This is a genomic window from Burkholderia sp. SJZ089, from assembly GCF_007828315.1.
Taxonomy (GTDB): Bacteria; Pseudomonadota; Gammaproteobacteria; order Burkholderiales; family Burkholderiaceae; genus Burkholderia; species Burkholderia gladioli.
In genome coordinates this window covers 57672-112738 of record NZ_VIUM01000003.1, presented here as the reverse complement: position 1 = coordinate 112738, position 55067 = coordinate 57672, and the positions used below count along the sequence as shown (strand labels likewise).

At 67.6% G+C, this 55067-nt stretch carries 59 protein-coding genes (2 of these 59 cut by a window edge); 25 read left to right on the top strand and 34 right to left on the bottom strand.

The window, feature by feature from the left end; translation table 11 throughout:
• The 5 genes from FB600_RS06595 to FB600_RS06575 all read right to left on the bottom strand — a co-directional run.
• Positions 1-163 carry the beginning of an ABC transporter permease gene (locus FB600_RS06595; protein WP_025102230.1) on the bottom strand. It extends 875 nt beyond the left edge of the window, so the window shows 163 of its 1038 coding nt (coding positions 1-163); its start codon is at positions 161-163; its stop codon lies off the left edge, out of view.
• A gap of 29 nt (positions 164-192) precedes the next feature.
• Positions 193-1734, bottom strand: a complete 1542-nt coding sequence (locus FB600_RS06590) for a sugar ABC transporter ATP-binding protein (RefSeq protein ID WP_036057031.1) — start codon at positions 1732-1734, stop codon at positions 193-195.
• A 21-nt stretch (positions 1735-1755) separates the two neighbouring features.
• Complete coding sequence (locus FB600_RS06585; RefSeq protein WP_036055030.1) at positions 1756-2532, bottom strand: SDR family oxidoreductase; 777 nt, start codon at positions 2530-2532, stop codon at positions 1756-1758.
• A 52-nt stretch (positions 2533-2584) separates the two neighbouring features.
• Positions 2585-3862: an L-fuconate dehydratase gene (locus FB600_RS06580; RefSeq protein ID WP_145756402.1), complete on the bottom strand. Its 1278-nt coding sequence runs from the start codon at positions 3860-3862 to the stop codon at positions 2585-2587.
• A gap of 177 nt (positions 3863-4039) precedes the next feature.
• Positions 4040-4231 carry a hypothetical protein gene (locus tag FB600_RS06575; protein ID WP_145756401.1) on the bottom strand — a complete coding sequence of 64 codons (192 nt, stop codon included), beginning with the start codon at positions 4229-4231 and terminating at the stop codon, positions 4040-4042.
• 334 nt (positions 4232-4565) lie between these two features.
• Here FB600_RS06575 and FB600_RS37120 point away from each other — a divergent pair, with 334 nt between their 5' ends.
• Positions 4566-5669 (top strand): terpene synthase family protein, encoded by a 1104-nt coding sequence (locus tag FB600_RS37120; protein WP_133167995.1) that lies wholly within the window; start codon positions 4566-4568, stop codon positions 5667-5669.
• Entirely contained in the window at positions 5669-7054 is a 1386-nt protein-coding gene (locus FB600_RS06570; RefSeq protein ID WP_186023867.1) for a cytochrome P450, read from the top strand. Before FB600_RS37120 ends, FB600_RS06570 begins: the two co-directional genes overlap by 1 nt.
• Positions 7055-7100: 46 nt before the next feature.
• Here FB600_RS06570 and FB600_RS06565 read toward each other — a convergent pair whose 3' ends face one another.
• A complete protein-coding gene (locus FB600_RS06565; protein WP_013688910.1) occupies positions 7101-7526 on the bottom strand; it encodes a PACE efflux transporter in 426 nt (141 codons plus the stop codon).
• Positions 7527-7631: 105 nt separating this feature from the next.
• Here FB600_RS06565 and FB600_RS06560 point away from each other — a divergent pair, with 105 nt between their 5' ends.
• Positions 7632-8522 (top strand): LysR family transcriptional regulator, encoded by an 891-nt coding sequence (locus FB600_RS06560; protein WP_145756399.1) that lies wholly within the window; start codon positions 7632-7634, stop codon positions 8520-8522.
• Positions 8523-8631: 109 nt separating this feature from the next.
• Here FB600_RS06560 and FB600_RS06555 read toward each other — a convergent pair whose 3' ends face one another.
• From FB600_RS06555 to FB600_RS37115, 10 genes are all read right to left on the bottom strand, one after another.
• Positions 8632-9531, bottom strand: a complete 900-nt coding sequence (locus FB600_RS06555) for a DUF3472 domain-containing protein (protein ID WP_145756398.1) — start codon at positions 9529-9531, stop codon at positions 8632-8634.
• A gap of 213 nt (positions 9532-9744) precedes the next feature.
• Complete coding sequence (locus FB600_RS06550; RefSeq protein ID WP_145756397.1) at positions 9745-10443, bottom strand: GNAT family N-acetyltransferase; 699 nt, start codon at positions 10441-10443, stop codon at positions 9745-9747.
• A 69-nt stretch (positions 10444-10512) separates the two neighbouring features.
• A complete protein-coding gene (locus tag FB600_RS06545; protein WP_046581106.1) occupies positions 10513-11472 on the bottom strand; it encodes a glycosyltransferase family 2 protein in 960 nt (319 codons plus the stop codon).
• Positions 11473-11915: 443 nt separating this feature from the next.
• On the bottom strand, positions 11916-12221 hold the full coding sequence (locus FB600_RS06540) for a DUF2795 domain-containing protein (protein ID WP_145756396.1): 306 nt from the start codon (positions 12219-12221) through the stop codon (positions 11916-11918).
• Positions 12222-12267: 46 nt separating this feature from the next.
• Positions 12268-12429, bottom strand: coding sequence for a DUF1328 family protein (locus tag FB600_RS06535; RefSeq protein ID WP_025099526.1), 162 nt, complete (start codon positions 12427-12429; stop codon positions 12268-12270).
• Between the two features lie 46 nt (positions 12430-12475).
• Positions 12476-12664, bottom strand: coding sequence for a DUF3008 family protein (locus FB600_RS06530; protein ID WP_013688905.1), 189 nt, complete (start codon positions 12662-12664; stop codon positions 12476-12478).
• Between the two features lie 68 nt (positions 12665-12732).
• Positions 12733-13044, bottom strand: a complete 312-nt coding sequence (locus FB600_RS06525; RefSeq protein ID WP_013688904.1) for a hypothetical protein — start codon at positions 13042-13044, stop codon at positions 12733-12735.
• Entirely contained in the window at positions 13041-13244 is a 204-nt protein-coding gene (locus FB600_RS06520) for a hypothetical protein (RefSeq protein WP_145756395.1), read from the bottom strand. The genes FB600_RS06525 and FB600_RS06520 overlap by 4 nt, the downstream gene beginning before the upstream one ends.
• Before the next feature lie 31 nt (positions 13245-13275).
• A complete protein-coding gene (locus FB600_RS06515; RefSeq protein ID WP_046581108.1) occupies positions 13276-13578 on the bottom strand; it encodes a hypothetical protein in 303 nt (100 codons plus the stop codon).
• Positions 13579-13730: 152 nt separating this feature from the next.
• Entirely contained in the window at positions 13731-13895 is a 165-nt protein-coding gene (locus FB600_RS37115; RefSeq protein ID WP_155296506.1) for a hypothetical protein, read from the bottom strand.
• Positions 13896-14155: 260 nt separating this feature from the next.
• Here FB600_RS37115 and FB600_RS06510 point away from each other — a divergent pair, with 260 nt between their 5' ends.
• Complete coding sequence (locus FB600_RS06510) at positions 14156-14674, top strand: ferritin-like domain-containing protein (RefSeq protein ID WP_013688902.1); 519 nt, start codon at positions 14156-14158, stop codon at positions 14672-14674.
• Here the strand turns inward: FB600_RS06510 and FB600_RS38140 are convergent.
• A complete protein-coding gene (locus FB600_RS38140) occupies positions 14571-14981 on the bottom strand; it encodes a DUF6566 family protein (protein WP_409995212.1) in 411 nt (136 codons plus the stop codon). The two genes, FB600_RS06510 and FB600_RS38140, sit on opposite strands and share 104 nt — an antisense overlap.
• Before the next feature lie 118 nt (positions 14982-15099).
• Here FB600_RS38140 and FB600_RS06505 point away from each other — a divergent pair, with 118 nt between their 5' ends.
• Together FB600_RS06505 and FB600_RS06500 are read left to right on the top strand one after the other, a co-directional pair.
• Positions 15100-15603: a phage protein NinX family protein gene (locus tag FB600_RS06505; RefSeq protein WP_145756394.1), complete on the top strand. Its 504-nt coding sequence runs from the start codon at positions 15100-15102 to the stop codon at positions 15601-15603.
• A gap of 95 nt (positions 15604-15698) precedes the next feature.
• On the top strand, positions 15699-16949 hold the full coding sequence (locus FB600_RS06500) for a phosphatidylserine decarboxylase family protein (protein ID WP_145756393.1): 1251 nt from the start codon (positions 15699-15701) through the stop codon (positions 16947-16949).
• A 27-nt stretch (positions 16950-16976) separates the two neighbouring features.
• On the opposite strand, the gene FB600_RS06495 is transcribed toward FB600_RS06500, so the two are convergent.
• Positions 16977-18248 carry a sigma-54-dependent transcriptional regulator gene (locus FB600_RS06495; protein ID WP_105827713.1) on the bottom strand — a complete coding sequence of 424 codons (1272 nt, stop codon included), beginning with the start codon at positions 18246-18248 and terminating at the stop codon, positions 16977-16979.
• Between the two features lie 629 nt (positions 18249-18877).
• Between FB600_RS06495 and FB600_RS06490 the strand changes: the two genes are divergently transcribed.
• Together FB600_RS06490 and FB600_RS06485 are read left to right on the top strand one after the other, a co-directional pair.
• Positions 18878-19303, top strand: coding sequence for a CBS domain-containing protein (locus FB600_RS06490; RefSeq protein WP_096752211.1), 426 nt, complete (start codon positions 18878-18880; stop codon positions 19301-19303).
• 45 nt (positions 19304-19348) lie between these two features.
• Complete coding sequence (locus tag FB600_RS06485; protein WP_096752210.1) at positions 19349-19816, top strand: PRC-barrel domain-containing protein; 468 nt, start codon at positions 19349-19351, stop codon at positions 19814-19816.
• Positions 19817-19942: 126 nt separating this feature from the next.
• Here FB600_RS06485 and FB600_RS06480 read toward each other — a convergent pair whose 3' ends face one another.
• Positions 19943-20437, bottom strand: coding sequence for a BON domain-containing protein (locus tag FB600_RS06480; RefSeq protein ID WP_164467695.1), 495 nt, complete (start codon positions 20435-20437; stop codon positions 19943-19945).
• A gap of 121 nt (positions 20438-20558) precedes the next feature.
• On the opposite strand from FB600_RS06480, the gene FB600_RS06475 reads away from it, so the two are divergent.
• Together FB600_RS06475 and FB600_RS06470 are read left to right on the top strand one after the other, a co-directional pair.
• Positions 20559-21284, top strand: coding sequence for an MgtC/SapB family protein (locus tag FB600_RS06475; RefSeq protein ID WP_145756392.1), 726 nt, complete (start codon positions 20559-20561; stop codon positions 21282-21284).
• Between the two features lie 5 nt (positions 21285-21289).
• Positions 21290-22210: a cation diffusion facilitator family transporter gene (locus FB600_RS06470; RefSeq protein ID WP_098151480.1), complete on the top strand. Its 921-nt coding sequence runs from the start codon at positions 21290-21292 to the stop codon at positions 22208-22210.
• A 21-nt stretch (positions 22211-22231) separates the two neighbouring features.
• On the opposite strand, the gene FB600_RS06465 is transcribed toward FB600_RS06470, so the two are convergent.
• The 3 genes from FB600_RS06465 to FB600_RS06455 are packed head-to-tail and all read right to left on the bottom strand — an operon-like array spanning position 22232 to position 26918.
• Positions 22232-23911, bottom strand: a complete 1680-nt coding sequence (locus FB600_RS06465) for an efflux transporter outer membrane subunit (RefSeq protein ID WP_145756391.1) — start codon at positions 23909-23911, stop codon at positions 22232-22234.
• A 2-nt stretch (positions 23912-23913) separates the two neighbouring features.
• Positions 23914-25566 carry a DHA2 family efflux MFS transporter permease subunit gene (locus FB600_RS06460; RefSeq protein ID WP_098151478.1) on the bottom strand — a complete coding sequence of 551 codons (1653 nt, stop codon included), beginning with the start codon at positions 25564-25566 and terminating at the stop codon, positions 23914-23916.
• Positions 25563-26918, bottom strand: a complete 1356-nt coding sequence (locus tag FB600_RS06455; protein ID WP_098151477.1) for an HlyD family secretion protein — start codon at positions 26916-26918, stop codon at positions 25563-25565. The genes FB600_RS06460 and FB600_RS06455 overlap by 4 nt, the downstream gene beginning before the upstream one ends.
• Before the next feature lie 319 nt (positions 26919-27237).
• Here FB600_RS06455 and FB600_RS06450 point away from each other — a divergent pair, with 319 nt between their 5' ends.
• From FB600_RS06450 to FB600_RS06440, 3 genes are all read left to right on the top strand, one after another.
• The gene (locus FB600_RS06450) at positions 27238-29046 is read left to right on the top strand and encodes a thiamine pyrophosphate-requiring protein (protein WP_145756390.1); all 1809 of its coding nucleotides are present in this window, start codon (positions 27238-27240) and stop codon (positions 29044-29046) included.
• Positions 29047-29081: 35 nt separating this feature from the next.
• Positions 29082-29477: a DUF3175 domain-containing protein gene (locus FB600_RS06445; RefSeq protein WP_096752202.1), complete on the top strand. Its 396-nt coding sequence runs from the start codon at positions 29082-29084 to the stop codon at positions 29475-29477.
• 185 nt (positions 29478-29662) lie between these two features.
• The gene (locus FB600_RS06440) at positions 29663-30871 is read left to right on the top strand and encodes a cytochrome P450 (protein ID WP_096752201.1); all 1209 of its coding nucleotides are present in this window, start codon (positions 29663-29665) and stop codon (positions 30869-30871) included.
• 239 nt (positions 30872-31110) lie between these two features.
• Here the strand turns inward: FB600_RS06440 and FB600_RS37110 are convergent, their stop codons facing one another.
• Entirely contained in the window at positions 31111-31485 is a 375-nt protein-coding gene (locus FB600_RS37110; protein WP_025099544.1) for a hypothetical protein, read from the bottom strand.
• Positions 31486-31593: 108 nt separating this feature from the next.
• The gene (locus tag FB600_RS37105; RefSeq protein WP_098151474.1) at positions 31594-31776 is read right to left on the bottom strand and encodes a hypothetical protein; all 183 of its coding nucleotides are present in this window, start codon (positions 31774-31776) and stop codon (positions 31594-31596) included.
• Positions 31777-32053: 277 nt separating this feature from the next.
• Between FB600_RS37105 and FB600_RS37100 the strand changes: the two genes are divergently transcribed.
• The 4 genes from FB600_RS37100 (at position 32054) to FB600_RS06420 (ending at position 35437) form a co-directional block, all read left to right on the top strand.
• On the top strand, positions 32054-32977 hold the full coding sequence (locus FB600_RS37100; RefSeq protein WP_096752199.1) for a hypothetical protein: 924 nt from the start codon (positions 32054-32056) through the stop codon (positions 32975-32977).
• A 208-nt stretch (positions 32978-33185) separates the two neighbouring features.
• Positions 33186-34559, top strand: coding sequence for a nucleobase:cation symporter-2 family protein (locus tag FB600_RS06430; RefSeq protein ID WP_145756389.1), 1374 nt, complete (start codon positions 33186-33188; stop codon positions 34557-34559).
• 388 nt (positions 34560-34947) lie between these two features.
• On the top strand, positions 34948-35196 hold the full coding sequence (locus tag FB600_RS06425) for a hypothetical protein (protein WP_096752197.1): 249 nt from the start codon (positions 34948-34950) through the stop codon (positions 35194-35196).
• Positions 35197-35221: 25 nt separating this feature from the next.
• On the top strand, positions 35222-35437 hold the full coding sequence (locus FB600_RS06420) for a hypothetical protein (protein WP_096752196.1): 216 nt from the start codon (positions 35222-35224) through the stop codon (positions 35435-35437).
• A gap of 59 nt (positions 35438-35496) precedes the next feature.
• On the opposite strand, the gene FB600_RS06415 is transcribed toward FB600_RS06420, so the two are convergent.
• From FB600_RS06415 to FB600_RS06405, 3 genes are all read right to left on the bottom strand, one after another.
• Complete coding sequence (locus FB600_RS06415; RefSeq protein WP_096752195.1) at positions 35497-35721, bottom strand: hypothetical protein; 225 nt, start codon at positions 35719-35721, stop codon at positions 35497-35499.
• A 294-nt stretch (positions 35722-36015) separates the two neighbouring features.
• Positions 36016-36282: a translation initiation factor IF-1 gene (infA, locus tag FB600_RS06410; RefSeq protein ID WP_096752194.1), complete on the bottom strand. Its 267-nt coding sequence runs from the start codon at positions 36280-36282 to the stop codon at positions 36016-36018.
• Between the two features lie 30 nt (positions 36283-36312).
• Entirely contained in the window at positions 36313-36516 is a 204-nt protein-coding gene (locus tag FB600_RS06405) for a cold-shock protein (protein ID WP_025099552.1), read from the bottom strand.
• A gap of 526 nt (positions 36517-37042) precedes the next feature.
• Here FB600_RS06405 and FB600_RS06400 point away from each other — a divergent pair.
• The 5 genes from FB600_RS06400 to FB600_RS06380 are packed head-to-tail and all read left to right on the top strand — an operon-like array spanning position 37043 to position 38655.
• Positions 37043-37312 (top strand): hypothetical protein, encoded by a 270-nt coding sequence (locus FB600_RS06400; RefSeq protein ID WP_046581125.1) that lies wholly within the window; start codon positions 37043-37045, stop codon positions 37310-37312.
• Positions 37313-37327: 15 nt separating this feature from the next.
• On the top strand, positions 37328-37540 hold the full coding sequence (gene rpsU / locus FB600_RS06395) for a 30S ribosomal protein S21 (protein WP_046581126.1): 213 nt from the start codon (positions 37328-37330) through the stop codon (positions 37538-37540).
• 10 nt (positions 37541-37550) lie between these two features.
• The gene (locus tag FB600_RS06390) at positions 37551-37790 is read left to right on the top strand and encodes a hypothetical protein (protein WP_096752193.1); all 240 of its coding nucleotides are present in this window, start codon (positions 37551-37553) and stop codon (positions 37788-37790) included.
• Positions 37791-37814: 24 nt separating this feature from the next.
• Positions 37815-38285 carry a hypothetical protein gene (locus FB600_RS06385; protein WP_124076835.1) on the top strand — a complete coding sequence of 157 codons (471 nt, stop codon included), beginning with the start codon at positions 37815-37817 and terminating at the stop codon, positions 38283-38285.
• 7 nt (positions 38286-38292) lie between these two features.
• On the top strand, positions 38293-38655 hold the full coding sequence (locus tag FB600_RS06380; RefSeq protein ID WP_047838998.1) for a hypothetical protein: 363 nt from the start codon (positions 38293-38295) through the stop codon (positions 38653-38655).
• Here FB600_RS06380 and FB600_RS06375 read toward each other — a convergent pair.
• A complete protein-coding gene (locus tag FB600_RS06375; protein WP_098182356.1) occupies positions 38652-39584 on the bottom strand; it encodes a LysR family transcriptional regulator in 933 nt (310 codons plus the stop codon). The genes FB600_RS06380 and FB600_RS06375 overlap by 4 nt on opposite strands.
• Before the next feature lie 138 nt (positions 39585-39722).
• On the opposite strand from FB600_RS06375, the gene FB600_RS06370 reads away from it, so the two are divergent.
• Positions 39723-40478, top strand: coding sequence for an SDR family NAD(P)-dependent oxidoreductase (locus tag FB600_RS06370; RefSeq protein WP_098151472.1), 756 nt, complete (start codon positions 39723-39725; stop codon positions 40476-40478).
• A gap of 83 nt (positions 40479-40561) precedes the next feature.
• Complete coding sequence (locus FB600_RS06365; RefSeq protein WP_036028348.1) at positions 40562-40966, top strand: nuclear transport factor 2 family protein; 405 nt, start codon at positions 40562-40564, stop codon at positions 40964-40966.
• A 27-nt stretch (positions 40967-40993) separates the two neighbouring features.
• Here the strand turns inward: FB600_RS06365 and gcvA are convergent, their stop codons facing one another.
• Positions 40994-41887 carry a transcriptional regulator GcvA gene (gene gcvA / locus FB600_RS06360; RefSeq protein WP_047839002.1) on the bottom strand — a complete coding sequence of 298 codons (894 nt, stop codon included), beginning with the start codon at positions 41885-41887 and terminating at the stop codon, positions 40994-40996.
• A gap of 236 nt (positions 41888-42123) precedes the next feature.
• Between gcvA and gstA the strand changes: the two genes are divergently transcribed.
• A complete protein-coding gene (gene gstA / locus FB600_RS06355; protein WP_098151470.1) occupies positions 42124-42735 on the top strand; it encodes a glutathione transferase GstA in 612 nt (203 codons plus the stop codon).
• Between the two features lie 113 nt (positions 42736-42848).
• Here gstA and FB600_RS06350 read toward each other — a convergent pair whose 3' ends face one another.
• The 5 genes from FB600_RS06350 to FB600_RS06330 form a co-directional block, all read right to left on the bottom strand.
• Positions 42849-43568 carry a response regulator transcription factor gene (locus tag FB600_RS06350; protein ID WP_105819521.1) on the bottom strand — a complete coding sequence of 240 codons (720 nt, stop codon included), beginning with the start codon at positions 43566-43568 and terminating at the stop codon, positions 42849-42851.
• Positions 43565-45688: a TolC family protein gene (locus tag FB600_RS37645; RefSeq protein ID WP_244116137.1), complete on the bottom strand. Its 2124-nt coding sequence runs from the start codon at positions 45686-45688 to the stop codon at positions 43565-43567. The genes FB600_RS06350 and FB600_RS37645 overlap by 4 nt, the downstream gene beginning before the upstream one ends.
• 3 nt (positions 45689-45691) lie before the next feature.
• Complete coding sequence (locus tag FB600_RS06340) at positions 45692-46936, bottom strand: HlyD family type I secretion periplasmic adaptor subunit (RefSeq protein WP_227742714.1); 1245 nt, start codon at positions 46934-46936, stop codon at positions 45692-45694.
• Positions 46933-49284, bottom strand: coding sequence for a type I secretion system permease/ATPase (locus FB600_RS06335; RefSeq protein ID WP_096752188.1), 2352 nt, complete (start codon positions 49282-49284; stop codon positions 46933-46935). The genes FB600_RS06340 and FB600_RS06335 overlap by 4 nt, the downstream gene beginning before the upstream one ends.
• Before the next feature lie 228 nt (positions 49285-49512).
• Positions 49513-55067: the 3' portion of an Ig-like domain-containing protein gene (locus FB600_RS06330; RefSeq protein WP_145756388.1), read on the bottom strand. 994 nt of this gene lie beyond the right edge of the window; the window shows 5555 of its 6549 coding nt (coding positions 995-6549); the start codon falls outside the window, past its right edge; the stop codon is at positions 49513-49515.

The window sequence follows — 55067 nt, the reverse complement described above, 5'->3', positions numbered from 1 at the left end:
TCGAGGAGGCGATGCTGAAGAACACGATCAGCAGCAGCAGGCTGGCGAAGGCCAGCAGCTTCTGGCGCGCGGCCGGATTGAAGAAGCGGGCCCGCAGGCTGGAGGCGGTGGCGGGCGTCTCGCCGGAAGCGAGGGGCGGGACGGGATGCGTATCGTTGGACATGATGGCTTTGGGCGTCTGGGTCGGCTGGGTCAGGACAGGACGGTCGATTCGCGCTGCGTGGCGAGCTGCATGATCTTTTCCTGCGTGGCCTCGGCCGCGCTCAGCTCGCCCGTGACGCGGCCTTCGCACATCACCAGGATGCGGTGGCTCATGCGCAGCACCTCGGGCAGTTCGGAGGAGATCATCACGATCGCCTTGCCGGCGGCGGCCAGCGCATCGAGCAGCTTGTAGATCTCGCTCTTGGCGCCGACGTCGATGCCGCGCGTCGGCTCGTCGAAAAACAGGATGTCGCAATCGCGCAGCAGCCATTTCGCGATCACGATCTTCTGCTGGTTGCCGCCCGACAGCAGCCGCGCCGGCTGCGTGACCGAGGGCGTGCGGATCGCCAGTTGGCGCACGTAGCCTTGCGCGGTGTCGCGCATCTTGCGCGCGTCGAGGAACAGGCCGCGGCGCAGGAAGCGGCGCATGCTCGACAGCGCGATGTTGTTCTGCACGTCCAGCCCGACCGCGAGCCCGAAGTGCTTGCGATCCTCGGACAGGTAGCCGATGCCGAACTTCACCGCGTCGGCCGGCGTGCGGATCGTCACCGCGCGGCCATGCACGCGGATCTCGCCCGCGTCGATCGGGTCCGCGCCGAACACGGCGCGCGCCACTTCCGTGCGGCCCGCGCCCATCAGCCCGGCGAAGCCGAGGATCTCGCCGCGCCGCAGCGTGAAGCCGACCTCGCGGATCGCCCGGCCGCGCGACAGGCCACGCACTTCCAGCGCGACCTCGTTGGCCGAGGTATCGGGCGGCGTGCGCGATTCCGTTTCGAGCTGTCGGCCGACCATCATCGAGATGATGCTGTCCATCGAGGTGCCGGCCATCGGCACGGTGGCCACGTACTTGCCGTCGCGCATCACCGTCACGCGATCGGCGATCTGGCGCAGCTCGTCCATCTTGTGCGAGATGTAGACGATGCCCACGCCGTTGGCGAGCAGGTCGCGGATGATGCGGAACAGCTCGGCGATCTCGGCGTTGTTGAGCGCGGCGGTGGGCTCGTCCATGATCAGCACGCGCGAATCGAAGGACAGCGCCTTGGCGATCTCCACCATCTGCTGTTTCGCCACCGTCAGCTGGCCGACCGGCGTGCGCGGATCGAGATCGAGGCGCATGCGCGCGAAGATCGCCGCGGCGTCGCGATTGAGCCGCTCCTCGTCGACGAACACGCCCAGGCGGCCGCGCGGCTCGCGGCCGATGAAGATGTTCTGCGCCACGCTCAGGTGGTTCATCAGGTTCAGCTCCTGATGAATGATGCCGATGCCGAGCGCCTGCGCGGTGCGCGGATCGGCGATCTCCACCGCGCGGCCGTCCATGCGGATCTCGCCCTCGTCCTTCTGGTAGACGCCGGCCAGGATCTTCATCAGGGTCGACTTGCCCGCGCCGTTCTCGCCCATCAGCGCATGCACCTCGCCGGCGCGCAGGTCGAAGCGGCAGTCGTCGAGCGCCAGCACGCCGGGGAAGCGCTTGCTGATGCCGCTCAGCGCGATCAGGGGCGCGCGTTCGGCGCCGGAGTTCGATTCGGTTGGCATGGGTTCGGGGTTCCGCTGCATTCAGCTGATCGCGCGATCGAGGTGGGTGTAACCGCCATCGACGAACAACCACTGGCCGGTGGTATGCGAGGCGCGCTCCGACAACAGGAACACGGCCGTATCGGCGATCTCCCCGGCCGTGGTGAAGCGCCTGCCGAGCGGCACCTTGCCGGCGATGTCGTCGAGCTTGGCTTGCGGATCGTCGAAGCCGGCGATCCAGTCGCGATACAGCGGCGTCATCACCTCGGCCGGAATCACCGCGTTCACGCGCACGCCGTCCTCGCGCAGCGCCACCGCCCATTCGCGCGTCAGCGAGAGCTGCGCGCCCTTCGAGGCGCAGTAGCCGCTGGTATTGCCCTGCCCGGTGACGGCCGTCTTCGACGAGACGTTGACGATCGCGCCGCGTGCCGCCTTCAGGTGCGGCACGCAGTGATGCGCCATCACGTAGTAGTGGATCAGGTTGCGTTCGAGCGAGGCGACGAAGGCCTCGCGCCCCGCGTCGAGGCCGATGCTGTCGTTGATGCCGGCGTTGTTGACGAGGCCGTCGAGGCGGCCGAAACGGGCGACGGCCCGCGCCACCGCCTCGCGGCATTGCGCGTCGTCCTGCAGCTCGACCGCGAAGAAGGCCGCGCGCGGCTGCTTGCCCACGAGTTCCTGCCAGAACGCGTCGTCCGGCGCCTGGCGCGCGAACACCACGGGAATCGCGCCTTCACCGGCCAGCCGCATCGAAATCGCCGCGCCGATGCCCGACGCGCCGCCGGTCACGATCACGACCCTGTCCTGCAGATTCAAATCCACTTCGCGTCTCCGTCGTTCGTGTTCTGCCGGCCTCGATGGGCGGGCCGTATCCTCAGCCTCGGAACCGGTACTGCTCCAGCGATTCGGGTTTCATCTCGATCGAGAAGCCGGGCGCGCTCGGCGGCATGTAGGCCGCGTCGCGCACCACGCAGGGCTCGACGAAATGCTCGTGAAGATGGTCGACATACTCGATCACGCGGCCCTCGCGCGTGCCGGCAATGCAGACGTAATCGATCATCGCCAGGTGCTGCACGTATTCGCACAGGCCCACGCCGCCCGCGTGCGGGCATACCGGCAAGCCGTATTTCGCGGCCATCAGCATCACCGCCAGGATCTCGTTGACGCCGCCGAGACGGCAGGCATCGATCTGCACCACGTCGATCGCGCCGCGCGCGATGAACTGCTTGAACAGCACGCGGTTCTGGCACATCTCGCCGGTGGCCACCTGCACCGGGCCGATCGCCTCGCGGATCTTGCGATGCCCCTCCACGTCGTCGGGGCTGGTGGGCTCCTCGATGAACCAGGGCTTGGCGAAGGCCAGCTCGCGCACCCAGTCGATCGCCTCGTCCACTTCCCAGACCTGGTTGGCGTCGATCATCAGCTTGCGATCGGGGCCGATCACCTCGCGCGCGATCGTCACGCGGCGGATGTCGTCCTCCAGGTTCGCGCCCACCTTCAGCTTCACGTGGTTGAAGCCGGCGTCGATCGCTTCATGGCAGAGCCGGCGCAGCTTGTCGTCGCTGTAGCCGAGCCAGCCGGCCGAAGTGGTGTAGCAGGCGTAACCCTCGCGTTCGAGCGTGGCGATCCGCTCGGCCTTGCCGGGCGCCTGCTTGCGCAGCAGTGCCAGCGCCTCGTCCTGCGTCAGGCAATCGGTCAGGTAGCGGAAGTCGATGGCGCGCACGAATTGCTCGGGCGTCATGTCGGCCACCAGGCGCCACAGCGGCTTGCCCTCGGCCTTGGCCCACAAGTCCCAGGCGGCGTTGACCACCGCGCCGGTGGCCAGGTGGATCGCCCCCTTGTCCGGGCCGATCCAGCGCAACTGGCTGTCGGAGGTCACGTGGCGCCAGAAGCGGCCCATGTCCTCGCGAATCCAGTCCAGGTCGAGACCCACCACCAGATGGCGCATCGCCTCGATCGCCGCGCAGCAGATCTCGTTGCCGCGGCCGATCGTGAAGGTCAGCCCGTGTCCTTCCAGGCCTTCCCGATCGGTTTCGAGCACGACGTAGGCGGCCGAATAATCGGGATCCGGATTCATCGCGTCGGAGCCGTCGAGCTGGCGTGAAGTCGGAAAGCGCACGTCGAGGACGCGCATCGATCGAATGATAGGCATGACTAATTGTCTGAGAAAAGAAACCGGACTTGCGTGATGCGCGGAGGGACAGGCAGCCGATGTCCGGCGCGCGATTGGCACAAAGGACAAAAGGTCCATCCAATGATAGTGAGCGACCCGGCGTTTGTCACGGAAAGCGAACGCAGGGTTTTCCTGGGCGTGTGATGACAGGTCCTGTCACGCCGAGGACATCGACGGCCGGCGAGTGACGGCCGGCAGTTGCGCCATCACGGGATAGTCGCCGGCCGGCCCGGCGTAGAGATTGACGGTCACGCTGGTGACGGCCGGGGTCTGCGCCAGGCTGGGGCTGGGTGCCACGAATACCGCGATCATGCCGGCCAGCACCGCGCCGATGAACTGTTTGCGCATCGCCGCTTCTCCACGATGAAGTGTGCCCGATGACTTCCGCTCCCGACCACATGACGACAGAGGCCGCGATAGCAGGCCCTTGTCGGGCGGCGGGACCGGACATCCCTTAAGTCTGGGGAATAAACTCCCGGCGCGGCACGTTCTCTCCAGCAACGATCGCCGCTCGGGATCCGCCCATGTGCAGCCGCACCTCGGCTCGTCCTTTCACCTCTCTTTCGTCACAGCGTCGCTCGGATACGCAGCTGGCCGCGTGAACCGCCAAGCCACCCGGTTTGGGCATCGAAGCAGCAAACGCGTCGCCGGTTTCCCCCTTACCCAATGCGACAAGATCACTGTGAACCATCCAATCTGTCTGGAAGCGGCGCCCCCTTCCCTGCTGGAAGCGATGCCCGTGTTCTACTGCCCGATCGCGCCCGCCATCTCACCCGCCACGGCCGAAGCCGAGGCCCGGGTGCTGGCCTGGGCCGATCGTTTCGAACTCCACGAGGACGCCCGCCAGCGCGAGTACCTGGCCCGCGCCCGATTCCCGCTGTTCCCGGCTCGATCGATGCCGGATGCGGATCCACATGGGCTGACGCTGGCCGGCAAGGAGGTGATGTGGCTGCAGTCCTTCGACGACGTCCATAGCGACGAGAAACCCGGCGGCACGCCGCTCGACGAATACGTGGTTCTGCTCGCGAAGCTGGCGCGCATCCTCGAAGAGCCGCGCGCCGACCTGCTGCCCGGCAATCGCTGGGCGGCCGCGCTGCGCGACCTGCGGCTCGACGTCGAGGCGCATGCCACCCACGCGCAACTGGATCGCTGGGTGCGTGCCCACATCGATTACTTCGACGGCCTGTTGTGGGAAGCGGTCAACCGCGCGCAAGGCGCCAGCCCGCGCATCGACGACTACATCGCGATGTGGCTGAAGCAATCCGGCGTCTACCCCTGCATCGCCTTCACCGACCTCGCCTGCGGCTACGAAGTCCCGGCCGCCGGCTGGCACGATCCGCGCGTGAGGATGCTGCGCGAGATGACGGCCGCCATCATCGGCTGGGACAACGACCTGACCTCCTACAACAAGGAAGCGCTGCGCGCCGAGCAATACGGTTTCCCGGCGATCCAGAACCTGGTTGCCGTGATCGCCGAGGCGCGCGAATGTTCGGTGGGCGAGGCGGTCGGCCTGGTGAGCGCGATGCGCAACCACGCGATGGCCCGCTTCGTCGCGCTGCGCGAGCGCGTGAGCGCCGATGGAGACACCGCCACCACGCGCTACGTGCATGGGCTCGCGCAGTGGATCCGCGGCTACCTCGACTACAGCGCGCTCTCGCCGCGTTATCTCCAGCCGGCCAGCGCGTTCGAGCATGTGCTCGCGCACGGCTGGCCGATCAGCGAAACCCAGCCGGACGACGGGCAAGCCAAACTGCCCGCGCCGGCCTCGCTTGCGGGGTGGTGGTGATGGATATCGACCTGACCGACAAGCCGGCGCACGTGGATCCCGCTCCGCTGCCCGAAGCACCGATTCCGCGCGCCCCCGGCAGCCTGCCGATCGTCGGCCACGCGGCCCGGCTGCTGTTCAAGCCGCTGAGCTTCCTCAGCGGCCTCGCGCCGCTCGGCGGCCTGGTACGCGTCGACCTCGGGCGGCTGCCGATGCTGCTGCTCACCGATCCCGAGCTGACGCGCCAGGTGCTCAACGACAGCCGCACCTTCGACAAGGGTGGCGCGCTGTTCGACAAGGTGCGCGAACTGACCGGCAACAGCCTGCTCACCAGCCGCTACGACGACCACAAGCTGCAGCGGCGCCAGATGCAGCCGGCCTTCTCGCGCAAGCGGATCCTCACCTACATCGACGTGATGAACGAGGCGATCGGCGGCGTGATCGGCGGCTGGTGCGACGGCGACGTGGTCGACCTGACGGCGGCCTGCTACGACATCACGGCGCGCACGGCCTCGCGCACCATGTTCGCCGCCGACGTGGCCGGGGCGGCGGCAGCTTCGCTGGTGGAGGATCTCTCGGTCTACCTGGGCGGCTTGTTCGTGCGGATGATGCTGCCCGGCGGCCTGCCGGGCAGGGTGCCGACGCCGGGCAGCCTGCGCTACGACCGCGCGGTGGCGCGCCTGCACGCGGCGATCGAACAGATCATCGACGCCTATCGCGCCTCGGGCGTCGATCACGGCGACCTGCTCTCGATGATGCTGGCCGCGCGCGACGAGGACGGCCAGCCCTGGTCGCAGCAGGAAGTCCACGACCAGGTGATCACGCTGTTCCTGGCCGGCATCGAGACCACGGCGGGCGTGATGAGCTGGACGCTCTACCTGCTCGGCCGACATCCGGATATCGCGGAACGTGCGGCGGCGGAGGTGCGAACCACCTTGGGCGACGCGGCGGTGCCGCAGGCGGAGCACCTGATGCAATTGGGCGAAACGCGCCGCGCCATGATGGAGGCCTTGCGCCTGTATCCGCCCGGGTGGATCTTCACGCGGGTGGTGACGCGCGACACGATGCTGGGCCCTTATCGCCTGCGCGTCGGCGACGGGCTGGCCTACAGCCCCTATGTCCTGCATCGCAATCCGGCGCTGTTCGCGGCGCCCGAGCGCTTCGATCCGGATCGATGGCTGCCGGAGCGTGCCGCCGCGATTCCCGAGCACGGCTTCATCCCGTTCGGCGGCGGCGTGCACAAGTGCATCGGCGATCAGTTCGGCACCACCGAAAACCTGCTGGCGCTGGCCGCCATCCTGTCGCGCTGGAAGCTGGAGCCGGTGACGAGCCAGCCCGTCGAGCCGATACCGCGACGCGCCACGCTGAGCCCGTCGCGGTTCATGGTGAGGTTGCGGCGGCGGTAGCGGCAGCCGGGCCCTGAAGCGGGCGGCCCGGCAAGGACCGCCCGCTTCACTCCTGCAAGGCCGAGCTCGGCACCCCGAACACCAGGTCGAACAACCAGTTGAAGGCGAAGGTGTAGCAGGGGATCAGCACGATCAGGGCGAGATCGAGCAGGAAGGCTTGCGCCAGGCTGATCCCCATCCACCATGCGATCAAGGGGATCAGGAACAGGATCAGGGTGAGCTGGAAACCAACCGCGTGCAGGATGCGCCGCGCCACCGTGCGCGTGCGATTCGCCTGGCGCGCTTCCCAGCATTCGAACAGCGTGGTGTAGACGAAATTCCAGCTCACCGCGATGGTGGTGATGATCACCGACAACGGCCCCGTGCTGGTGGGCGACTGTCCCGACAACAGCGCCAGCCCCAGCGCCGAAATCAGCATGCCGATGATTTCGTAGAGCGACACATACAACAGCTTGCGTTTCAGGCCCTGCATATTCCCGCCTCCGTTCGTGACAAGCACGTGGAAAGCCGCGAATATAACGTCAGCGCAACTGACAGAAAAAGTCAGTAGATATCAGATAAATTGAGAGGTCGGGCCGTGAATTTCTCCAACGACAGCATCGAACTGTTCCTGGCCGTGATCGACAGCGGCTCGTTTTCCGCGGCGGCGCGTTCGCTCGGCAAGGTGCCCTCGGCCGTGAGCATGGCGATCGCCAACCTGGAGGCCGAGCTCGGTTACGCCCTGTTCGACCGCGGCCGCCGCGAGCCGGTGCCCACCGCGATGGGCGCCGCGCTGGTGCCGCATGCGCGGCTGGCCCTCGAGCAATTCCGGCGGCTTCGCATGCATGCGCTGCAGCTGTCGCAGGGGCTGGAAAGCAGGCTGTCGATCGCGGTCGCCACCGATATCGACAAGCAGCCGCTGCTGGCCGCCGTCGGCCAGCTGACCGACCGGCACCCGCTGCTCGAAATCGAAATCCTCACGGCCCCCCAGGACGACACGCGGCAACTGCTTCACGGCCGGCGCGTGGACCTGTGCATCGCCTACGCGGGCCTCGCCGTCGACGTGCGGGAGCACTTCCAATACGTCGGCAGCGAGCGGCTGACCGCCTGCATCGGCCCGCGGCATCCGCAGTTGAAAGCGGGCGGCGATACCTTCCTGGAGGACCTGGTGCAGGTCCGGCAGATCCTGGTGGCCAGCCGCGACCTGCCGCTGGCCGACAGCCGGCCGCTGGTCGGGCAATCGTGCTGGCGCACCGACAGCCTGGCGATGGCGATCGAGATGGTGGAATCGGGCCTGGGCTGGGGCAACTTCCCGCTGTCGGCCATCGCGCCGCTGCTGCGCGATGGCCGCCTTCAGCGGCTGCAGTTCAAGAACATCGAGAACGGGCTGTCGATGCCGGTGCATGCAATGTGGCTGCGGGAGCGGCCGTTGCAGCAGGGCGCCGCGGCTCTGGTCGGAACGCTCGGCGAGATGGCCAAGCAGCTCTGAGCGATTCGCCGAGTCCGGCGCCTCCATTCGCGATGCCCCGCGCACTGGCCCGGCGATCGAGCCGTGCCATGCGTCGAGGCATCGCTCGCTCATACCGCCGGCGACGCGATCAATGCGCCGCTTCGATCTTGATATGCAGGTCGCCGCGCTGATTGACGTCGGAACTGTAGACGTAATCGCTCGACGGACACGCCGAACTCGTGTACCACGGCGTGCCATTGACGATCCGGTCACCATTGGCAGCGACCGGCGCGCCGAACACCACCTCGGCCGTCGGCAACGCGGCGCAATTCTCCAGGCCCAGGTAATACTCGACGAAGCTGCGCCCCAGCGAATTGCTGCTGTCATGCGTGTGCACGATGCCGCCATAACTCTCGGGCACCCGATACGAGCCGATCGGATAGACGGTATGCGTCGAGGTGTCTTCCACCGTACCGATCCAGACCGTCTTGTCGACCGTGTCGCGGTAGACGTGAAAGTTGTAGGTCACGTTGGCCTTGTAGGGAATCTTGGTCCCGCAGGTGACGCCGGGCCCATTGTCCGCACCGCTTCCGCAATGCGTGGTGTCCACCACCTTCGCCGCGCCGCTGAAATTCGAGAATCGCACATCGGCGGTGCCGTCCGTATGCGGTTGCAGGCCGGTATAGGCTTCGCCGTCGGAACCCTTGAAGCCGTAATCCTGCGCGAAGTAATAACCGGTCTTGGCAATGTCGTTTAGTACCGTAATGGGAAACACGATATCGGTGATTTCGAAATTCGGATTCGACGTATCGGGCACATAAGCATTGAAGATATGGCCGGGCGTGACGGCCATGGCGAATTGCATGCAAAACGTGGCGCACGCGGCCACACCAGCGGACTTGGCGATCGACATCATTCCCCCAGGTAAAAGACGACCCGAGCGCTTCAGCGAAAGCGGCCGACAGGAAGCCCTGCCGCACGATTCGGCATGGCGATCGACACTCGGGATCGAGTGACAGGATTTTGAAACTCGGTCAACTTGCTGCAATGCCACTCCGGAAAATCGGCTCGGCAGGGCTAACTCTAGCAACAAGAATTGGCTTTTCAAAGACGGAATGGACAATGCGAACGCCGGATTGTCTTTCTCGCGGAATTGCTCGATTCAAGTACGGAATTGGAAATCCGCGTCCATATCGATTATTGCGACATGGCATCGCCGGCTCCGCGCGCCGCGCACATACCGCAGCTTCGCCGCGTGGCCTCAGCGCCTCACCAGCGTCAAGCCATGGAACTGCTTGCGCCGCTCGAAGCCGAGCTTCCCGTACAAGGCGATCGCCCCGGTATTCGCCTGGAACACGTGCAGGAACGGCAGCTCGCCGCGCGCCACGATCTGGCGCGCGGCGAACTTCACCAGGCGCTCGGCGTAACGCTGCCCGCGATGCTCGGGACGCACGCAGACGGCGCTGATCTCGGTATGGCCCGGCACATGCAGGCGCTCGCCCGCCATCGCGACCAGCACGCCGTCGCGCCACACGCCGTAGTAGCGGCCCATCTCGTGCGTGCGAGCCTCGTAGGGGCCGGGCCGAGTCAATGCAACCAGTCCCGCCATCGCACCCGCGTCGCGTTCCTCGAGCAGGACGAAACCGTCGTCGGCCTCGTCGCGCAGTACCAGCAAAATCATCTGGTCGAGCACGCCCTCGCCCTTCACCTCGAATTCGTCGGAGGGATGCAGGGTCTGCTCGCCGGCCACCATCACCAGTTCGCCCGGTTGCGTGAGCGCGGCCAGGGCGCGCCAGTTCTCCGGCGCGTCGGCCGTGATCGCGGCCAGCGGCGAAACCTCGGGATGGAAGCGGCGCGCGAGATCGCCGCCGATCGACCAGTGGGCCTGGTGGGTAGTCAGGGCTTGCCAGATCGCGTTGTCGAGAACACGGAGGTCGGAGTCGCGGGATTCGGTTTTCATGGGCTGTCGGTCGTGGTCGGGCATCGGCGCGCAAGGCGCCTGCCGACCAGAACGGATCGCCCCGTCCGTTTATTCCATGCCCGCCGCCGGCAGGGCGTGCCGCCCCTTCCAGATCATCAGCAGGTGGTAGTAGAGCCGCGGGCTCAGCCCGAAACGGTAAGCGTAGAGATTGCGCAGCGCGATCGCCAGGCTGGTGCGCGGCTCGTGGTTGCGCGCGTAGAGCGACACCACGATCGGCACCAGCCGGCGCAGCGCGAGCCGCCGGGCCGGCTCCAGGTCGGGCGGCAGCGCCAGCTCGTTGACGAAGCGCCAAGCCATCAGCGAAGCCGAGCGCATCGTGTGGCGCGTGGCCTGCGAGATCGAGGCATCGGTTTCGCGGTAGCAGGAGACGAATTCGTCGAGATAGCAGATCCGCTCCGCGGCAAGACAAAGACGCGTATTGAATACATAGTCGCAACAGGAGCCGTAGGTCTCCTCATAACCGATTCGTCTGACCAGCTCGGCATTGGCAAGCCAGCCGTTGTTCGGAAACATCTGCACCAGACCGGCCCGGCCCGGCTGCGCCTGCAGGCCAGCCGCCGCGGCATTGCGATGGAACATCTGGTTCATGCGCCGCGTGGCCGCGCGGCTGATGCGGCCGTCGTGGTCCACCACGTACTGCTTGCCGAAGGCGGCGTCGAGGCCGGGATGGCGCTGCCATAGCGCCAGCAATTGCTCCACGCCATGCTCGAGCAGGAAATCGTCGTCGTGCAGCAGCAGGATCTTGTCGCCGCTGGCATGCGCGAACAGGCTCGTCACGTTGCGCGCCTGGCCGAGCCCCGGCCGGTTGCGGCGGTAGCGCACGCGCGGGTCGTCGCCGTAGCGACGGCGGATCAGGCGCTCGGTGGCGTCGTCGGGCGAATCGTCGCCGATCACGACCTCGAGGTTGCGGTGGGTCTGCGCGAGACACGAATCAATGCACTGGCCGATCAGGTGGGCTCGGCGATAAGTCGGTACGCAGATCGAAACTTTGATGGAGGGGGCGGTCATCTGGCGCTTCCGCACGAAAGGTGATCGATGGGCATCTGCAAACAAGCTTTCTGTCGGTCGTCATGATCGGGAGAAAAAAATATAAAGAAATGGAAAATAATCGCGCGTAAGGGAAGCCCCGGATGCCGGGCCGGGCAAGCGTTTTTGGGGATCGGTAAAGGGTGGTCGAAGTGACTGGCGGCGCGGCCCGCCGGGGCGCCGCGGGCGGCAATTCCGACCGGCCGGGCACACTTCGTTGCACGATTCGCAGCATCGCGCGCGGGTGATTCGAGGAATGATTCCGTGCTCGCGATACCAAGCAATCCTTACATCGTGCGAAGCAAGGTTACCGAATGCGAACGAGGGAAGCGTTGAGCGAAAGCTCGCGGGCGGGAGGAAACGTGGCGGGCGGGAAATAGCCGAAAGAGAGGAGCGCGAGACGCGCCCGTCTCTTCCGGGTGGGATCACATCAGTTTCGCGAGTTCCTTCGCGACCGATGCCGGGCTCGCGTATTCGCGATCGGGGATCCGCAGCAGCCCCTCGACCAGCGGGCCGGCGGCATGCGCGTCGCGCGCGCGGCGCACCAGGTCGGCCTTCACGGCCGGATAGTCGACGCCCTTGAGGGCCTTCTGCAGGTCCACCAGGCCCGGCGGCTTGTCGTGGCCGGCCTGGTGGCCGCCCTTGTCATGGTCCTGCTGCGCACGTTCGCCCTCGTGCGCGCGGGAGCGGCTCAACTCGTGCCCGGTGTGCTGGCGATGGCTCGATGTCATGGCAAACCTCCTCGTAGACGGTTCGACAATGGGATGCCTGCCCGCCTCATCGGCGCATGCGTCCCATTACGAGCGAGACGATGAACAGGATCAGGAAGATGACGAACAGGATCTTCGCGATCGATGCGGCGCCGGCGGCAATCCCGCCGAAACCGAAGAAGGCCGCGATGATGGCGATCACGAAAAAAACCACGGCGTAGTAGAGCATATGAACCTCCCCATTCGGGTTGTTAAAGGCGTGGACAGGCTGCGGATCAGGCGTCGTGCTTGTGATGCGGTTTACCGCGTGTCTTGGTGGAGGCGAAATCCTCCAGTTGCTTCTTGTTCATCGATTCGTACATCGATTTCGATGCCGGCTTCAGCGAACTCTTCTTCGTCTCGCCGCGCTTGGCGGCCAGCGCGGCGCCGGCCGCGCGCTGCTGGGCTTGTGACTTGGCTGGCATGACATTCCTCCGTGATGGCAGTGCCGAGAGACAATGCAAACACCGTGCCCGGTGCAGGAGCCCGTCGCTCAGAACCGGCTCACATGGAAATCGGCGGCGATCGCGTTCGGGCCGCGACGCGCGAAGGCCTGCGCGAAACCCTCGCCGATGCGCGTGAGCGCGGCGCGCTGGTGCTGGATGTCCCAATGCTCGAACTGCTCGTAGGCGTGCGCGTCGAAGCTGATCGTCACGCTGGCCGGCTGGCCGTCGAGATCGAAGCCCACGTGCAGGCCGCCCGAGGTGGTCGGTTCGATATCGAACGGCATCTCGCGCGCCTCGAAATAGCGGCCGATCGTTTCGGCGATGTCCCGGCGCGGGCCGGGTTCGACACGGATACTCATCGCGGACCTCCTGGTTCGGCAAGGCAGGCCGGGGCGCCCCGGCCGCGCACGGGCGGCACGGGCTCGTCGACAGGTTCGTGGAACGGCTCGGGCACCTCGTCGGGCCGCGGGCCCGGGCCGGGCGGCTCGGCCGGATCCGGCTCGGGGATGTCCGGCGTGCCGGGCTCGGGCCGGTGCATGCGCAAGGCTGGGTTGGTCATGATTCGCTCCGGGTTCCAGGGTAGGCCGCGCTCAATCGACATAGGCCGCCATCACCAGCCACAACGCGCGCCCGCCGTCGTCGACTGGCGCCGCCAGCGCATTCCGGTCTTGCGGCGTACAGGCACGGCGCAGGGCGCGCTGCGCGTCCTCGGGCGCCTCGAACACGGTGTCGTCGAGCCGTTCGACGCCGGCCTTGTCCGCGAACATCGAACGTTGCGGGCGCGCCATCAAGGGCTCGCGCTGCCAGGCGCGAAACCGGTCGCGCACCGAGTCGAAGGTCCCGCCGCATACGTTCACCTCGTAGTGCACGTCGAGGTTGGGTTTCTCGCTCATGTTCCTCTCCTTGCCAAGGGCGCCGCCGCCGATGCCGCCATTCGCGATAAGCGGGCGCGACGCGATGGTTGCACCCGCATCGATTCGATCCGGAGGCGGGCGGGCGCGCGAAACCAGAAACCAGACTCGCCGCCGCTTCCGGCCCCGGGGCGCTAACGCCTGCGATCCGGCCCCGCCGGTTCGCCGCTTTCCACGGGCACTGCCATCGACCAGCCACCGACCAGCACCGTGCCGGCGGCCATCGCCGTGAATCGCAGCAGCTTCCGAAACTTCGCCTGCATGCGGCACGCCTCTCGAATCGTCGTGCCTTTCTTCAAGCAAGCTCCGTTCCGATCCACGCCGGACCAGCCCATGCGAGCCCGCGCGCCGGCGCCGCTCCGGCTGTGTGACTTTGACAATCGATTGCAAAAAGCGCAGGGCCCGATGCGCACCGCCCGCCCCGGCCGTGTCGCGGCGCGGGCTCGGCGCTTGCATGCGACGGGGCGCGACGCGCCCGCGTCGTAGCTGCACTGCAGCATCGCAGCCCCTTATCGACCTCAACCGGGACGGCCAGGCCGCCGCCCGACGGGAGCATGAAATGGCACACACGAAACGCTCGGTCGACGAGCATCTCGACGAATGGCTGCGCGACGCGCACGCGATGGAGGAACAGGCCGGCACCCTGCTCACCGCGATGGCGCGGCGGCTCGAACACTATCCGGAACTGAAGGCCCGCATCGAGCAGCATCTCGGCGATACGCGGGAGCAGCAGCGGCTGGTTCGCGAGTGCGTCGGCCGGCGCGGCAGCGACGTGTCGGTTCTGAAGGATTTCGGCGCGCGCAGCCTGGCGGCACTGCAGGCCTTCACCGCCATGTTCTCCACCGACGAGGTGATCAAGAACGCCATCTCCGGTTTTGCCTTCGAGAACTTCGAGGTGGCCGCCTACCGGACGCTGATCACGGCCGCGCGCGCCGCCGGCGACGCGCAGACGCTGGCGATCTGCGAACGCATCCTCAGCGAGGAGGTGGCGATGGCGAACTGGATGGAGCAGCATCTGCCGGAGATCGTGAACGCCTACCTGGCACGCAGCCAGGCAGAGGCTTCGACGCCGCAGTAGGCGAAGGAGAGCCCGCGCGAGGCGCCTGGCGGCGCTCACGTCCCCAGGCGGCCGCCGCTCGAGCCGGCGGCGGCGCCTCGCCCGCGTCGATGACCTCGCGCCCGCGAGCGAGGCCGGCGCGCACCGCCTCGGCCTCGCTCGGCCATTCGGGTTCGTGCTGTCCAGGCAGGACCCTGCCGTGCCCGGCCTCGTCGCGCGCGATGCTCACGCGCGGCAGCCACGCACCGCGCGGGCCGCGCACGACCGTCACCGCGATCACATGGTTCCGGTAAGTGTCGCTCGTCACCGTCCTGTCGATATCGTTCATGGCGGGGCTCCGCTCGAAGCTTGGTCTCGAGCGGGGCGCAGCGCGCATGCCCGCGCGCCGCCGCCCCGGCGGGTATGGCCGATGCTGCGCCAGGAAGGTTTCCACTCCGGAGCCCGCCATGCGGATCGACCGACTCGACGCGCGTGAACTCGACTACTGGACCGCCCGCGCCCTGGCGCGAGACGAGCTGCCGCTGATCTTCGTCGCCGTCGAACCGGACATCGTGGTCACCGTCGCCAGCGGCGGCTTCAGGCGCATGGACAGCCGCTTTTCCCCCGCCGCCGAGTGGGCCGACGCCGCCGTGGTGCTGGAGCGCGTGGTCGAGTTGCGCTCGACGCGGGTGGGCGAGGCTCGGGCCAGCGTGACGGCAAGCTTCGCCGGTGACGGCACCGCCGCCACGCATGACGCCCACGGCGAGGGCGAGAACCTGCGCCACGCGCTGCTGCGGGCCTTCATTCGCGCGCGATTCGGCGACACGGTCGAGCCGGTGCCGACCGAACCGCATGCCGTCAGCAACGGCCGCGTCACGCCGCATCGGGCCGGCGCGCCGCTGCCCCGCGACGGCGAGCGCCGCGACGCCCCGCACGATCCGAACGAAATCGGCGCCTTGCCGCGGCCGTGACGGCCAGGCGACACCGCGCCCGACGAACCGGCAATGACGGCTCGCCCGATGAAACATACGACGAAAACAACCGACGGAACGACAGGGAGACGAGCATGCCATCGATCCAGGGCCCTGCCCGAAGCACGCGCCGCCGCCTCGGCGACTGGCTCGCGAGCGAGGAGCTGCACATGACGGCCTATCGCCGCCAGCTCGCGCGCGACGCCTATGCGCAGGCGGGCAACCGTCCGCGCGCGGCGGCGGTGGCCGAACTCGCCACGCTGTTCGAGCGCGACGCGGTGCTGCGCATGAGCCTGACGCGCTCGATAGGGGAAGCCGAAACGGCCGGCTACGCGCTGGGCTACAACAACATCGACGACCTGATGACGATACTCGACTACGTGATGCGCTACGCGCCGCCGTTCAGCGAGACCAGCCTGATCGTCTGCCCGATCAATGCCCTGCTCGACTGGCCGATGTGCATGCCGTCGGGCTATCCGCTGTTCCGCGACGAGGCCGTCAACACGCAACTGGGCCGCGTGCTGTCGACCTGGTGCGATTTCCTCTCGGGCCCGCATTCGCGCGAGCATCTCCACGAAAACGGCCCGAACGGCTGGTTCTGTCCGGAAGCACGCCAGCGAATGGAGCTCGATGCCTTTCGCTGCCGCCCGGACGAGCCGCATTGGGGCTTCGACTCATGGAACCACTTCTTCACGCGGCGGCTGCGCGAGGACGCGCGTCCGGTCGCCGAGCCGGGCGATCCGCGCGTGGTGATCAGCGCCTGCGAGGCGGCGCCCTACCAGATCGCCGGCCGCGTGCAGCGCGTCGACGACTTCTGGATCAAGGCGCAGCCCTATTCGATCCGCGACATGCTCACGCCGAACCATGCGCTGCTGGCCGAGCGCTTCGTGGGCGGCGACGTCTACCAGGCCTACCTGAGCGCCTGGAACTACCATCGCTGGCACGCGCCGGTCGGCGGCACCGTCACGCATGCCTATCGCGTGGCGGGCAGCTATTTCTCGGCGGCGGACGTGGAGGGCCGCGATCCGGCCGGCCTCAACGATTCGCAGGGCTACATGACGGCGGTAGCCACCCGCGCGGTGGTGGTGATCGAATGCGAGGACCCCGGCATGGGCTCGGTGGCCTGCGTGTTCGTGGGGATGGGCGACGTGTCCTCGTGCGTGATCGACGTGCATCCCGGGCAGCGCCTGGCGAAGGGCGACGAGCTCGGTTATTTCCAATACGGCGGCTCGACCTTCTGCCTGCTGTTCGAGCCCGACGTGATCGGGCATTTCCTGGTGGAGGCCGCCCCGGATCGCGACTCGGGCGTGGTGCCCGTCAACGCCGCCATCGCGGTGGCCCGCTGAGGGCCCGCGCCAGCGCCGGGCGGCGCCTCAGCGCTTGATGGTGGGCTTGTCGCCCTGCACGGCGATGCCGTCATGGACGGCCCGCAGCCCCGCGTCGACCAGCTCGGCCGCCTGGGCGCGCAGTCCCTCGCCATGGGCCTCGCTCATCACCGGCGGCGGCAGCACGGCAATCTCCTCGCCGTCGGCGAAGATGCTGGCGCGCTGCACGAAATTGCGCAACTCGCGCACGTTGCCGGGCCAGTCGTATTTCGTCAGCGCCCGCCTGGCGTTGTCGCTGAACACCATCGCGCGGCCGCTGTCGAGATTGAGCTGGCGCAGGAAGGCCTCCGCCAGCAGGACGATGTCCTCGCCGCGCTCGCGCAAGGGCGGCATCGCCAGCGGAAACACGTTGATGCGGTGATAGAGATCGGGCCGCAGCACGCCGGCCTCGACCGCGCCGGCCGGATCGCGATTGGTGGCGGCCACGATGCGCACATTCACGCTGGTCTCGCGCGAGGAGCCGAGCCGCATCACCTGCCCCGTCTCGAGCACGCGCAACAGCTTGACCTGCAGCTCGAAGGGCATCTCGGTGATCTCGTCGAGGAACAGCGTGCCGCCGTCGGCGCGCTCGAAGAAACCCTTGTGCTGGCGGTCCGCGCCGGTGAAGCTGCCGCGGTCGTGGCCGAACATCTCGCTCTCGACCAGGTTGGCCGGAATCGCGCCGCAATTGACGGCCACGAAGGGCCCCTGCTTGCGGAAGCTGAGCTCGTGGACGGTCTGCGCGGCCAGCTCCTTGCCGGTACCGGATTCGCCCGTCAGCATCACCGAAGCCTCGGTGGCCGCCACGCGCGCGAGCGCGTCGTACATGCGGCACATGGCCGGCGACTTGCCCAGCATGCGGCCGAAGCGGCCGGCGCGCTCGAGGTCCGAGCGCAGCGCCTCCACCTCGCCCTGCCGCGCTTCTGCCTGCGCGACGCGCTTGAACAGGGTATCGAGCCGCCCCATCTGGAACGGCTTGATCAGGTAGTCGGAAGCACCCTGCCGCATCGCGTCGATGGCGGTATCGAGCGTGGCGTGGCCGGTCGCGAACACCAGCTCGGGCGGCGTGTCCTGCCTGGGAAAATCGTCGAACAACTCGATCCCGTTGCCGTCGGGCAGGATCAGGTCGCACAGCACCAGGTCGTAGGACTGGTTGCGCATCTGCGAGCGCGCCTCGCCGAGCGTGGCGGCGCAATCGCAAGGTAATTGCCGCGTCTGGGCCAGCGCGGCAAGCATTTCTCGGGTGTCGGCATCGTCATCGACGATCAGCACACGTGGCATGAAATCTCCTGTTGGAGCATTCCGGCATGGCACCGTCCGCCCCTCGCGCCGAAGCGCCGGGAGGCCAGGAATATTCACGGTCAGGAAACGGTGGAAGCGGAAATGCGGAAAACCGGCGTCTTGCCCTCGGGCGTGACGTCTGAGCGAATGACCTATGCCTACAGCAAAGCAGATCGAACGCCGCCATGCTATCGGATATTCCTATCTGCCTCGACCTGGAGCATTGCGAGAATCAATCCCCGAAAGGCATCTTTTTCAATGGTTTCGGGGAACGAAATGATCGACCCGCGCGCAGCGTGCCATTACGCGGGGTCGTTTCGCCATTCGCAGCGCTGCGATCGCAAACGTCATCGGTCCGCTCGACGATCTGCAAACTCGAAACATTTCGTATCAGCGGGGCAAGCTTCGTCCGACCCGCAATTTCCCGACCGAATTCCACTGCACCGACATGGCATCGGTTCCGCGCGCCGGCGCGCCACGGCAATCCCACGGCAATCATTACCAAGCGTTGTAAATCGTTCGCGCGATGGATCGCCACGTAGGCCGGCCGCGCCGCCGCTGGCGGCGCGCGAGGCGGCACGCGAATTGCACTAGTAGTGCATTCGCCAGGAAACCGACGGAGGCAAGCGATGCAACGCATCAACCAGATCATGTCCCGCGAGATCATCCATCTCGCGCCGACCGACACGATCGAGCATGCGGCGCAGCTGATGGCGCGCCACGACGTGGGCGCCCTGCCCGTGTGCGACGGCACGCGCGTGGTCGGCATGGTGACCGACCGCGATCTCGTCACGCGCGCGCTGGCGCTGGGCAAGGGTGGCCAGGCCATCGTGCGCGAAGTGACCTCGGTGCCGATCGAGACCTGCCGCGAGCATGAATCGGTCGATACGGTCCTGCAGCGGATGGCTTCGGCGCAGATGCGCCGGCTGCCCGTGATCTCGCGCGAGCTGGAGTTGGTCGGCATGGTGTCGATCGGCGATGTCGCCACGCGCGGCGACGTATCCGAACGCGGCGCGATCGGTGAAACGCTCGACTACGTCTCGCAACCGCGCTGAAGCGTGCCGCGCCCGCCGTTCCCATTCACCGACAGGAAGACCTCGATGACGCCCGCCACCCCCGATCCCCTGCGCGATGCCGATGCGCCCCACCCGCGCCGCACCACGGCGCTCGCCCACCTGCTCGACGGCACGCTCGCGCGCAGCTCCGACGGGGAAACCATCGGCCATGTCAGCAACGCCATCCTCGATCTGCGCGGCGGGCGCATCGTCTATGTGCTGGTCGCCCTGGTGCCGATCGAGGAAAGCGTGCATGCGCGCCGGCTCGTGATGGTGCCGTGGGAATACGTCACGCTCGACGCCGACGCCGGCGGCCTGCAGATCGCCGCCTCGGCGGCCATCGTGCGCGGCGCGCCCGCGCTCGATCTGGACGACTGGCTCGGCTCGACCGACACGGTCTGGGAAGACCGCATGGCGGCCTATTACCAGGGCGTCGGCACGCCTCGCGCGCATAGCTTCGCCGAGGAACTGGGCCTGCGCTCCCCGGTGCCACAGGCACGCGGCCGATACTGATCCCGTCTCTCTCAGGGCGTCGCTCGACGCCGTTTGAACGGGCGAAGTCGACGACTTCGCCCGTTTTTTTCCATTGCCCGCGCCCGGCGAATCACGCTCGCCAGGCGCATCAGGTACGCCAGGCGCCTAGCGCGGCACCACCCGCAGCCGGTTGCGGATCTCGCGTACCGCGCCGCAACGCGCCACCGCCAGCTCGATCGCCTCGCTCATCGACTGGGACGGCACCGTGCCGTCGAGCGTGACGCAAGCCTGCCGCACGTCGATCGCGATATCGTCGGCGCCGCGCACCATGCCGGTGCTCAACTGGCGATCCAGTTCGTCGCGAATCGAGGCATCGGCGTCGAGGCGATGTTCGCGCGAGACCGGCGGCAGCGCGGCGCCGGTCGGCTTCGCGATGCCGCCGCGCACCTCGGCGGCGGCGCGCATCATGCCCGCCTGCCGGTAGGCGCCCGGCACGTGGCGGATCTCGGAAGCGCCGGTCGGCAAGGCGCCGGGCCGGGCCCACCAGTCGGGGCAGGCGACCGGGTCGGACGGATCGGCGGCGCGCTGGCGTTCACCGGCCGCGGCCGGATCGGACGACTCGCCGGCACGGCGCCGGCGACTGGAATCGGATGTTGTCATGGCGTACCTCCGTATCGTGTCGGGTTGGTCCCCGCCCCCGTGCATGCAACCTGCATGCCATGCGCGGACGGGCACGAGCGTTGCGGCCCCCCTCGTATCGACGCCCTCCCGACCGCCCCGTATGCAAACGATGCCGCTCGTGCTGCAACCCTTCGACATCGCCGCCCGGATCGCCGTCTGCCTGATCGCCGGCGCGATCATCGGCCTGAATCGCGGCGAGTCCGGCAAGGCGGCCGGGCTGCGCACCGTCATGCTGGTCTGCCTAGCCGCCTGCCTGGCGATGCTGCAGGTCAACCTGCTGCTGCCCCAGGACGGCAAGGGCAGCCAATCCTTCGCCGTGCTCGACCTGATGCGGCTGCCGCTCGGGATCCTGTCGGGGGTCGGCTTCATCGGCGCGGGCGCGATCCTGCGCAAGGACGGCCTGGTCACCGGCCTGACCACGGCCGCCACGCTGTGGTTCGTGACCGTGATCGGCCTGTGCGCGGGCGGGGGCCAATTGGCCCTGGCCGCGCTCGGCACCGTGCTCGGTTTCGGCATCCTGACCGGCATGAAGGCGCTCGAGCAGCGCCTGCCGCACAAGCGGCACGCCTGGCTGTCGATCGACGAAACGGCGCCCGCCGCCCAAGCCGAAGCCAGCGCGCGCACCGCCGCCATGCTCGAACGACTCGACGGCCTGGACTGCCGGATCCGGCGCGCCGGCACCCAGGCCCAGGCCGAATCCGGCGCGCTGCGCCGCCGCTTCGACCTGAGCTGGATCGCGCCCGCCCGCGACGATCCGGTCGAGCAGGCGATCGACGAGTTCGTGCGCGACAGCGGCGGCGGGGCGAGCTGGTCGATCCGGGAGTGACGGGCATGGCCGCCGCCGTGCCGCGCGCCGTCTACTACGCGCTGGTCTCGAACCTGGCCGTGGCCGCCTGCAAGTACGCGGCGGCCGGCTACACCAACTCCGGCTCGGCCTACGCCGAGGCGATCCATTCCAGCGCCGACTGCCTGAACCAGATCCTGCTGCTGGCGGGCGCCCGCGCGGCCGCCACGCGCCCCGACGCGGAGCACCCGCTCGGCTTCGGCCGCGTGAACGACTTCTACGCGATGCTGGTGGCCACCCAGATCTTCATCGTGGGCGGCCTGGCCTCGGCGGCGGTGGGCGCGCTGCGGCTGGTGCATCGCTCGCCCGTCGAGCACGGCGGCGTGGTGATCGCGGTGCTGCTGATATCGGGCGTGATCGAAACCATCGCGCTGAAGGCCTCGATCGGCACCATCGAGCGGCGCGGCCGGCCCGGCACCCTGCTGCGCTGGATGCGCGAGACCGGGCAGCCCGCGCTGCTGCTGGCGGTGATCGAGGATGCCGCGGCGCTGGGCGGGATCCTCGCCTCGCTGCTGGCGGTGTCGCTCGCGCTCGCCACCGGCGAGCCGGCCTACGACGCGTTCGGCGGCATCGCCGTGGGCCTGATCCTGATGGCCAGCGCGGCCTTCGCGATGGGCAAGATCAAGTCGCTGATCGTCGGCGAATCGGCGCACGAGAGCACGCGGCACGAGATGCAGGCCTGGCTCGAGCACCGGCCCGAGGTGGTGCGCGTGATCTCGCTGGTGGTGCTGCGCTGGTCGGACGAGCACGTGGTGGCCGTGCAGGCGGTGCTGCGCCCGCATCCGAGCGCCGACGCGCTGGTGCGCACCATCAACGAGATCGAGCTGGCGCTGCGCGAGTCGTTTCCGCGCGCGCGCTGGATCTACTTCGAGCCCGAGCTGCACGAGCACGGGCATCATCCGATCTGAGCCGCCACGCCCGCCGGCGGCTCAATGCGCGTTCGCCACCGAGGCCGCGCTGGCCGCGCGCGGATCGCCGGGCTCGGCAGCCGTGGCACCGTCGGTCTGCCAGCCGCCGCCCAGCGCCTTGTAGAGCGAGACCAGGTCGGTGGTGGTCTGCACCGCGCCCTGCAAGGCCTGCTGCCGCGCCTCGGACCATTGCCGCTCGGCATCGAGCACGTCCAGGTAGGGCACGATGCCCTTGCGATAGCTGTCGCGCGCCAGGTCGAGCGCGCCGCCCTCGGCCCTGGCGGCATCGTCGAGCGCGGCGTGGCGCGACTGATCGGTGCGATAGACCGCCAACGCGTTGTCGACATCGCGCAGTGCCACCAGCACCGCGCGCCGGTAGGCCAGCGCCGCCTCCTGCTGCTGCGCCTCCGACAGCCTCAGGTTCGAGACCAGCGCGCCGCCCTGGAAGATCGGCAGCGAGATCGCCGGCCCGGCCGAATAGAACAGATGCGACCACTGCGCGAGCTCGCGTACGTGCGTGGAGCGCAGGCCGATCTGCCCGGTCAGCGAGATGTCGGGATAGAACTGCGCGACCGCCACGCCGACCTGGGCCGTGGCCGCGTGCAGCTCCAGCTCCGCGCGCCGCACGTCGGGACGCCGGCGCGCCAATGTGGAAGGCAGCCCGACCGGCACCGTCGGCGGCAGCCCCGGCAGCGCGGCCGGCGCCTCGAGCAACTCGTCGAGCGTGCCGGGCGCGCCGCCCACCAGATAGGCCAGGCCGTTGCGCAGCATCGCGAGCTGCTGGTCGTATTGCGGAAGCTGCGCGCGGATCTGCGCCAGGCGCGCGTCGGCGCTGCGCACGTCGAGCTGGCTGGTCAGCCCGTGCGCGGCGCGATCGCGCGTGAGGTCGAGAAAGTCCTGCTGCGATTGCGCCAGTTCCAGCGTCAGCGCGCGCAATGCCTGCGCGCCGCGATACTGCAGGTAGGTCTGCGCGACCTCGGCCTCCAGCGAGAGCAGCGCGTCGTCGCGGCCGGCCACCGCCGCGCCGGTTTCCGCGCCGGCTGCCTCCACCGAGCGCCGCACGCGCCCGAACAGGTCGAGCTCCCAGGACGCGTCGAAGCCGGCCTGCCAGAGATTGGTCGGCGAGGACAGCGAATCGATCGCCTTGTCCGCGCCCTGGCGGACCGCCGCGCCGCCGCCGGGTACCGCGCCCGCCAGCGCCGAACCCGGCGCGCTCAGGCGGTCGATCTGGTCGTTCACGCCCTCGTCCTGCAGGATGCCCTTGATGCCGAGCTGCTCGCGCTGGTAGCTGGCGGTGGCGCGCACGTTCGGCAGCCCTTGCGCGGCCGCCTGGTGCAACTGCTCGCGTGCCTCGGCAATGCGCATCACGGCGGTCCGCACGTCGAGATTGTCGCGCGCGGCGCGATCCACCAACTGGTCGAGCAGCGGATCGTGGAAGGCGCGCCACCAGCGCGGATCGGGATCGGCATCCACCACCGGGCTGGAAGTGACGCCGGGCGCGGAGGCGGCCGAGGCGGAGGTGGCCGCGGCCGCGCTCGCCGCCTGCAGGTCGTGCCATTGCGCCGGCGCATTCGCCTGCGGCGGCTTGAAGTCCGGGCCGACCGTGCAGGCCGCCAGCGATAAAAAGGCAACTGCGGTAGCCATGGCAGCCGCGGCGGCCGGCATCGATGGGAACCCCGGCCGGATAAAACGTCGTGTCATCGTCAATGTCCTCCTCCACCGCCCGCCGCCTTCGCCGGCGTGAACAGGAAGGTCAGCGGGATGCAGGCGGCGCAGAACACCGCCAGGATCGCGAATACGTCGATATAGGCAAGGATGGTGGCCTGCGAGACGAAGGTCTCGTAGAGCCTGCCGTTGGCGGTTTGCAGCGCCGCCGAGGGCGGCACGCCCGACAGCGCGCTGATCGATTGCGCATTGCGCTGCAACGCGTCCTGGAAGTTCTGCGAGAGCGGCGACATGTGCTCGGACAGATGCGCCATGCGCGCCTGCGCGCGCTCGCGGATCAGCGCGGTCGACACCGAGATGCCGATCGAGCCGGCCACGTTGCGGAACATCGTGAACAGCGCCGAGGCGTCGTCGTTGAGGCGCTGCGGGATGGTCAGGTAGGCCAGCGTGGTGATCGGCACGAACAGGAAGCCGATCGCCATCGACTGCGCACAGCGGATGACCATCAGGTGGCGGTAGTCGATGTCGGGCACCAGCGTGCGCGAATAGACCAGCGAGGCGGCCAGCAGCACGAAGCCGGTGCCCACCAGGTAGCGCGTCTGCACGTGCGGCATCAGCCGGCTGACGATCGGGATCTCCAGGGTGATCAGGATCGCGCCCGGCGAGAGCACCAGCCCGGCGAGCGTCGCCGTGTAGCCGAGCTGCTGCTGGGCGAGCTGCGGCACGATCACGGCGCTGCCGTACAGCACCGCCGCGAACATCGCGATGGTGATGCAGCCGAGCAGGAAGTTGCGGTCGCGCAGGCAGGCCAGGTCCACCACCGGCTTCTTCGCGTAGCGCAGCCAGAGCCCGGCGCCGGTCAATCCCGCCACCGCCAGCACCGCGAAGATGCGGATGAAGTTCGAGCCGAACCAGTCCTCGTCCTCGCCGCGATCGAGCATCACCTGCAGGCAGCCCAGCCCGATCGCGATCAGGCCGATGCCGATGTAGTCGATGCGGATGCCGCGCTGGCCGTCGCGCCGCCAGGGCGGGTCCTCCACCAGCTGCATCACCGCCAGCACGGTGAGGATCCCCACCGGCACGTTGAGCAGGAACACCCAGCGCCACGAGAAGGTATCGGTGATCCAGCCGCCCAGGGTCGGCCCCAGCACCGGCGCCACCACGATCGCTATCGCCGAGATCGAGAAGGCGCGGTTGCGCTGCTCGGGCGGGAAGGTGTCGAGGATGATCGACTGCTGGTTCGGCTGCAGGCCGCCACCGAACAGCCCCTGCAGGATGCGGAACACGATCAGTTGGCCGAGGTTGGTGGCGATCCCGCACAGGAAGGAGCACACCGTGAAGGCCGCGATGCAGATCACGAAGTAGCGCTTGCGGCCCAGCAGCCGGCCCAGGAAGCCCGAGATCGGCAGCACGATGCCGTTGGCCACCAGGTAGGAGGTGAGCGTCCAGGTGGCCTCGTCGTAGCTGGCCGACATGGTGCCGGCGATATGCGGCAGCGCGACGTTGACGATGGTGGTGTCGAGCACCTCCATGAAGGCCGCCAGCGTGACCACGATGGCGATCAGCCAGGGGTTCGAGGCGGGGCGCCAGGCCTGGCCGTCGCCGCCTCCGTCGCCCTTGCCCTTCGCGTTGCCGCCGCCCTTGCCGTTGCCCTTGCCGCCTTCGTCGGCGGTCACGTTCGCGCCGCTCATGGCAGGTGCACCGTCGGCTCGACCGACAGGCCCAGGCCGAGCGGCGGGTTGGTCGGCATCGGCCCGTCCAGCACGATCTTGACCGGCACGCGCTGCACGATCTTCACGAAGTTGCCGGTGGCGTTCTCGGCCGGGAAGGCCGAGAAGCGCGAGCCGCTGCCGAGCTGGATGCTGTCGACGTGGCCGTGCAGGTCGAGATCGGGATAGGCGTCGACCGACACGTCCACCTTGTCGCCGATGCGCATGCGCTCGAGCTGCGACTCCTTGAAGTTGGCGGTGATCCAGATGCGCGGCGTGACGAGCGAGAAGATCGAGCTGCCGGTCTGCAGGAAGCTGCCGAGCTGCACGTTACGGCGCGTGACCCAGCCGTCCGAGGGCGCGCGGATCTCGCAGTAGGACAGGTTCAGCTCGGCCTGCTCGCGCTGCGCCTGGGCCTGCAGGACCTGCTGGCGGCGCTCCTCGATGGTGCTCTCGACCTGGCGCAACTGCTGCGGCACCAGCGCGGCCGTGCGCGCCTGGGCGCGCGCCATCGCCACGTTGGCGTCGGCGCTGGCGCTTTGCGCGTCGGCCGCGTCGACCTGCTGCTTCGAGGTGGCGCGCATGTCCACCGCGTGCTGGCGTTGCTGGGCGGCCAGCGCCTGCTTGTAGGTGGCCTCGGCCGATTCGATCTGGGCACGCGCCTGCGCGTATTGCGCGGGGTACTGCACGCGCGCGATGTCGAGCTGTACCTGCGCCGAGCTCAGCTGCGCGCGCGCCAGGCCGAGCTGCGCGTCGGCCGAGTCGAGCTGGGCGCGGTAGTCGCGCGGGTCGATCTGCACCAGCAGGTCGCCGCGATGGACGTAGGTGTTGTCGTCGACGTTCAGGCGCGTGACGTAGCCCGAGACATGCGGCGCGATGGTGACGGCGTTGCCGTCGGTGTAGGCGTCGTCGGTGCTGACCTGGTTGCGCGTCATCAGCCACCACACCAGCGCGACGATCAGCAGGACCACCACCACGATGGCCAGGATGATGATCGGCTTCTTGCCGGGGCGCTTGCGCTTGCCGTTGCCGTCCTGGTCCGGGTCGTCGTCCTCCTTGCCGTCGCCATTGCCGTCCTTGCCGCCCTTGCCTCCACCGCCCTCGTCGTGGTTGCCGTCGCCGCCCGTGTTGCGGCGGTCGTCGCCGTCGCGCGGGCGATCGTTGCCTCCGCCACCATCGCTGCTCGGCGTGTCGGCGTCGCGGTCGTCGGCATCGCGGCCGTCCGCGGCGCGCGCGCCGCCGTTGCCATGGGTTTCACCTTCGCCGTCCCGGCTCAGGAACGCGGCGCTGACACGCGGCATCAAGGGCAATGGAAATACGGTCACTTCGGACATCGCACAGCTCTCCCCAATCGGAATCGCCTCGCACGAACCCGCGCGAGACAGCATCGGGGCTGCCGAGCAAGCCGCGGGCCCGCTGGGAAATCGGCCGCGCAGCCTTGCCCGACGGGGCGCCGCTGCGATCCCAGTGCGCCGGATGACGCGGTGCGGCATCGCGGTTGGCGGTTTTTACAAGCGCTCGTGTCGGCAGGCATGGCCAATGCATTTTCGCGATGCGAGATGCCGCCGGGATACGGCCGCGCCGGCGCCATTTCCACGGCACGGTGCTTGCGCACCCATCGGCACCAGCACATCGAACCGAGGGAGAACGCGCATGACCACCGTTTCCGACTTCATCGTCGAACGCCTCGCCGAATGGGGCGTCGATCGCATCTACGGCTACCCCGGCGACGGCATCAACGGCCTGTTCGGCGCGCTGAACCGCGCCGGTGGCAAGATCGAATTCATCCAGGCGCGCCACGAGGAGATGGCGGCCTTCATGGCCTCAGCGCATGCAAAATTTACAGGCAAGCTCGGCGTGTGCATCGCCACCTCGGGCCCAGGCGCCTCGCACCTGATCACCGGCCTCTACGACGCGCGGCTCGATCACATGCCGGTGCTGGCGATCGTCGGCCAGCAGGCGCGCGCGGCGATCGGCGGCCATTACCAGCAGGAACTCGACCTGGCGGCGATGTTCAAGGACGTGGCCGGCGCCTTCGTGCAGCAGGCCAGCGTGCCGGGCCAGGTGCGCCACCTGGTCGATCGCGCGGTGCGCACGGCGATCGGCGCGCGCACCGTCACCGCGCTGATCCTGCCGAACGACCTGCAGGAACTCGACTACGCGCCGCCCAAGCGCGCGCACGGCACCGTGCATTCCGGCGTCGGCTACACGCGCCCGAAGGTGGTGCCCTATCCCGAGGATTTGAAACGTGCCGCCGAGGTGCTCAATGCCGGCTCGAAGGTGGCGATGCTGGTGGGCGCGGGCGCGCTCGGCGCCACCGAGCAGGTGATCGCGGTGGCGGACCGGCTCGGTGCCGGCGCGGCCAAGGCGCTGCTCGGCAAGGCCGCGCTGCCCGACGCGCTGCCCTGGGTGACGGGCTCGATCGGCCTGCTCGGCACCAAGCCCAGCTACGAGCTGATGAACGAATGCGACACGCTGCTGATGATCGGCTCCGGCTTCCCCTACGCGGAATTCCTGCCCAAGGAAGGCCAGGCGCGCGGCGTGCAGATCGACCTGAAGGCCGACATGCTGAGCCTGCGCTACCCGATGGAGGTCAACCTGGTGGGCGACGCGGCCGAGACGCTCGACCTGCTGCTGCCGCTGCTGGAGCCGCGCGCCGACCATCGCTGGCGCGAGCGCATCGGCCGCTGGACCGACGAATGGCAGGGCACGCTGGCCAAGCGCGCCGCCGCCGACGCGAGCCCGGGCCGCGGCGTCAATCCGCAGCGCGCCTTCACCGAGCTGTCGCCGCGCCTGCCCGACGACGTGATCCTCACCAGCGATTCGGGCTCCTGCGCGAACTGGTACGCGCGCGACCTGCAGATGCGGCGCGGCATGATGGGTTCCTTGTCGGGCGGGCTGGCGTCGATGGGCGCGGCCGTGCCTTACGCGATCGCCGCCAAGTTCGCGTTTCCGGTCAGGCCGGTGATCGCCATGGTGGGCGACGGCGCGATGCAGATGAACAACATGGCCGAGCTGATCACGGTCGCCAAATACTGGCGGCAATGGGCCGATCCGCGCTGGATCTGCATGGTGCTCAACAACGAGGACCTGAACCAGGTCACCTGGGAGCAGCGCGTGATGGAGGGCGACCCGAAGTTCGAGGCCTCGCAGCAGGTGCCGAACGTGCCGTATCACCGCTTCGCCGAGATGATCGGGCTGAAGGGCATCTACGTGGACGACCCGGCGCGCCTGGGCGAAGCCTGGGACGAGGCGCTGGCCTCGCAGCGCCCGGTGGTGCTCGAAGTGAAGAGCGACCCCGAGGTGCCGCCGCTGCCGCCGCATGTCACGCTGCAGCAGGCGAAGCACTTCGCGGAGACGCTGGTGAAGGGCGACCCGCGCGAACGCGGCGTGATCGTCGAGACCGCCAGGCAAGTGCTGTCGGCGGTACTGCCTTCCGGCGGCGGCAAGTCGGGCGAATGACCTCCCCCGCAATTTCTTTCGAAGGAGCCGAAACCATGAGCGAAACCTCATCCTCCTCGCACAAGCCGGCGGCGCACCGGCGTTCGCAAGGCAAGCGCCCCGCCGGCAAGCACTCGACGCGGCGCCCCGGACGCGGGCGCACCGCCGGCTCGCGCTCGCCCAAGCGCTGGTCGGCCGCCGTCAACGCCCGCAGCGACGCGCTCGACATCGAATCCGACATCTTCAAGTCCGACGATCCTAAGGCGATCGCGGCCTCGCTGAAACGCTCGGCCGAGCACAGCCGGCGCCGCAAGGCCTCGCCGTTCCAGTCGGCCATGTCGATGCTGAACTTCTACGTGAACCGGGCCGGCCGCAACCTGCCGAAATCGCGGCGCACGACGCTGGAGCGCTCCAAGCGGGCGCTGCGCGAGGCCTTCGGCCGCAAGCCGTGACGGCGGCGGAAAGCAACCGCAGCGGCGCCCCGGCGCTTTCGCTTCGCTGACGCTCCCGCGTCAAGCACGGGGGCGAAGCGCCGACCTGCCGGGCGTATCGAGAAAATTTTCCGTTCCGTGGAATGGACTGCCGCGGCCGGACGTTATGGACAATACTTCCTCATCCGCCCCGCGACCGCCCCCCCATGAACTTCGCCACCTTCTCCTCGCCGGCCTTCTTCGCCGATCCCTACCCGCTTTATGCGCAGTTGCGCGCCAAGGGCGCCCTGCTCGAACTCGCGCCGAACGTGCGCGTGACGGGCGACTACGCGCTGATCGACGCGCTGCTGCGCGAGCGCCGCGCCGGCAAGACCTACCTGGAAAGCGTGCGCGTGCGCTACGGCGAGGAGCGGGTCGGCATGCCGGTGTTCCAGGTGCTGAGCCGGATGTTCCTGATGATGAACCCACCGGTGCACACGCGGCTGCGCAAGCTGCTGATGAAGGCCTTCAACGCGCGGCAGATCGAGAACCTGCGCGAGATCGTCGAGGCCTCCACGCATGAACTGCTCGACGCGATCGCCGCCAAGCCCGAGTTCGACTTCGTGGCCGACTACGCGCTGCCGCAGCCGCTCAACGTGATCTGCCGACTGCTCGACATCCCCTTCGAGGACGGCGCGCGCCTGGGCCGCGCGGCCAGTTGCGTAGCCTCGGCGCTGGACCTGGCGCCGCTCGGCGAGGCCATGCTGGCCGAAGCCAACGAAGGCGCGCTGGCGCTGGAGGCCTATTTCGAGGGCGTGATCGAGCAACGTCGCCGCCAGCCCGGCACGGACCTGGTCTCGGCGCTGATCAGCGTGGAGGACGAGGGCGAGACCTTCGACGAGAAGGAGGTGATCGCCAACGTGATGCTGCTGTTCATCGCCGGCCACGAGACCACCTCGAACACCATGGGCAACGCCATGATCGCGCTGTTCCGCAACCCGGAAAGCCTCGCGGCGATGACGGCCGATCCGGCGCTGGTGCCGGGCGGCGTGGCCGAGCTGGTGCGCTACGACAGCTCGGTGCAGGTGGTGGTGCGCACCGTGTTCGAGGATCTCGAGCTGGAAGGCCATGCGCTGCCGCGCGGCACCCTGCTGTTCCTGCTGGTGGGCGCCTCGAATCGCGATCCGGCGGTGTTCGCCGACCCGGACCGGCTCGACATCCGCCGCGCCAATGCCAAGGCCTCGCTGAGCTTCGGCGGCGGGATCCATTTCTGCCTGGGCGCGCGGCTCGCGCAGATGGAGCTGGAAACCGCGATCGGCGCGATGCTGGCGCGCTTCCCGAAGCTGAGCCCGGTCGATCTCGACCGGCTCGAATGGCATCACCGCAACAACCTGCGCGGCGTGAAGGCGCTGCCGATGCGGACCGGCGTGAACTGAATGCCATCGCGCCCGGGCCGCCCAGGCCCGGGCCATCGACCCTCGCCGACGCGGGCGCGAAGCGCGGCGCCCCGCATCGCGCTTCGCGGCTTCCTGCTTCACCCCTCCTTACGATTTCCCAACGCGCGCGGTGCCCACGCGCCGAAACTTCGCGTTTCGCGATCGTGGTTCGTCTTCGCCGCCCGCTTCGCCGCCTCGCCGCGTTAAACCTGCTATCTGGCCGGTATTGTCCCGGGGCGTCACGCCGGACCGCCGCCCTTCGCGCCGATCGACGATCCGTCACCACGCCCTCTGGCCCATACACGGGAACCGCTGTCCATGCCGCCTCCGTCAGTCACCAACTCGACCCGGATCAACCAGCCGTCCACCACGACCGGCGGGGAGAGTCGACAGACCAACGGTCCCTCGCCACGGGCCAGCGGCGCGGCGAGCCAGCAGGGCGCCGGATCGGGCTCGCTGCAAGCGCTGAACACGCTGCGGCGGCAGCAACGCGTCACCACGCCGAGCGCGAACCTGAGGCAGCGCCGGGCCAGCCTGGAATCGATGGCCAGTTCGGCGTCGCACGATTCGGCCGGTTCGGCCGAGGGCTCGCAACTGCCGATGTCGCCGCACATGGCGGCGCTACTGGCCGGTTCGGACGGCGCCGAGTCCGCCGCGCCGCGCCCGCCGGTTGCGGATGGCACGGATAGCGCACAGCCGCAGCACAACGACGCGCCGCCGTCCTACGAATCGCTGTTCGGCCCGGGGCCGTATCCCGAGGTGGCATCGCCGTCCACCTCGGCCCAGTCGCCCGCGCAATCGTCCTCGCCGCCGCCGGTGCCGCCGCGCCCCGTCGAGACATCGGCCGCGCCTGCCCGTCCGCAGACGCCGCCGCCGCCTCCCCCGCCGCCGCGACCGCCGGCCATGCAATCGCGTCCCCAGACGCCACCGCCACCGGTTCCGCCGCGTCCGACGACCACCCAGGCGCGTCCCGAGACGCCGCCGCCGGTTCCACCGCGCCCAACGACAACCCAGGCGCGGCCTCAGACGCCGCCGGTACCGCCTCGGCCGACGAGTCCCCAGGCGCGCCCGCAGACACCGCCGCCGCCCGTGCCGCCTCGGCCGACGGCCGCGCAAGCGCGCCCGCAGACGCCGCCGCCGGCACCTGCGCGTCCGCCCATGCCGCCGATCGGGATTCCCCCCATGGCGCCCGGTGCGACCTTGCCGGCCTACTCGGCCCCGGAACCATTGCCCGGCTATTCGCAGTTCCCGCCCGAACCGAGCCAGAACGCCAATCAGTGGGCCAGCCAGCTCACGGTGATGAGCCAGTTCGGCGCGTCCGGCCCCGGCCATATCGACGACCTGCTGCAACTGATGGGCGGCCGCCCGATCAGCGACGCCAACGCGGGCCGCGTGAGCGTGGCCGAGCTGAACCAGGCCGACCGGCCGATGGTGGCCGCGCAGGCCGTGGTCCAGCTCGACAACGCGATGACGAAGATGGATGACGCCTCGCTTTCGGGCAAGGACATGCACGACGCGATCGCGGCCACCCAGCACATCGAGCCGGTGCAATTGCGCGCGGCCACGATGGCCAGGCTTGCCGAGCTGCTGAAAAAAGTCGATACGCGCGAAGCGCACCAGAGCGCGTTCAAGGCGATCAGCGACCAGGTCCATACCCTGCCGCCCGAGGCGCGCATGCAGGTGCTGAAGGGCCTGGGCGAGCATGCCTTCCACCCGAGCTTCTCCGGCGGCCCCGAGGCGATGCGCGACGGCACCGCGAACATCCACACCGTGCTCGGCCATCTCGCGCAGATCCCGCCGGAAGCGCGTTCGCCAAGGGAAACGGCCGTGGCGCTCGACGTGATGATCGGCTGGATGCCGAACCTGATGTCGGAAACGCCCGCGAGCCACTGGCAGCCGGTGATGGATTCGCTGATGAAGGAAGCCGGCAAGCTGCCGGAATCCGAGAGCGGCCTCATCAAGAACACGGTCGCGACCATTGCCGGCCATATGCAGCCGGGCGGTGCGCTGCACGGCATGGGCGTGCTGCATCCGAACGACCTGCAGAACATGCTGCTGGTGGTGCCGGATCACCTCAAGCCGCACGCGCATTCGGACGACGAGTGAGGCCGGGGCGGCGGAGCCGCAGGCGCGACCGGCTTGCCGGCGCGGGTTCGTGCCTGCCCGCAAGGCCCGGGCGCCGCTGACTCGTCATTCCGGACCGCCGGACATCCTTCGCGCTCACCTGCGCGCGCGGCCGGCGGTCGATCGCGGCCGCCCGACCCGTTAGAATTCCGCACTTTCCACGCATTCACCTCAACCGGCCCACCCAGCGATGCCTTCCGCTCCCGCACACCACAGCGCAGACGACGCCCCCGTCCACGATCTCGTCTACGGCCCCAACGACCGCCCCTCGCCGGCGGTGGCCTTCGTCGCCGCGCTCCAGCACCTGCTGGCGATCCTGGTGCCGATCGTCACGCCGGGCCTCTTGATCTGCCAGGCGCTGAACGTGCCGACCCGCGACACCACGCTGATCGTGTCGATGTCGCTGGTGATCTCGGGCATCGCCACCTTCCTGCAATGCCGCCGCTTCGGCCCGCTCGGCGCGGGCCTGCTGATCGTGCAGGGCACCAGCTTCAACTTCGTCGGCCCGCTGATCGCCGGCGGCAGCCTGATGGTGAAGCAGGGCACGCCGGTGGAAACGGTGATGGCCGCCATCTTCGGCGTGGTGATCGCGGGCTCCTTCGTGGAGATGGCGGTGTCGCGCATCCTGCCCTTCATCAAGCGGCTGATCACGCCGCTGGTGACCGGCATCGTGGTGCTGCTGATCGGCCTCACGCTGATCAAGGTCGGCCTGGTCAGCATGGGCGGCGGCTACGGCGCGATGGCCAAGGGCACGTTCGCCAGCGCGCAGAACCTCACGCTGTCCTGCGTGGTGCTGGGCACCATCGTCGTGCTGAACCGCGTGCCGATCGTCTGGGTGCGCAGCACGGCGCTGGTGATCGCGCTGGCCATCGGCTACCTCGCCGCCGCCGCGATGGGCCGGCTCGACTTCACCGGCGCGCGCGAGGCCGCGCTGTTCCAAGTGCCCACGCCGCTGCACTTCGGCATCGGCTTCTCGTGGTCGCTGTTCGTGCCGATGCTGATCATCTACGTGGTCACCTCGCTGGAGGCGATCGGCGACGTGACAGCCACCAGCAAGGTATCGCGCGAGCCGGTGGAAGGACCGTTGTGGATGCAACGAATCAAGGGCGGCGTGCTGGTGAACGGCGCGAACTCGCTGCTGGCCGGCGTGTTCAATACCTTCCCCAGCTCGGTGTTCGCGCAGAACAATGGCGTGATCCAGCTGACCGGCATCGCCAGCCGCCACGTGGGCGTGTGGATCGCCGGCATGCTGGTGGTGCTGGGGCTGTTCCCGGCGGTGGCCGGCGTGCTGCAGGCGGTGCCGGAGCCGGTGCTGGGTGGCGCGGCAATGGTGATGTTCGGCGCGGTGGCCGCCTCGGGCATCAACATCCTGGCCGGCGTGAAGCTCGACCGGCGCGCGCTGCTGATCATCGCGGTGTCGCTGGCGCTGGGGCTGGGGGTGTCGCAGGTCCCGGAAATCCTCACCAATCTGCCGCATGCGCTGAAGAACGTGCTGGCTTCGGGCGTGGCCACCGGCGGGCTGTGCGCGTTGTTGATGAACTGGTTCCTGCCTGAGAGGAAGTAGGCCGCGCCGCAGCATCCTTCCCTCGTCATCAAGCTGTTCCTGGCCTTGCCGGTGTTCGGCTGAACCCGCGTTCCGCCCTTACAAAATTAAGCTGTACAAACACGGCGAGACGCGTAGCATGGTGCGCAGCGATGCCGTCCTCCTGTCGACGGCATCGCGCCCGGCTTGCGCGGCAATGCGCGATTTCGCCGGGCCATGGCCGATCCAGCACCGCGATCCCGGTTGACGATCGGCCCGCCGCAATCCATGCGGCCCAGCCCCTTGTTCCAGGGGGCCAGTTCACTGTCCTGCCCGCCTCCGGATCACGCCCGCCAAGCGGCACATCCTCGTGCCGATACGCCCGATCAGCCTTGCTCCAGCCGCGCGCCGGGGATGCAGGAGTCACGCCATGAAAAAATCCGAACTGCTTCGATCGATTCGAAGCGACAGCTCAGCCTTCGTCGACCGGCATCTGCCCGCCGGCGCGCAAGCCGAGCTGCAACGCCTGATCGGCGAGCGACGCTGCGAGGTGGATGTCGACACCTTCCTGATGTTCGCGTCGATCCGCGAAAGCCTGGGCACGAGTGGCACGGGCAACAGGCAGACCGACCGCGAGGCCAGCGAGATCATGGCGCTGCTGTGTGTCGGCGACGCCTGACCGATCCGGCGAAAGGAGAGATTCCATGTCGACCATGGCAAACGAGTTTCGTGTCGATCCGACACCCCGTCGCGCGGACGGCGAATATATCGCGCACGCGCGCATCAGTTCGAATCGCCTGGATGGCGTCGAATACGATGTGTACCTGAGTGGGGATCTGGCAGCCTTCGAGCTGCGCGAGGACGCGATCGCCTATGCCCGGAACTGGGCCCGGGCCTGGCTGCAGGCAGCTCACGGTTGAGCGCGCGCGGCTGGCTTGGCTTGGCTTGGCTTGGCTTGGCTTGGCTTGGCGGCGCGAATTTAGCCGCGTGTGTCGATCCACTGGCTGGCCCAGCGATCGGAATAACCCAGGGCAGCCTCTTCGGTGCCGAAGTAATCGAGCGAGTAGAACTCGTAGAGCGCGGGCTCGCCGTGGCGCTCCACGCGCCGGAGCGTCAGGTTCGAGGAAAAGCTGCCGTCAGGAAGACGGTGGACCGAGGGCGAGACCGCATAACCGCGGTATTGTCGAGTAGTCGTGACTTGCATGATAAGTAGAAAATTTCATGAGCATGGATTGGGTGTGACACTGGCTCGGCGTGGTGCCGATGGATGGTCAGGAATCCTGCTATTCAGGGATAGCACTGCCGGCGCGATGAGCACGGCGAGTGGATAGGTGGCTGGCGGGATCAGGCCAGGCTCGCATCGGGCGAGACTTGAAACTGCATGAAGATCCACACGAGCGAGCGACGCGAATACGGGCGTATCCGCCAATCGCACTTGAAGCGGGAGCGCGTCAACGCGCCGGCACGAGAGCTGTGCCGCGCGTCGATGCGCCTGGCATCAGCGCCGGAAAGTCCTGGGGCTGGACGCACCCGTCGAGGCGCGTTCGTCCTTGTGACGATAGTTGATGCGGCCCTTGGTCAGGTCGTACATCGACATCTCAAGCCGAACACGATCACCGGCAAGAATGCGGATGTGATTCTTCTTCAGGCGGCCAGATGCATAAGCGCCCACCACGGCTCCGTTCTCGAGCGTCACGCGATAGCGGCTGTCAGGCAACACTTCGTCGACAACGCCATCCAGTTCCAGTAGTTCTTCCTTTGCCAAATTCGCTTCTCCAATGACGGGACAGGTGAATCAGAGTGCCTTGATGTTGCTCGCCTGGAGCCCCTTGGGGCCCATCTTCGTTTCGAAGCTCACGCGCTGGCCTTCGACCAGGGTGCGGAAGCCGTCACCGCGAATTTCGGAAAAATGAGCGAAGAGGTCATCCTTGCTGTTGTCCGGCGCGATGAAGCCGAAACCCTTGCTGTCGTTGAACCACTTGACGATACCGGTGTCCATGAAAATCCTTTGATGTTGAGTAGACGTACAGAGCCACGCGCCCTGTTCGAGCACGCAAAAGAATCAAGGAGGGAGAGGACAACGAATACCGCGGTAGAGCGGTCAGTGATGAGCAGCAATCGCGCTTCTTGTAGACTTCAGCGACAGACCTTACGCGCAACGGCCGAATTGGTCAAGTGATTTCGCTCGCGGCATCGCTTCGTCGTACCCAGGAATCGCGCTCCGAGGATCGGGGGCAGGACGCTCACCTGCTTGCCTGCTCGCTCGCGAACGAACGCGGCGAGGGCCGCGGCCGAGCCAAATATAAATTGCGCGCGGCGCCGTTTCTCGCCGAACAAGCGGAGTATGATGAATCACGCTTCGGGGCCATGCCTCTCGTCGGGCATCTCCGCCTCGACGTTCCTCATCCCCTGTCCCGCTCGTCGATCACTCGACTGTCTCTCATCACCCGCTGCCAGCCACACCACGCGCCGGCAGTCCGTCACGATTCATTGCTTCAGCCCACGCGGCACGCCAGGAGGCGAACATGAGCATGCACCTTTATCGCGGATTCGAGATCTATCCGCTGATCTATCCCCACGCGAAGCCAGCGGCAGGCTCGGGCCGCAACTATGACGACGGCTTCGACGCGGCCGTCAAGATCTGCCTGCGAGGCACCGAGCTGACCCGCAGCAATACCTTCAAGCTGAGCGAGGCATCGCCATTCCTGACCGCCGGTGCCGCGCGTCGCGCCTCGCTCGAATTCGCGCAAGGCGTGATCGACCGGAACGACGGCGAGAACTGGATGCCCTCATAACTTCACCAGGTAGCCATGACCAAAGTCGTACTGAAGATCAACGAACCGGTCGAGGTCGCGCTGCGTCGATTTCGCCGCGAAATCCAGAAAACCGGCCTGATCCAGGAACTGCGCGCCCGAGGCGCCTACGAGAAGCCGACCACGCAACGCAAGCGCAAGCTCGCCAGCGCGGTATCCCGGCAACGCGCCCGGCTCAGGCGCGCGACGCCGCCACCGAAGCTGTATTGAGGAACACGACATGGAAGCCAGGCAAGTGGCAGGCCGAACCTACTTCGCCTTGACGCGTTGCGAAGTCGACTTCAATCCCGCGCTCGACCGGATCACCTTGCTGCCGACCTATTACGCGTTCGGCTGCGAGTATGGCAATCGCGGATTCACGCTGGATCGCAACGATGCGTTCGAGTTGATCGCCGCCATCGAAAAGGCGCTCAGTGTCGACGGCAACCCCGCCGTCGGTCGTCCCCCGTCACGCTCGTGATCTTCCGAGGCATCGCTCATCCGCATGAACACTGACGCCAGCTCACCGAATCGAAGCGATCTCCTGCACCTGCTTCGCGAGGCTCACGCTTCGGGAGAAGAGATGGAGCGCCGTTTGCGGCGTCTCCTGGTCCAGGGTTCACGCGCCGCGCCTGGCCCGGAAATGCAAGCCCTGCTGGCGCAGACGATCGAGCAACAAGGCCTGCTGAACGCTGCGCTGAGCCGGATCGAGGATACGCAAGGCACGGCGCGGCAAGGTTCGCCAGACGCCGCAACGATGCCGATACCGGCCGATACCGCCGCCAATGCGCAGGACACTCACGCGCTGCTCGATCTGCGCGACGACATGCTGCGCGAAGTCGGGCTCTACGCCGAGCTGATCGAGACCGCGGAATCCACCGGGTTCTTCGAAACCAAGTTCGTCTGCGAAGGCATCCTGTCCCGGAAGTCGGCGACGATCGAATGGCTGGGAACGCAGCAGCAGCCGGACCGATGATCCCCACATGGACCACAGCCCGGCCGGCAAGCCAGCACTCATGAAGTACGTCACCCTGCTGTACTTTCTCGTCGTCGCCCAGTTGGCCGCGAAGCGGCAGCTGGATTCGTGGCTACCCGTCGCGCAGCTGGTGGCCCTGCTTCACCACTGGATCGACGAACACCAGATGAAATGCGACTGGCGCGACCGGATCTGGCTCGGCAAGGCCTCGCTCGAAGTGGCGCGCTCCGTGCATGCCGCGTATGGCCCGGCCTTCGTCGTTCCATTCCTGTCGACGGTGGCCGAATCGCGGACGATGGCCGGCGACGCGCGAGAGAAGCGGTCCATACTGAGGACCGCCTGCTTCCATTACCTCACGCGCAAGCTCTAGCGCGCCGGGCCTGCTCCCGGGCGGCTGTCGTACGACGCGAACAGCTCCACCACCCAATCCACGAACACCCTGAGGCGGGCGCTGTTGTACCGCGCCTGCGCGAACACCACATGCACCGGCTGCACGGGCCGCGTCCATGTCGGCAGGATCCGCACCAGCTCGCCGCGCGCCACCGCCGGCTGCGCCATGAAGGCGAAGGTCTGGCCGATGCCGAGCCCGCTGACCAGCGAGGTCAGATGCGCCGTGCTTTCGTTCACGCAGACCGCGCGCGCGCCCTTGGGCTCGACCGTGAGCCGTTCGCCGCCGCGCTCGAACAGCATCGGGAACGGCCGGCCGGTCAGCGAGGAAAAATAGCCGGAAAGTTCATGCCCTTCGCGCAGATCGTCGGGATGCCCCGGTATTCCGCGTTCGGCGAGATAGGCCGCGCTGGCGTAGGTGCCCCATTCGAGGCTGGCGATGCGCCGCGCGACCAGCGAGGCATCGCTCAGCTCGCCGCCGCGGATCACGCAATCGACGCCTTCGCCGATCAGGTCGGCATGCCGGTCGCTCACGCCCACGTCGAGCTGGATGTCGGGGAAGCGGCGTCGGAATTCGGGCAGGCGCGGCAGCAGGATCAGGTTCGCGAACGACGAGCCGATATCGACGCGCACACGCCCGCGCGGCTTGCCGTGCACGTCGGCGAAGCGCCCGTCCATCTCGTCGAGGTCGGCCAGCAGCTTCACGGCGTTGCGGTAATAGCTCTGCCCTTCCTCCGTCACCACCACCTTGCGCGTCGAGCGCTGGAACAGCTTCACGCGCAGATGCGTCTCCAGCTCCTGGATCAGCTTCGACACCGTGGCGCGCGGCACGTCGAGCGTGTCGGCCGCCTTGCCGAAGCCGCCCGACTCGGCGATGCGCACGAAAACGCGTAACGCCAGCAATTGGTCCATGCCCTTTCCTTTTTCCGGTCAGGTGCCAGTCTATCAATTATCCATATACATGGAAAATCAATTCGAAAAATTGCTATTTTTCTCTGACAAGGAAATATTTATCGTTACGCCATCGACACTCATCAACCGGAGAAGATCATGAGCAAGCGACTGGAAGGCAAGGTGGCACTGGTAACGGGCGGCACGAGCGGGATCGGCCTGGCCACCGCGAAGGACCTGGCGGCGCAAGGCGCGCGCGTCGTCATCACGGGCCGCCGCCAGGCGGAACTCGACCAGGCGGTGGCGGCGCTCGGCCAGGGCGTGCGCGGCGTTCGCAGCGACGTGACGCGCTCGGCCGATCTCGACGCGCTGTTCGAGACGATCCGCGCCACCGAAGGCCGGCTCGACGTACTGTTCACCAACGCCGGCGGCGGCTCGATGGCCGCGCTCGGCGAGATCAGCGAGCAGCATTTCGACGACACCTTCGAGCGCAACGTCAAGGCGGTGGTGTTCACCGTGCAGAAGGCCCTGCCGCTGATGCCGCAAGGCGCCTCGATCATCCTGAACGGCTCGATCGCGGGCTCGACGGGCACCCAGGCCTTCAGCATCTACGGCGCCTCGAAGGCCGCCGTGCGCGCGCTGGCGCGCAGCTGGGTGCTGGACCTGAAGGAGCGCGGCATCCGCGTCAACGTGGTGAGCCCCGGCTCGACGCGCACCATCGGCCTGGCCGAGCTCGGCGGCGATACCCAGGAAGGCCAGGACGGCCTGCTCGCCTACCTCGCCTCGCTGGTGCCGATCGGCCGCCTGGCCGATCCGTCGGAGATCGCCAAGGTGGTCAGCTTCCTGGCCTCGGACGATTCGAGCTTCATCAACGGCGCGGAGATCACCGCCGACGGCGGCCAGGCCCAGGTCTGAAACGCCCTGTCGATCGATACCCGGCCGCCCGCGACGGGCGTGAGGCATGCATCGCGCGGCGGCCGCTCAACGGAGAAAACATCATGGAACAGGCATCGGCGCTGCTGCGCCACTACATCGAGAAGGTACGCGACCCGAAGGCGGCCGCGGCGCTGTTCGCCGAGGACGGCGTGCTCGAACTGCCGTACCTGACGAGCCTCGGCGCGCCGAGCACGGGCGCCAAGGGGCCGGCCGCGATCGAGAAGTTCATCGCCTCGCTGCTGGCCAAGGTGCCGGACTTCGCGTTCAAGGACGTGCGCATCCTGATCGACACGCCCGGGCAGGTTTTCGGCGAATACTCGGTCGAGGCGCTGGTGCCCTCGACGGGCAAGGTCTATCGGCAGATGTACGCGGGCCGGCTGGTCGCGGAGGGCGGCAAGATCAAGCTGCTGCGCGAGTCGCTCGACACGGTGGCCGCGCAACAGGCCTTCGCGCCGCCGGCAGCCTGATGCTGCCGGCACACGGCCGTGCCAATATCAATCTCTCGCCATTTCCAGCAACCAGTCGCGCAAGGCGGTCACCTTGGCGCTATCCGCGAATTCGACCGGCGAGACCAGATAAAAGCCGCGGTCGGTAGTCGCCACCAGGTCGAACGGCGCCACCAGCCGTCCGGCGCGCAGATCGTCCTCGACATAGGCGCGCCGTCCGATGCAAACGCCCTGCCCGTCGACCGCCGCCTGCACCGCCAGCAGCGCGAGATCGAAGCTCATGCGCGCGCTGCCCGCCAGACGGACGGGGAGCGCCGCCGCTTCGAGCCAACGTGGCCAATCGTCGGCCGTCACGCCATTGACCTGCAGCAGGGTGTGATGTGCCAGATCGGCAGGCTCGACCAGCGCCGGCCCATCCGCCAGCAAGCTCGGGCTGCAGACCGGCAGGATCTCGTCGCCCATCAGCCGGTCGCAGCGCAGCCCCTTCCAGTCGCCGTGACCATAGCGAATTCCCACGTCCGAACCGCCGGCCACGAAATCGACGAAATCGGTCGAGGCGCCGATGCGAATATCGATGCCGGGATGAGCGCGGCGAAACGAGCCGAGACGCGGCAGCAGCCATTTCGAGGCGAACGTGGCCAGCGTGCTGATGGTCAGCGTGGTGTCGCGGCCGCCTTCGCTTAGCTGTTCAGTCGAGAAACGCAATTGCTCGAAGGCCAGGCTCACGCCCTGCAGGTATGCCTGCCCGGCCGGCGTCAGCTCCAGGCGCTCCCTGAGGCGCCGGAACAGCCGGATGCCCAGTTCATCCTCCAGCCGACGGACCTGGTGACTGACGGCCGTCTGCGTGACGCTCAACTCGGCCGCCGCGCGCGTGAAGCTCATATGGCGTGCCGCGCATTCGAATACCTTCAGGCCGTTCAGCGAGGGAAGTCTTGCCGCCATGGAATGTGGTCAAGGAAATGGAGCCGTCGAAGACGAGGAGGCCGCTCCGGCCCCCGTGTCGAAACCAGGCCGATGAGGCGCGTCGATTCTAGCGCATGAGAATTTCTCATGCCCTGCCCGGCGAGATGTCATTTGCCGGAAATATGGCGACGCTGCGATGCTGTCAGTCGAATCGATTTTCCCGCCATCATTTCCTTATCGCTTTCCTGATCCCGCCTCTTATTCGAGCGATCGCCATGAAGCTCTACTTCGCGCCCAATACCTGCTCGCTGTCTCCCCATATCGTGTTGCACGAACTCGGCTTGCCGTTCGACCTGGTTCGGGTCGACAACAAGACCAAGCACACCTCGGAAGGCGGGAATTTTCTCGACATCAATCCCAAGGGTTACGTGGCGGCCCTCGTGCTCGACAACGGCGAAGTGCTCACCGAGGGGCCGGCGATCCTGCAATATCTGGCGGACCTGAAACCCGAGGCGCAACTGGCGCCGCCCGCCGGAAGCTGGGCTCGCGTGCGACTGCAGGAAACGCTCAACTTCATCACCGCGGAAATCCATGCGGGCTGCAGCCCGCTGTTCAATACGGCGCTGCCGGAGAACGTGAAGACGATGTTCCGGGAGAAGCTGTTCAAGCGGCTCGATACGATGGAAGCCACGCTGTCGCAGCAGGATTTCCTGCATGGACGATTCGGCGTGGCCGATGCTTACCTGTACACCGTCCTGGCATGGCTGCCGTTGTTCTCCATCGACATCGCGCGCTGGCCCGACCTGGCGCGTTTCATGGCACGGATCGGTGCTCGCGCGTCGGTGAAAGCCGCGTTGGCGGCAGAAGACGCGACGCCCGGATGTTGACCGCGAACGTCCGGACGCACGCTCGGCACTTCAGGCGATGCGAAGCGGCCGTAACGACTGCGTCGGCTTCCTGACTCCCGACAGCATGGCGCGCGGCTGATCGCCGGCCGCGTTCACTCCCGGCCCCGCCCGACGCGATCGTGATGCGACAGCCTCGCGATCAGCTCGGCATCGTTGCGCACGCCCAGCTTGCGATACGCGGCCTGCTTCTGTGAACTGATGGTCTTGTAGCCGCGCCCGACGCGATCGGCGATCTGCGAGATCGACAAGCCCTCCAGGCAATACTCCAGCACGGTGCGTTCGCGCGTGGTGAGATCGGGATGCATGAGCAGCGTGGCGGCATCGTCGATCGTCTGCATGCCTGACGAAGCGGAAACCGGCAGCGCGAACCCGCCCGGTGCGGGCCGTGTCCCCATCACCCGCGCGCTGAAATAGGTATTCCCGGCCGCCACCTTGCGAACCGCCTCGATATGATCGTCGAGCGATTGCGTGCGGCCGATGAAGCCATGCACGCCCAGCTGGAACAGGCGCGCGATGGTATTCGCGCGCTCGTGTTCGGAGCAGATCAGGATGCGCATCGCCGGGTAGCCGGCGCGCAAGGCCCACACCAGATCGAGGCCGTCGCTGGCGTCGAGCACATGATTCATCACCACGATCTCGAAGCTGGCGCCGGCGGCCAGCGCACCCAGCAGCTCGTCGGCCAGACCGAATGCACCCGCCACCGTCCACCCCGGCTCCTGCTCGATACGCGTGCGAAGCGCGAAGCGAACCAGTTCGTGCGAGTCGAGCAGCGCAATCGCCAGGGATGGCACTTCGTGCGGAATCGGATTCATACGGTCCCCTTCAGCCAGCTCATCAGCTCGCCCGCGCTGCTCAACTCGCGGAACACCGCCTCGTAACCATCGAAGCGCGTGGTGATCTCGCTGACGCGATTGCCATAGTGGTCATTCTCGGCCTGCAGCACGTCGAGCAGCGTGCGCTTGCCCAGGTGATACCACTGATCGAAGAAGGCCTTGCGCACGCGATCGGTCTCGTCGACCAGATCGCCATAGAGCGTCGAGCGTTCGAGCAGGGTGCGCGCGTCCTCGTCGGCCGCGCGGATCGCGTATTCCAGGTCGAGACGCGCCTGTTCGACCTTGCGCTCGCTCGCCTGGGCCCGCGCCAGGGCGGCTTGCTGCGCGGCCCGGGCCGAGCCGCCCTGGAAGGCGTTCCAGCTCAGCGTGAGCATGGTCTGGAAAGGCTGTCGGCGATCGGCGATATCACGGCCGGTGGTCTTGCTCACCACCCAGTTGACCGCGGGCCGCGACGAGGCCTTCACCGCGTCGGCCAGCAAGCGCGCCGCCTGCGCCTCGGCCCGCGCCTGGCGGATCTGCGGATGCTGGTTCATGTTCGAGAGCAGGCGTTCGAGGCGGGCCGGTTCGATATTCCAGGCGGACGACGAGGGCAAGTGCAGTTGCCGATCGCCAATCAGCTTGCGCAGCGTCAGTTCGGTATCGCGCGCCTTCGCCGCCACCGTGTCGCGGGAAGCCAGCGCCTGCAGCAACCGCGCGCGCGCCTGGGTCAGTTCGCTGGCCCGGCCGCGGTCGATCTCGACGATCTGGCTCAGCATCGTCACCAATTGCTGCATGCGGTCCACGAACTGCTGGCTGATGCCGATCAGTTGCCGCTGCTTGGCCAGTTCGACCATGGTGGTGGCCACGGTGTACGCCGAGTTCTCTCGCTGCGCGTCGTAGAACTCCTTGCCGGCGTCGGCGGTCTGCTTGCGGCTCTTGATCGTCTTGGACAGATAGCCCCAGTCGAACACGGACGTGGTCAGGTTCGCGGTGACCGCCGTGCCCTGGCCAGGCGCGTTGCTGGCGGGGCCGGCGAACTCCACCGACCGGGAGCGCGATGACAGCTGCAATTGCGGCCAGCGCTTGCCCTTGGCCTCGTCGACGTCGGCGAGCTGGGCCTGGTACGAAGCATAGGCGAACTGGACCTGCGGACTGCGATCGAAGGCGGCCTCCACCGCGGCGAGGAAGATCGGCCGCAAATCGCCACGCGGGGACATCGAGGCGCTGCCGCTCGCGGCAGCGGGATCGGCAGCCCAGTAGTGGGCCATGTCGGAGAGCGAGGCAGCCGATGGCGGGGACGAGGCCTCGCCTGGATCGGCCAGATGCAGACGGTCGTCGCGCTCCGGGAAGTTTCGCGCCAGGCGTTCCCTGTCGAGTATCGCCGCCAGCGTGATCGGACCGGTTTCGGCCGATGCCAGCGACGCACCGCCCGCCGATATGTCGTTGTGCGGCACCAGCGCTCCCGCTCTGGCCGTCAAGGTGCGAGCCCGGGTCCGCATCCGGGTTTCGGCCCACTGGATTGCCGTGGCCCAATCCGGCGTGGCGGCCGATGTTGGTTCAGCCGCGTTCGACAACGAAACTGGCGGCAATGCCAACACGTGGGTGGATCGTGTGCGCCGCGCATCGCCCGGCGCGAGGCTCGACGGCGGCGCCGAATCGGGCAGCGCCGGCTCGACGGCCCCGGCCGGCCGGCCCGGATGCGCCGACATGGCCGGCGATGCACGACGACGCGCTGCCTCGCTCCCGCCGCGCGCGGCCGACTCGTGCGCCTTCGCCGCACGCCGCTGCTGCCATAGCGCGGCAATCCTGAGGGCACGCTCGGTACGCGCCTCCCGCCGCTGCCGGCGAGCCGCCAGTTCGGCATCGTCGAGGCCGCTCACGTCATCGTCGGACAGGGAAATCGTCAAAACCGTGTCGACGGGATCGGTGCGTAGCGGAACATCGCCAAGCCGGGCTTTCGCGGCATCCGCCGGCTGGGTCGCGGCGCCCGCCTCCGCCACGTGCGATCCCGCGAACACGCCGGTCGCCAGCAGCAGCGACAGCGTCGTTCGACGCAAGGGCAGATCGGTCAACAAGCCATCGCCCACCAGCGGCTCACGGCTCGGTTTAGTGGCTGCCATGGCTCATCGCTCCCGGAAGGCTTCCTGTGCCTTGAAGATCGGCTTCAGCAGGAAATCAAGAATGGTCTTTTCGCCGGTACGGATCTCGACGCGCGCGATCATCCCCGGCATGATCGGCAGTTGCTTGCCGCCGGCCTCAAGATAAGCGCGGTCGGTCAGCACCTGCACACGGTAGAAGGTCGCGTCCTTGCCGGCGGCGGCCTTGGCGTCGTCCTTCAGCGTGTCGGGGCTGATATAGCTCACCTTGCCCTTCAACCCGCCATAGATGCCGAAGTCGTAGGCGGTGATCTTGACCATCGCCGGCTGCCCCGGCCGCAGGAACGCGACGTCCGACGGCTTGATCTTGCCTTCGACCAGCAGTTGATCTTCGAGCGGCACGATTTCGAGAATGTGCTCGCCGGGCTGGATCACGCCGCCGATCGTGTTTACGCGCACGTTCTTCACAGTGCCGTAGACCGGCGCCACCACGCTGGTGCGCGACAGCACATCGCGGCGGCCGACCAGCGACTCGTTGGTCTGCGCGAGCTCCAGCTCCAGCTTCGTCAGCTCGGAATTCGCATCGGCCTGGTAGCGATTGCGACGCTCGACCATCTGCGACTTCAGCTCGTTCGCGGTGCGCTTCATGCGCAGCAGCTCGACGTCGGACATCAAGCCCTTGGCGGCCAGCGGCTCGGCCAGCTCGATTTCCTTCTGCTGCAGCGCGTAGCTGCGTTCCAGCGCGGCGATGGACTCGTCGAGTGCGTGCCGCCGCGAGTTGTATGCCTTGGTTTCCATCTGCACGACCTCGGTCTCGCCGCGTACCTCCGGCGGAAACACCAGCGGCTGCGAAAACGCCTCCGCGCGCAGCCGCGCCAGTGTCGCCTTCAGTCCCACCGCCTTCGAATAGGCCTCGCGATAGCTGGTCTGCGCGCGGGTCGGGTCGATCTTCAGCAGCATCTGGCCTTTCCTGACGATATCGCCCTCGCGCACGTTCATCTCTTCCAGGATGCCGCCTTCGAGGCTCTGGATCACCTGCTCGCGGCTGCGCGAAATGACGGTGGCTTCGCCCTGCGTGATCTCCTCCACGCGCGCGAACCGGGCCCAGGCCAGGAAGGCGACCAGCAGCGCGGCCACCACGTAGAGCATCAGCTTCGACCCCGGCGAAGATTGCGTGAGCAAGGCCGCGCGCATGTCGCTCATGTATTCGACCTCGGCCTTGCGCATTTTCGGCTCGTCGCCGCGGCGCCGCCACTTGAGCTTGGGGATCACGCGCTGCCCTCCATCGGCTCGTTCGGCGCCTCGGCCGCGGAGCGCGCCGCATGCTCCTCGCGCAAGGGCCGCATTCGGACGGTGCGAGCGGGCCGGACAGGCGCCGCCGCGGGTACCGCCTCCGCATCACGCGCACCGGAGCCGGGTTGGCCTTCATGCTGGCCGGCGAGCCGGGCGAGGATCGTATCCTTGGGGCCGTCCGCCACGATCCGGCCATCCTCGACCACCACGATGCGTTCGACCAGTGCCAGCAGCGAAGGCCGGTGCGTGACCACCACCAGGGTCTGCCCGGCCGTGGCACGCGACAGATGCGCGATGAAGGCCGCCTCGGTCTGCGTGTCCATCGCGCTGGTCGGCTCGTCAAACAGCAACAGCTGTGGATGCGTGAGCAGCGTGCGCGCCAACGCAACCAGTTGCCGCTGGCCGCCCGACAAACCCGCGCCGCCCTCGCCGATCGGCAGGTTCACGCCCATCGGATGCCGCGCGGCCACCTCGTCGAGTCCGGTCAGCTTCAGCACGCGCAGCAGTTCCTCGGTGGTGGCATCGGGCCGCGCGATCATCACGTTCTGGCGCAGCGAGCCGTAGAACAGTCGCACGTCCTGCCCGACGTAACCGACCGCGCGCCGCCAGTCGGCCGGATCGATCTGCTCGACCGCGAGCCCGCCGAGGAACATGGCGCCCTGCGTGGGCATGTACATGCGCCCCATCATGCGCAACAAGGTGGATTTACCGCTGCCGATCCGCCCGAGCACGGCTACGCGCTCACCCGGATCGATGGCGAGGTGAATGCCTTTCAGGATCTCGGGATTGGGTTGCATCGGCGGCGCCGGATAGGCGAAGCGCACGTCCTTGAGTTCGACGCGCCCTTCGAGAGGAGGATCGGCCAGGTATTCGCGGCTCGGGTCGCGCTCGGCCGGCATGTCCATCAAGCGATTCAGCGATTCGAAGGCCGCCTTGGCCTGCTGGAAGCGCAGCGCCAGTCCCATCACCGCATTGAGCGGCGCGGTGGCGCGTCCGGCCAGCATCACCGAGGCGATCAGGGAACCCTGGGTTAGACGGCCCTCGGTGATCAGGTAGACGCCGGTGACGATCAGCACGACCGTCTGCACCTGCTGCAGGAACTGCACGATCGTCATCGCACGGGAGGACAGCGTCTTGGTGCGCTGCGAGGTGGCCGCCTGCATCGCGCTGAAGGTTTCCCAGCGCCGCTGCATGTAGCCCTCGCCGCCGACGGCCTTCAGCGTCTCCAGCCCTTCGATCGACTCGATCAGCACGCCCTGCTTCAACGATGCCTCGCGCAGGTTTTCCTTCATCGCGCGCGCCAGCGGCCACTGGACCGCCACGCTGATGCCGACGATGATCGGAATCATCATGGTCGGGATCCAGCCGAGCGGGCCGCCCACGGCAAAGATCACGCCGGCGAACATCAGCACGAAGGGCAAATCGGTGACGGCCGACAAGGTGGCCGAGGTGGCGAAATCGCGGACGGACTCGAACTCGCGCAGCTGGTTCGCGAACGAGCCGGAGGACTGCGGACGATGCTCCATGCGGATCGACAAGGCCTTGCGGAACAACATGCTGCCCATCACCAGGTCCGCCTTCTTGCCGGCCGCGTCGATCAGGTGGGCGCGCGTATGACGCGAGATGCCCTCGAACACCATCGCGATCACCACGCCGATCGCCAGCGACCAGAGCGTGACGAAGGCCTGGTTCGGCACCACGCGGTCGTAGACGTTCATGGTGAAGAAGATCGACGCCAGGCCCAGCACGTTGATCAGCACGGCGCCGAGCCCCGCGCTGTAGTAGAAGCGGCGATAGCGCCAGATGGTGCGGGTCAGCCAGTGGCCGAGCGGCTCGGGAGTGAGCTCGCCGGCGCGCATGTCGACCTTGGCGGCCGGCTTCACGAGCACCGCGAACCCGCCATAGAGTTCGGTGAGCTGTTCGTCGCTGTACTCGACGGGCCCGCCTGCGATCTCCGGCATCCAGACCTGGCAGAGCAGCGCACCGCGGCGCTCGGAATCGGTGTCGCGCCGCACGCCGAGCAGGACACAGCCGCCCTTGTCCTTGCGGATCAGCAACATCGGCATCAGATGGCCCGGCAACATCCGCAGTTCGCGCTCGACCATCCCGGCCTGCATGCCGGCGTTGGCGAATGCGTCGATCACCATCGTCGGGGCCAGGAAGCCGAACTTCGGCAAGCCGGCCGTCATGGCATCGCGGCTCTTGCCGAAGCCATAGTGCTCGCAAAGCCAGCTCACGCAGTCCAGCAGGCTGTCCTGGTAGGTCGCTTCGCTTTTCGGTGCCGCATCCTGTTGATCTGCCCCGCCGGACAAGGTGTTCGCGGTCATGCTGCTTTCTCCCGACGCGGCGGAAAGCAACGAAACCGACCTTGGCCGCCCACGACGCGCGCGAAGCAGCGAAAGCCTGCCGACCGTGTACCCTCACAACGCGAAATAGCCTGAATACGTGAAATTCGTCAGAGGATTCTGAGGAATGCGGCCAATCGTGGAAAGCTGACCGGTCAGAAAACGCGCAACTGCCTACAGTTGCGCGTCAGTCGGATTGGCAAGGGAACGTCAGGTGGAATGGATGTCGATACCGTGCGAGACGGACCAGTCCAGTTGCGACATGCCGTTGTCGTGGGAGAGATGGGGCATGCCGGCGCCTGCTGCGTCGTTCGACGCGCGCATGTCGGATAGGTCGCTCGCCAGTCCCGGCAAATCGGCAGCGCCCGAGACCGCGCACGTTGCCGGCTTCTCCAGACTGCCGTTTGCGGGGAACAGGTCCGGCGCACCATCCTGCAGCAGATCGGACAGCGACAGCTTCAAAGCATCCGTCCGATCCGCATGAGCCGCCTCGCCGAGCCATGCCGGTTCGACGCCGACGGCAGCGTCATGGACATGAGGCGACACCCGTGGTTCCGGCCGAGCCGCCTCGGCGATGGGCTGGCTGCCCGGTCGACCGACATCGGGTGCCTCCTCGCCGTGCCTCTGCGCCGACGTGACCGACGCTCCCGCAGCCGACGGCGCCTCATGCGCGACGCTTGCCGCATGCGCGACATGTCGCTCCGGCGGAACCTCGCGGGCGGTGGCATGCATCGCGGCATCGGTCGCGGCGTCGTCGATCGGCGGCGAGGCGAACAGCGTATCCAGTCGATACCAGGCATCCTCGATCTCGATCACGTACATATTGCTCGGCCCCAGCATTTCGCCGTTCGGCCCTTCCGCGATCACCGAGAACGCGTGGACGCCCTCGTCCAGATCGTGGTCCGGAAGGTAGGACCAGCGGCCGTGCTCATCGGCGCGCACCGAGCCGATCAGGTCCTGCGCGTTCTCGTAGAGATAGACCAGATAGCCGGCCGCCGCCGTGCCGACGATATGCGGTCGCAAGGCATCCGTCGAACCATTGGGCGCGACGATATGGTGGGCATCATCATGGATGGCGGTAATGACCGGCTCGGCCGGCGTCGGCGGCTCGGCCGTGTCGACCGTGAAACGGAACGGCTCGCTGGGGTTGCTCAAAACGCCAGTCACGCCCACCACGCGAGCCGTGATTTCATGTCGGCCGTCAAGCAGATCCCCGGCCGGCTCGAACCGCCAATCACCATGCGCATCGGCCCTGGCGCTGCCGATCTGGCCCAACATCGTGCCCACCCTGTCATACAGGTAGACGAGCGCGCCGGCATCGGCGATGCCCTTGACCAGCGGTCGAGCATCGTCGGTCACGCTGCTGCCGTCGTGATTGAGCGGTCCGATCTCGGCGCCAACGTCGTCGATCACGTCGATGATCTGGGGCTCGCGGGGCAGGCTTGTATCGATGCGCATCGTATAAGGCTCGGACGGCTCGCTGACGTTACCCGCGATGTCGGCGGCGGTGGCCCTCACCTCGTAGACGCCGCTGTCCATGTCCTCGTCGGGCACCACGGACCAGGTGCCATGTGCATCCGCCTTCGCCGAGCCAAGCACGATCCGCTCGCCATCGATCAAGGCCTGGAGGGTGACGATCGAGAAAGGCTCCGACACGCCGCCGAACATGGGCTTCGTATCGTCGGTGACGCCCGACTCCATGATGTTGCCGACCAGCGAGCCGACATCGTCCATCACCATGGTGATGGCGGGCGGCTGCGGCGCCTCGGTGTCGATGATCAGCCTGAAGCCGTCGCTCGGCTCGCTGAAATGGCCGGCCGCGTCCTGCGCGACGACGGTGAACACATGTTCGCCGTCGAACAGGCGCACGATCGAGGTGAAGGTCCATTTGCCGGCCGCGTCGGCCAGCGTCGAGCCGAGCACGGTGTCGCCATCGCGCACGATCACGAGCGAGCCGGCCTCGGCACGGCCGGTGAAACCGGGTGTCTTGTCGTCGATGCGGCTGCCCGATGAGGTCGGCCGCTGGATCGGACCGACGTCGTCCAAGGCCGAATCGATGGTCGGCCGGCCCGGCGGGGTGAGATCGATCACCAGGGAAAATGGCGCGGTCGTGACGGTCTTGCCGTCGAGCCCCACCGAAGACGCCGTCACGTTGTGCCGGCCCTCCGACAAGGCAACCGGCAGGATCAGTGACCAGTGGCCATCGGCATCCGCCAGCACGCTGCCGACCTGCTTGCCGTCCACGCGCACGTTCACCAGCGAATTGGCAAGCGCCACGCCGGCGATCTCCGGACTCCGCTCGTCGGTCGCCTGGCCCGGCTGCAGCCCACCCACGATCACACCCTCATGGTCGATCACGGACTGGATCGCGAGAATGCTGCCTGGATCGCCGCCGCTACTATTGCCGAAGGAGCGGGTATCGACCGTGAAGTCGAGTGCCGGGCTGCGCTCGGTGGTATTTCCTGCCGGATCGGACAGGGTGGCCGAGAAACTGTGGCGGCCGTCCGCCAGGGGCGCGTTCGGACGAAATGTCCAGGTCTTGTCGGGCTTGACATGCGTATGACCGATCACCTGATCGCCGTCGTAGATCGTGACCAGCGGGCCGACACTAGTCAATTCGCTGTAGTGTTCACCCTTGCCTTGATAGATCGGCATCGCATCGTCAGTTACGCCGTCGGGGCGGATCTGTCCTCGCGACGTGCCAACATTGTCGGTCAAGGTCTCGCCGCCCGGCATCCAAGGCGGAAACATCGCCGAGACCAGAGTGAAGGTCTGCAATGACGGCAGGCCCTCCGCTGCCGCCAGACGGAGGTTTTGTGGCTGGCGTATCCGATCGAACAGTTTGCTAAAGCTGATCTCGAGAGAAAACCGGCCATCGGCATCACGATCCACATGATATGTGTCTCGCTGCACCCACTCGCCGCTCATCGGAAAAAACTCCCCTCTGGTGTACAGCGTGACGGTGTCGCTCGTCGACCATCCCTTCAATGTCACGCGGCCGTATGCCCAATCCCGGGAATGCAACTCGCCACCTTTCCATTCGGCGCCATCGATCCAGGCTTCGTTGTGCCCCTCCTTGACCGCCAGGACCCGGAATTCCCGGGGCTCGCTGCGCGCGCTGCTGTTACCGGCCTGGTCCGTCACGACCGCCGTCAAACTGTGGCGTCCTTGGGAAAAGGGCTGCGCCGGCACGAAAGCCCAAAGGCCATATTCATCACTCGCGGTTGCCGAGCCGATGACACGATCGTAGTCGTAGACCGTGACCGTCGCGCCAGGCTCGGCATTGCCCCTGAACCGCTCCATCGTGTTGATGGTGCCCATGCCGGGTTCGAGCGGATCCGACTGATTGCCGAACACCCTCAGGTTCGTCGCCACTTCCGGCGGCTCGGTGTCGACCACCAGATCGAAAGCCCAGCTTTGCGGGCTGGTTCCCGAGCTTGCCGTGATCCGGTACTCGCCGTCGGCCAGCGGATGGGAAGGCGAGAAGGACCAACTGCCGTCGGATGCCGCCTGCACCGAGCCCAACGACACGCCATCCGCAAATACCGTGACCAGAGAATCCGGCGTCGCCCTGCCCCGGATTTCCGGCGTGACGTCGCTGGTCGGCTGACCAGACTGCAGCAGGTCCCGATGCCCGAGCACCTGATGGAGCGCGATCATGCCAGGCAGGCTGTGCGCCGCCGAGGTGTCCACCCTGAAGTCGATCGCCTCGCTGCGCGGGCTCGGGTTACCGGCTTCGTCCACCACCACGGTCGACAGGCTGTGGGTGCCGTCGGCCAGCGGCGCGAGCGGCCGGAACGTCCATGTGCCGTCGGGCTGAACCCGCGTCTGGCCCAGTACCTCCTCGCCGTCCAGGACCTTCACGAGCGCGCCCGGCTCGGCATGGCCGCTGTAGACAGGCGTTGCATCGTCGGTCCTGCCGCCGTCGGCGATGGCGCCTCGTGCCGGCCCCACGTTGTCGCGCAAGGACATGCCGGTGGACGGCAACGGCGCGACCATGTCGATGTCGACGAGGAATTCACCGGTCCTCGCGCCGAGCGTGCCGTCGCCATTCTCCGCGGCCGCCGTGAAGCGATGCTCACCATGCGCCAGCGCACTGTCGGAACGGAACCACCAGCGCCCCGTCTCGTCCGCCGTCACACGGCCAAACTCTTCACCGTCGAGATAGACGTGTACGACACTGCCGGGCTGCGCCGTACCCATCACGGTGGGATTCTCGTCGGCCGTCACGCCCTGATGCGCGACATTTCCGCTGCCGGGCAGCTTGGCATCGAGCACGCCCGTGATAGCCGCGGCGCTCGCTACACCGCCCACCAGCACCGTGAAGGGAAACGCCTCGCTGGCCTCGCTGATGCTGCCCGATGAATCGCGCACGATCACCTGGAGCCGGTGCTCGCCATCGACCAGCGGCGCCAGGGGCGGTGCCGGCTCGAATTGCCAATTGCCGTCAGCGTCAGCCCGCGTGCTGCCGAGTTGCAGCGTCACGCCGAGCACATTGTCGAACACGAACACGACGCCATGCGGCGATGCGCTACCCTTGATGACCGGCTGCGCATCGTCGGTGCGATCGTGGGGCTTCAGCGGCCCGGTCTCCTGGCCAACGTCGTCGATCACCTCCAGGATGGCGGGCGGCGGCGGCTTGTGCCAGCCGGTGGTATCGACATTCACCACGAAGACATCGCTCGCGACGCTGAGATTGCCCGCATCGTCTCGCGCCTTCGCCGTCAACTCGTGCGCGCCCTCGTCCAGCGGCCGGGACGGCGTGAAGCTCCAGCGACCGCCAAGGTTCGCCATGGTCGTACCGATCAGCAGGCCACCATCGTAGATCTCCACCTTGGCGCCCACCTCGGCCCGGCCCTGCAGGGTCGGCGTGGCGTCGTCCGTGAAGTCGTGACTGGCAAGCGCGCCTTGCTCCTCGCCCACGTCGTCGAAGACCAGGTCGATGGTCGGATGCCCCGGCGGCACGGTATCGACCACGAGGTAATACGGCGCCGATGGCTCGCTCTGCTGGCCGAGTGGATCCGTCGACTGCGCCAGCAAGGTATGCGCACCTTCGGCCAGCCGATGGCCGGCATTCGGCACGAAGCGCCAGTTGCCCTGTTCGTCAGCGTCCGTGGAGCCCAACACCGTATTCCCGTCCCGGATCGTCACCCGCGCATGCGGCTTGGCGATACCCTCCATGGCCGGAAACGGATCGTTCGTGACGCCCCCGTTCGGCACATCACCGGTGTGCGGCTCCACGTCGTCGATCACGCGAACGATCATGACCGTGCCTGGCCCGGATACGTCGATGCGTATCGTGTGAGGCTCGCTCGGCATGCTGATGTTGCCCGCCGCGTCCCGGGCAATCACCGTGAACACGTGCTCGGCTTCGGCGAGGGCCGATCCAGGGGCGAAACTCCAATTTCCTTCCCCATCCGCCACGCTCGATCCGATGACGTCGAGGCCGTCGCGCACCACCACGATGGCGCCAGCTTCAGCCTTGCCGGACAAGGTCGGCGACGCATCGTCGGTCATGCCGTGATCCGGGACCAGGCCCGTCAGCGGACCCACGTCGTCGTGCACGGCCTCGATCACCGGCCGGGGCGGCGGGGTGGTGTCGATGGTCACGAGGTAGTCGCGCGACGGCGCGCTGCTGTTGCCGAGGCGATTGACCGATACCACGCTGAGATGGTGATCGCCGTCAGCGAGTGGCGCTTTGAGCGCGATCGACCAGGTTCCGCTCGCGTCGATCCTGGTACTGCCGATCGGCTCGGCGGCCCCGT

Excerpts from the sequence above, each read along its gene's own strand:
- FB600_RS06385 (WP_124076835.1), top strand. The coding sequence starts at position 37,815 with ATGAACACTGACGCCAGCTCACCGAATCGAAGCGATCTCCTGCACCTG.
- FB600_RS06480 (WP_164467695.1), bottom strand. The coding sequence starts at position 20,437 with ATGACAACATCCGATTCCAGTCGCCGGCGCCGTGCCGGCGAGTCGTCC.
- FB600_RS06420 (WP_096752196.1), top strand. The coding sequence starts at position 35,222 with ATGTCGACCATGGCAAACGAGTTTCGTGTCGATCCGACACCCCGTCGC.
- FB600_RS06520 (WP_145756395.1), bottom strand. The coding sequence starts at position 13,244 with ATGACCAACCCAGCCTTGCGCATGCACCGGCCCGAGCCCGGCACGCCG.
- FB600_RS06490 (WP_096752211.1), top strand. The coding sequence starts at position 18,878 with ATGCAACGCATCAACCAGATCATGTCCCGCGAGATCATCCATCTCGCG.
- FB600_RS06390 (WP_096752193.1), top strand. The coding sequence starts at position 37,551 with ATGGAAGCCAGGCAAGTGGCAGGCCGAACCTACTTCGCCTTGACGCGT.
- FB600_RS37110 (WP_025099544.1), bottom strand. The coding sequence starts at position 31,485 with ATGTGCGGCGACATCGGCAGTTGCGAGCCCTCGGCCGAACCGGCCGAA.
- gstA (WP_098151470.1), top strand. The coding sequence starts at position 42,124 with ATGAAGCTCTACTTCGCGCCCAATACCTGCTCGCTGTCTCCCCATATC.
- FB600_RS06415 (WP_096752195.1), bottom strand. The coding sequence starts at position 35,721 with ATGCAAGTCACGACTACTCGACAATACCGCGGTTATGCGGTCTCGCCC.
- FB600_RS06445 (WP_096752202.1), top strand. The coding sequence starts at position 29,082 with ATGAGCGAAACCTCATCCTCCTCGCACAAGCCGGCGGCGCACCGGCGT.
- FB600_RS06380 (WP_047838998.1), top strand. The coding sequence starts at position 38,293 with ATGGACCACAGCCCGGCCGGCAAGCCAGCACTCATGAAGTACGTCACC.
- FB600_RS06495 (WP_105827713.1), bottom strand. The coding sequence starts at position 18,248 with ATGCCACGTGTGCTGATCGTCGATGACGATGCCGACACCCGAGAAATG.
- FB600_RS06570 (WP_186023867.1), top strand. The coding sequence starts at position 5,669 with ATGGATATCGACCTGACCGACAAGCCGGCGCACGTGGATCCCGCTCCG.
- FB600_RS06350 (WP_105819521.1), bottom strand. The coding sequence starts at position 43,568 with ATGAATCCGATTCCGCACGAAGTGCCATCCCTGGCGATTGCGCTGCTC.
- FB600_RS06540 (WP_145756396.1), bottom strand. The coding sequence starts at position 12,221 with ATGACATCGAGCCATCGCCAGCACACCGGGCACGAGTTGAGCCGCTCC.
- FB600_RS06545 (WP_046581106.1), bottom strand. The coding sequence starts at position 11,472 with ATGACCGCCCCCTCCATCAAAGTTTCGATCTGCGTACCGACTTATCGC.
- FB600_RS06460 (WP_098151478.1), bottom strand. The coding sequence starts at position 25,566 with ATGAGCGGCGCGAACGTGACCGCCGACGAAGGCGGCAAGGGCAACGGC.
- FB600_RS06525 (WP_013688904.1), bottom strand. The coding sequence starts at position 13,044 with ATGAGTATCCGTGTCGAACCCGGCCCGCGCCGGGACATCGCCGAAACG.
- FB600_RS06400 (WP_046581125.1), top strand. The coding sequence starts at position 37,043 with ATGAGCATGCACCTTTATCGCGGATTCGAGATCTATCCGCTGATCTAT.
- FB600_RS37105 (WP_098151474.1), bottom strand. The coding sequence starts at position 31,776 with ATGGCCGGCGGTCGCGGCGGCGGGGGAGGCGGCGGCGGCGTCTGCGGA.
- FB600_RS06470 (WP_098151480.1), top strand. The coding sequence starts at position 21,290 with ATGGCCGCCGCCGTGCCGCGCGCCGTCTACTACGCGCTGGTCTCGAAC.
- FB600_RS06485 (WP_096752210.1), top strand. The coding sequence starts at position 19,349 with ATGACGCCCGCCACCCCCGATCCCCTGCGCGATGCCGATGCGCCCCAC.
- FB600_RS06430 (WP_145756389.1), top strand. The coding sequence starts at position 33,186 with ATGCCTTCCGCTCCCGCACACCACAGCGCAGACGACGCCCCCGTCCAC.
- FB600_RS06375 (WP_098182356.1), bottom strand. The coding sequence starts at position 39,584 with ATGGACCAATTGCTGGCGTTACGCGTTTTCGTGCGCATCGCCGAGTCG.
- FB600_RS06440 (WP_096752201.1), top strand. The coding sequence starts at position 29,663 with ATGAACTTCGCCACCTTCTCCTCGCCGGCCTTCTTCGCCGATCCCTAC.
- FB600_RS06505 (WP_145756394.1), top strand. The coding sequence starts at position 15,100 with ATGCGGATCGACCGACTCGACGCGCGTGAACTCGACTACTGGACCGCC.
- FB600_RS06550 (WP_145756397.1), bottom strand. The coding sequence starts at position 10,443 with ATGAAAACCGAATCCCGCGACTCCGACCTCCGTGTTCTCGACAACGCG.
- gcvA (WP_047839002.1), bottom strand. The coding sequence starts at position 41,887 with ATGGCGGCAAGACTTCCCTCGCTGAACGGCCTGAAGGTATTCGAATGC.
- FB600_RS06575 (WP_145756401.1), bottom strand. The coding sequence starts at position 4,231 with ATGCGCAAACAGTTCATCGGCGCGGTGCTGGCCGGCATGATCGCGGTA.
- FB600_RS06475 (WP_145756392.1), top strand. The coding sequence starts at position 20,559 with ATGCAAACGATGCCGCTCGTGCTGCAACCCTTCGACATCGCCGCCCGG.
- FB600_RS37645 (WP_244116137.1), bottom strand. The coding sequence starts at position 45,688 with ATGGCAGCCACTAAACCGAGCCGTGAGCCGCTGGTGGGCGATGGCTTG.
- FB600_RS06450 (WP_145756390.1), top strand. The coding sequence starts at position 27,238 with ATGACCACCGTTTCCGACTTCATCGTCGAACGCCTCGCCGAATGGGGC.
- FB600_RS06425 (WP_096752197.1), top strand. The coding sequence starts at position 34,948 with ATGAAAAAATCCGAACTGCTTCGATCGATTCGAAGCGACAGCTCAGCC.
- FB600_RS37100 (WP_096752199.1), top strand. The coding sequence starts at position 32,054 with ATGGCGCCCGGTGCGACCTTGCCGGCCTACTCGGCCCCGGAACCATTG.
- FB600_RS06455 (WP_098151477.1), bottom strand. The coding sequence starts at position 26,918 with ATGTCCGAAGTGACCGTATTTCCATTGCCCTTGATGCCGCGTGTCAGC.
- FB600_RS06370 (WP_098151472.1), top strand. The coding sequence starts at position 39,723 with ATGAGCAAGCGACTGGAAGGCAAGGTGGCACTGGTAACGGGCGGCACG.
- rpsU (WP_046581126.1), top strand. The coding sequence starts at position 37,328 with ATGACCAAAGTCGTACTGAAGATCAACGAACCGGTCGAGGTCGCGCTG.
- FB600_RS06530 (WP_013688905.1), bottom strand. The coding sequence starts at position 12,664 with ATGCCAGCCAAGTCACAAGCCCAGCAGCGCGCGGCCGGCGCCGCGCTG.
- FB600_RS38140 (WP_409995212.1), bottom strand. The coding sequence starts at position 14,981 with ATGAACGATATCGACAGGACGGTGACGAGCGACACTTACCGGAACCAT.
- FB600_RS06335 (WP_096752188.1), bottom strand. The coding sequence starts at position 49,284 with ATGACCGCGAACACCTTGTCCGGCGGGGCAGATCAACAGGATGCGGCA.
- FB600_RS06515 (WP_046581108.1), bottom strand. The coding sequence starts at position 13,578 with ATGAGCGAGAAACCCAACCTCGACGTGCACTACGAGGTGAACGTATGC.
- FB600_RS06405 (WP_025099552.1), bottom strand. The coding sequence starts at position 36,516 with ATGGACACCGGTATCGTCAAGTGGTTCAACGACAGCAAGGGTTTCGGC.
- FB600_RS06500 (WP_145756393.1), top strand. The coding sequence starts at position 15,699 with ATGCCATCGATCCAGGGCCCTGCCCGAAGCACGCGCCGCCGCCTCGGC.
- FB600_RS06510 (WP_013688902.1), top strand. The coding sequence starts at position 14,156 with ATGGCACACACGAAACGCTCGGTCGACGAGCATCTCGACGAATGGCTG.
- FB600_RS06590 (WP_036057031.1), bottom strand. The coding sequence starts at position 1,734 with ATGCCAACCGAATCGAACTCCGGCGCCGAACGCGCGCCCCTGATCGCG.
- FB600_RS06465 (WP_145756391.1), bottom strand. The coding sequence starts at position 23,911 with ATGACACGACGTTTTATCCGGCCGGGGTTCCCATCGATGCCGGCCGCC.
- FB600_RS06535 (WP_025099526.1), bottom strand. The coding sequence starts at position 12,429 with ATGCTCTACTACGCCGTGGTTTTTTTCGTGATCGCCATCATCGCGGCC.
- FB600_RS06580 (WP_145756402.1), bottom strand. The coding sequence starts at position 3,862 with ATGCCTATCATTCGATCGATGCGCGTCCTCGACGTGCGCTTTCCGACT.
- FB600_RS06365 (WP_036028348.1), top strand. The coding sequence starts at position 40,562 with ATGGAACAGGCATCGGCGCTGCTGCGCCACTACATCGAGAAGGTACGC.
- FB600_RS06565 (WP_013688910.1), bottom strand. The coding sequence starts at position 7,526 with ATGCAGGGCCTGAAACGCAAGCTGTTGTATGTGTCGCTCTACGAAATC.